This window comes from Oleispirillum naphthae (assembly GCA_027864655.1).
Taxonomy (GTDB): Bacteria; Pseudomonadota; Alphaproteobacteria; order Rhodospirillales; family Rhodospirillaceae; genus Oleispirillum; species Oleispirillum naphthae.
Window position 1 is genome coordinate 1 of the sequence record JAQAZG010000003.1, and the last position, 55,867, is coordinate 55,867.

Annotated in this window: 48 protein-coding genes, 1 tRNA gene and 1 pseudogene; 18 read left to right on the forward strand and 32 right to left on the reverse strand. The window is 66.6% G+C overall.

The annotated features are described in order from the left end of the window. The first annotated feature begins 261 nt into the window (after positions 1 to 261). A complete protein-coding gene (locus O7R11_RS04425; RefSeq protein ID WP_337996282.1) occupies positions 262 to 1,446 on the forward strand; it encodes an MFS transporter in 1,185 nt (394 codons plus the stop codon). Positions 1,447 to 1,552: 106 nt separating this feature from the next. Here the strand turns inward: O7R11_RS04425 and O7R11_RS04430 are convergent, their stop codons facing one another. After that, positions 1,553 to 2,887 (reverse strand): sodium:solute symporter family protein, encoded by a 1,335-nt coding sequence (locus O7R11_RS04430; RefSeq protein ID WP_337996283.1) that lies wholly within the window; start codon positions 2,885 to 2,887, stop codon positions 1,553 to 1,555. Between the two features lie 253 nt (positions 2,888 to 3,140). Between O7R11_RS04430 and O7R11_RS04435 the strand changes: the two genes are divergently transcribed. Continuing rightward, positions 3,141 to 4,079, forward strand: coding sequence for a LysR family transcriptional regulator (locus O7R11_RS04435; RefSeq protein WP_337996284.1), 939 nt, complete (start codon positions 3,141 to 3,143; stop codon positions 4,077 to 4,079). 111 nt (positions 4,080 to 4,190) lie between these two features. Here O7R11_RS04435 and buk read toward each other — a convergent pair whose 3' ends face one another. The 14 genes and pseudogenes from buk to O7R11_RS04505 all read right to left on the reverse strand — a co-directional run bounded on the left by buk (position 4,191) and on the right by O7R11_RS04505 (position 20,540). After that, positions 4,191 to 5,270, reverse strand: coding sequence for a butyrate kinase (gene buk / locus O7R11_RS04440; RefSeq protein WP_337996285.1), 1,080 nt, complete (start codon positions 5,268 to 5,270; stop codon positions 4,191 to 4,193). A 44-nt stretch (positions 5,271 to 5,314) separates the two neighbouring features. Continuing rightward, on the reverse strand, positions 5,315 to 6,232 hold the full coding sequence (locus O7R11_RS04445; protein WP_337996286.1) for a phosphate acyltransferase: 918 nt from the start codon (positions 6,230 to 6,232) through the stop codon (positions 5,315 to 5,317). A 63-nt stretch (positions 6,233 to 6,295) separates the two neighbouring features. Beyond that, positions 6,296 to 7,501 (reverse strand): 3-oxoadipyl-CoA thiolase, encoded by a 1,206-nt coding sequence (gene pcaF / locus O7R11_RS04450; RefSeq protein ID WP_337996287.1) that lies wholly within the window; start codon positions 7,499 to 7,501, stop codon positions 6,296 to 6,298. Positions 7,502 to 7,567: 66 nt separating this feature from the next. Then, on the reverse strand, positions 7,568 to 8,527 hold the full coding sequence (locus O7R11_RS04455; protein WP_337996288.1) for a 3-hydroxyacyl-CoA dehydrogenase family protein: 960 nt from the start codon (positions 8,525 to 8,527) through the stop codon (positions 7,568 to 7,570). Positions 8,528 to 8,653: 126 nt separating this feature from the next. After that, positions 8,654 to 9,496 carry a beta-keto acid cleavage family enzyme gene (locus O7R11_RS04460; protein WP_337996289.1) on the reverse strand — a complete coding sequence of 281 codons (843 nt, stop codon included), beginning with the start codon at positions 9,494 to 9,496 and terminating at the stop codon, positions 8,654 to 8,656. A 130-nt stretch (positions 9,497 to 9,626) separates the two neighbouring features. Beyond that, on the reverse strand, positions 9,627 to 11,162 hold the full coding sequence (locus O7R11_RS04465; protein WP_337996290.1) for a tripartite tricarboxylate transporter permease: 1,536 nt from the start codon (positions 11,160 to 11,162) through the stop codon (positions 9,627 to 9,629). 61 nt (positions 11,163 to 11,223) lie between these two features. Beyond that, positions 11,224 to 11,658, reverse strand: a complete 435-nt coding sequence (locus O7R11_RS04470; protein WP_337996291.1) for a tripartite tricarboxylate transporter TctB family protein — start codon at positions 11,656 to 11,658, stop codon at positions 11,224 to 11,226. Positions 11,659 to 11,958: 300 nt separating this feature from the next. After that, positions 11,959 to 12,924 carry a Bug family tripartite tricarboxylate transporter substrate binding protein gene (locus O7R11_RS04475; RefSeq protein WP_337996292.1) on the reverse strand — a complete coding sequence of 322 codons (966 nt, stop codon included), beginning with the start codon at positions 12,922 to 12,924 and terminating at the stop codon, positions 11,959 to 11,961. Positions 12,925 to 13,041: 117 nt separating this feature from the next. After that, positions 13,042 to 13,143, reverse strand: a pseudogene (locus tag O7R11_RS04480) (3-keto-5-aminohexanoate cleavage protein); the annotation flags it as partial. A 132-nt stretch (positions 13,144 to 13,275) separates the two neighbouring features. Then, positions 13,276 to 14,283, reverse strand: coding sequence for a LacI family DNA-binding transcriptional regulator (locus O7R11_RS04485; protein ID WP_337996293.1), 1,008 nt, complete (start codon positions 14,281 to 14,283; stop codon positions 13,276 to 13,278). A gap of 201 nt (positions 14,284 to 14,484) precedes the next feature. After that, positions 14,485 to 17,112 (reverse strand): TRAP transporter permease, encoded by a 2,628-nt coding sequence (locus tag O7R11_RS04490; protein ID WP_337996294.1) that lies wholly within the window; start codon positions 17,110 to 17,112, stop codon positions 14,485 to 14,487. A gap of 101 nt (positions 17,113 to 17,213) precedes the next feature. After that, positions 17,214 to 18,191: a TAXI family TRAP transporter solute-binding subunit gene (locus O7R11_RS04495; RefSeq protein ID WP_337996295.1), complete on the reverse strand. Its 978-nt coding sequence runs from the start codon at positions 18,189 to 18,191 to the stop codon at positions 17,214 to 17,216. Between the two features lie 112 nt (positions 18,192 to 18,303). Beyond that, on the reverse strand, positions 18,304 to 19,650 hold the full coding sequence (locus tag O7R11_RS04500) for an aspartate aminotransferase family protein (protein WP_337996296.1): 1,347 nt from the start codon (positions 19,648 to 19,650) through the stop codon (positions 18,304 to 18,306). Beyond that, entirely contained in the window at positions 19,647 to 20,540 is an 894-nt protein-coding gene (locus tag O7R11_RS04505; RefSeq protein ID WP_337996297.1) for a MurR/RpiR family transcriptional regulator, read from the reverse strand. The genes O7R11_RS04500 and O7R11_RS04505 overlap by 4 nt, the downstream gene beginning before the upstream one ends. A 118-nt stretch (positions 20,541 to 20,658) precedes the next feature. On the opposite strand from O7R11_RS04505, the gene O7R11_RS04510 reads away from it, so the two are divergent. Next, positions 20,659 to 21,513, forward strand: coding sequence for a beta-keto acid cleavage family enzyme (locus O7R11_RS04510; RefSeq protein WP_337996298.1), 855 nt, complete (start codon positions 20,659 to 20,661; stop codon positions 21,511 to 21,513). A 212-nt stretch (positions 21,514 to 21,725) separates the two neighbouring features. Here the strand turns inward: O7R11_RS04510 and O7R11_RS04515 are convergent, their stop codons facing one another. Next, positions 21,726 to 22,970, reverse strand: coding sequence for an O-antigen ligase family protein (locus O7R11_RS04515; protein WP_337996299.1), 1,245 nt, complete (start codon positions 22,968 to 22,970; stop codon positions 21,726 to 21,728). A 673-nt stretch (positions 22,971 to 23,643) separates the two neighbouring features. Next, positions 23,644 to 24,576 (reverse strand): LysR family transcriptional regulator, encoded by a 933-nt coding sequence (locus tag O7R11_RS04520; RefSeq protein ID WP_337996300.1) that lies wholly within the window; start codon positions 24,574 to 24,576, stop codon positions 23,644 to 23,646. A 659-nt stretch (positions 24,577 to 25,235) separates the two neighbouring features. Between O7R11_RS04520 and O7R11_RS04525 the strand changes: the two genes are divergently transcribed. Next, positions 25,236 to 25,451 carry a hypothetical protein gene (locus O7R11_RS04525; protein WP_337996301.1) on the forward strand — a complete coding sequence of 72 codons (216 nt, stop codon included), beginning with the start codon at positions 25,236 to 25,238 and terminating at the stop codon, positions 25,449 to 25,451. A 99-nt stretch (positions 25,452 to 25,550) separates the two neighbouring features. Here O7R11_RS04525 and O7R11_RS04530 read toward each other — a convergent pair whose 3' ends face one another. Both O7R11_RS04530 and O7R11_RS04535 read right to left on the reverse strand, forming a co-directional pair. Further along, positions 25,551 to 26,471: a LysR family transcriptional regulator gene (locus O7R11_RS04530; RefSeq protein WP_337996302.1), complete on the reverse strand. Its 921-nt coding sequence runs from the start codon at positions 26,469 to 26,471 to the stop codon at positions 25,551 to 25,553. 484 nt (positions 26,472 to 26,955) lie between these two features. Further along, positions 26,956 to 28,416, reverse strand: a complete 1,461-nt coding sequence (locus O7R11_RS04535; RefSeq protein ID WP_337996303.1) for a protein adenylyltransferase SelO family protein — start codon at positions 28,414 to 28,416, stop codon at positions 26,956 to 26,958. A gap of 144 nt (positions 28,417 to 28,560) precedes the next feature. Here O7R11_RS04535 and O7R11_RS04540 point away from each other — a divergent pair, with 144 nt between their 5' ends. Continuing rightward, on the forward strand, positions 28,561 to 29,835 hold the full coding sequence (locus O7R11_RS04540; protein WP_337996304.1) for an MFS transporter: 1,275 nt from the start codon (positions 28,561 to 28,563) through the stop codon (positions 29,833 to 29,835). A gap of 219 nt (positions 29,836 to 30,054) precedes the next feature. On the opposite strand, the gene O7R11_RS04545 is transcribed toward O7R11_RS04540, so the two are convergent. Genes O7R11_RS04545 through O7R11_RS04555 form a run of 3 tightly spaced genes read right to left on the reverse strand, consistent with a single transcriptional unit; the run spans position 30,055 to position 31,873 of the window. Continuing rightward, entirely contained in the window at positions 30,055 to 31,035 is a 981-nt protein-coding gene (locus O7R11_RS04545) for an aldo/keto reductase (RefSeq protein ID WP_337996305.1), read from the reverse strand. A 17-nt stretch (positions 31,036 to 31,052) separates the two neighbouring features. Beyond that, complete coding sequence (locus O7R11_RS04550) at positions 31,053 to 31,388, reverse strand: DHCW motif cupin fold protein (protein WP_420792971.1); 336 nt, start codon at positions 31,386 to 31,388, stop codon at positions 31,053 to 31,055. 8 nt (positions 31,389 to 31,396) lie between these two features. Further along, on the reverse strand, positions 31,397 to 31,873 hold the full coding sequence (locus O7R11_RS04555; protein WP_337996306.1) for an Lrp/AsnC ligand binding domain-containing protein: 477 nt from the start codon (positions 31,871 to 31,873) through the stop codon (positions 31,397 to 31,399). Positions 31,874 to 32,003: 130 nt separating this feature from the next. On the opposite strand from O7R11_RS04555, the gene putA reads away from it, so the two are divergent. Next, on the forward strand, positions 32,004 to 35,144 hold the full coding sequence (gene putA, locus O7R11_RS04560) for a bifunctional proline dehydrogenase/L-glutamate gamma-semialdehyde dehydrogenase PutA (RefSeq protein WP_337996307.1): 3,141 nt from the start codon (positions 32,004 to 32,006) through the stop codon (positions 35,142 to 35,144). A 266-nt stretch (positions 35,145 to 35,410) separates the two neighbouring features. Here the strand turns inward: putA and efeO (O7R11_RS04565) are convergent, their stop codons facing one another. The 5 genes from efeO (O7R11_RS04565) to O7R11_RS04585 form a co-directional block, all read right to left on the reverse strand. After that, complete coding sequence (efeO, locus tag O7R11_RS04565; RefSeq protein ID WP_337996308.1) at positions 35,411 to 36,235, reverse strand: iron uptake system protein EfeO; 825 nt, start codon at positions 36,233 to 36,235, stop codon at positions 35,411 to 35,413. A 28-nt stretch (positions 36,236 to 36,263) separates the two neighbouring features. Then, positions 36,264 to 37,550 (reverse strand): iron uptake transporter deferrochelatase/peroxidase subunit, encoded by a 1,287-nt coding sequence (gene efeB, locus O7R11_RS04570; protein ID WP_337996309.1) that lies wholly within the window; start codon positions 37,548 to 37,550, stop codon positions 36,264 to 36,266. After that, the gene (efeO, locus tag O7R11_RS04575; RefSeq protein WP_337996310.1) at positions 37,547 to 38,665 is read right to left on the reverse strand and encodes an iron uptake system protein EfeO; all 1,119 of its coding nucleotides are present in this window, start codon (positions 38,663 to 38,665) and stop codon (positions 37,547 to 37,549) included. The genes efeB and efeO (O7R11_RS04575) overlap by 4 nt, the downstream gene beginning before the upstream one ends. Beyond that, positions 38,662 to 39,483, reverse strand: a complete 822-nt coding sequence (gene efeU / locus O7R11_RS04580; RefSeq protein WP_337996311.1) for an iron uptake transporter permease EfeU — start codon at positions 39,481 to 39,483, stop codon at positions 38,662 to 38,664. The genes efeO (O7R11_RS04575) and efeU overlap by 4 nt, the downstream gene beginning before the upstream one ends. Positions 39,484 to 39,765: 282 nt before the next feature. Further along, positions 39,766 to 40,194 carry an organic hydroperoxide resistance protein gene (locus O7R11_RS04585; protein ID WP_337996312.1) on the reverse strand — a complete coding sequence of 143 codons (429 nt, stop codon included), beginning with the start codon at positions 40,192 to 40,194 and terminating at the stop codon, positions 39,766 to 39,768. 137 nt (positions 40,195 to 40,331) lie between these two features. Between O7R11_RS04585 and O7R11_RS04590 the strand changes: the two genes are divergently transcribed. From O7R11_RS04590 to O7R11_RS04600, 3 genes are read left to right on the forward strand one after another with little or no spacing between them, the layout of a single operon-like run. Then, positions 40,332 to 40,709, forward strand: coding sequence for a COG4315 family predicted lipoprotein (locus O7R11_RS04590; protein ID WP_337996313.1), 378 nt, complete (start codon positions 40,332 to 40,334; stop codon positions 40,707 to 40,709). Between the two features lie 53 nt (positions 40,710 to 40,762). After that, entirely contained in the window at positions 40,763 to 41,275 is a 513-nt protein-coding gene (locus O7R11_RS04595; RefSeq protein WP_337996314.1) for an RNA polymerase sigma factor, read from the forward strand. Next, positions 41,272 to 42,060 (forward strand): anti-sigma factor family protein, encoded by a 789-nt coding sequence (locus O7R11_RS04600; RefSeq protein ID WP_337996315.1) that lies wholly within the window; start codon positions 41,272 to 41,274, stop codon positions 42,058 to 42,060. The genes O7R11_RS04595 and O7R11_RS04600 overlap by 4 nt, the downstream gene beginning before the upstream one ends. 54 nt (positions 42,061 to 42,114) lie before the next feature. Here O7R11_RS04600 and O7R11_RS04605 read toward each other — a convergent pair. Beyond that, a tRNA-Gly gene (locus tag O7R11_RS04605) sits at positions 42,115 to 42,189 on the reverse strand. Between the two features lie 203 nt (positions 42,190 to 42,392). Between O7R11_RS04605 and trxA the strand changes: the two genes are divergently transcribed. The 3 genes from trxA to O7R11_RS04620 are packed head-to-tail and all read left to right on the forward strand — an operon-like array spanning position 42,393 to position 44,210. After that, positions 42,393 to 43,310 (forward strand): thioredoxin, encoded by a 918-nt coding sequence (trxA, locus tag O7R11_RS04610; protein ID WP_337996316.1) that lies wholly within the window; start codon positions 42,393 to 42,395, stop codon positions 43,308 to 43,310. Positions 43,311 to 43,334: 24 nt separating this feature from the next. Then, positions 43,335 to 44,009: an LON peptidase substrate-binding domain-containing protein gene (locus tag O7R11_RS04615; RefSeq protein WP_337996317.1), complete on the forward strand. Its 675-nt coding sequence runs from the start codon at positions 43,335 to 43,337 to the stop codon at positions 44,007 to 44,009. Positions 44,010 to 44,018: 9 nt separating this feature from the next. Continuing rightward, positions 44,019 to 44,210, forward strand: a complete 192-nt coding sequence (locus tag O7R11_RS04620) for a Trm112 family protein (protein ID WP_337996318.1) — start codon at positions 44,019 to 44,021, stop codon at positions 44,208 to 44,210. Positions 44,211 to 44,396: 186 nt separating this feature from the next. Here O7R11_RS04620 and O7R11_RS04625 read toward each other — a convergent pair whose 3' ends face one another. Next, positions 44,397 to 44,966 carry a GNAT family N-acetyltransferase gene (locus O7R11_RS04625; protein WP_337996319.1) on the reverse strand — a complete coding sequence of 190 codons (570 nt, stop codon included), beginning with the start codon at positions 44,964 to 44,966 and terminating at the stop codon, positions 44,397 to 44,399. 440 nt (positions 44,967 to 45,406) lie between these two features. Here O7R11_RS04625 and O7R11_RS04630 point away from each other — a divergent pair, with 440 nt between their 5' ends. The 5 genes from O7R11_RS04630 to O7R11_RS04650 all read left to right on the forward strand — a co-directional run bounded on the left by O7R11_RS04630 (position 45,407) and on the right by O7R11_RS04650 (position 51,303). Beyond that, positions 45,407 to 45,874 (forward strand): hypothetical protein, encoded by a 468-nt coding sequence (locus tag O7R11_RS04630; protein WP_337996320.1) that lies wholly within the window; start codon positions 45,407 to 45,409, stop codon positions 45,872 to 45,874. Between the two features lie 285 nt (positions 45,875 to 46,159). Further along, on the forward strand, positions 46,160 to 47,386 hold the full coding sequence (locus O7R11_RS04635) for an aminotransferase class I/II-fold pyridoxal phosphate-dependent enzyme (RefSeq protein ID WP_337996321.1): 1,227 nt from the start codon (positions 46,160 to 46,162) through the stop codon (positions 47,384 to 47,386). Positions 47,387 to 47,400: 14 nt separating this feature from the next. Further along, a complete protein-coding gene (locus O7R11_RS04640; protein ID WP_337996322.1) occupies positions 47,401 to 49,752 on the forward strand; it encodes an FtsK/SpoIIIE family DNA translocase in 2,352 nt (783 codons plus the stop codon). After that, entirely contained in the window at positions 49,749 to 50,384 is a 636-nt protein-coding gene (locus O7R11_RS04645; RefSeq protein WP_337996323.1) for a LolA family protein, read from the forward strand. Before O7R11_RS04640 ends, O7R11_RS04645 begins: the two co-directional genes overlap by 4 nt. Positions 50,385 to 50,622: 238 nt before the next feature. After that, entirely contained in the window at positions 50,623 to 51,303 is a 681-nt protein-coding gene (locus O7R11_RS04650) for a fumarylacetoacetate hydrolase family protein (RefSeq protein WP_337996324.1), read from the forward strand. A gap of 353 nt (positions 51,304 to 51,656) precedes the next feature. Here the strand turns inward: O7R11_RS04650 and O7R11_RS04655 are convergent, their stop codons facing one another. The 3 genes from O7R11_RS04655 to O7R11_RS04665 are packed head-to-tail and all read right to left on the reverse strand — an operon-like array spanning position 51,657 to position 55,118. Then, a complete protein-coding gene (locus tag O7R11_RS04655) occupies positions 51,657 to 52,760 on the reverse strand; it encodes a mandelate racemase/muconate lactonizing enzyme family protein (protein ID WP_337996325.1) in 1,104 nt (367 codons plus the stop codon). After that, positions 52,757 to 53,674 carry a LysR family transcriptional regulator gene (locus O7R11_RS04660; RefSeq protein ID WP_337996326.1) on the reverse strand — a complete coding sequence of 306 codons (918 nt, stop codon included), beginning with the start codon at positions 53,672 to 53,674 and terminating at the stop codon, positions 52,757 to 52,759. The genes O7R11_RS04655 and O7R11_RS04660 overlap by 4 nt, the downstream gene beginning before the upstream one ends. Positions 53,675 to 53,693: 19 nt before the next feature. Next, complete coding sequence (locus tag O7R11_RS04665) at positions 53,694 to 55,118, reverse strand: DASS family sodium-coupled anion symporter (protein WP_337996327.1); 1,425 nt, start codon at positions 55,116 to 55,118, stop codon at positions 53,694 to 53,696. A 448-nt stretch (positions 55,119 to 55,566) separates the two neighbouring features. On the opposite strand from O7R11_RS04665, the gene catC reads away from it, so the two are divergent. Next, positions 55,567 to 55,851 (forward strand): muconolactone Delta-isomerase, encoded by a 285-nt coding sequence (catC, locus tag O7R11_RS04670; RefSeq protein ID WP_337996328.1) that lies wholly within the window; start codon positions 55,567 to 55,569, stop codon positions 55,849 to 55,851. Positions 55,852 to 55,867: the final 16 nt, after the last annotated feature.

Sequence of the window (55,867 nt, forward strand, 5' to 3'; positions counted from 1 at the left end):
CTCGTCTCTGGTCCATCATCGACACATGCTTCCAGGGCATCACAACGCTCCCGCATCGTTTGCCCAAATGTGTCAGACATGTCCCCGAACAGGTGTCAGATATCTACCCGGTCTATACAGGGACTGAGTCCCCTTGCGGGTCCGGGCAGAGCCCGGTCTAGTTTTTGTATAGACAACGCCTTCCGCATTGTCCGTATTGTGTTTTCCCTCTGCGCCGGGGATGCTGGCGGCGTATGTGACAATTTGGAATCAGGTCAGATCATGCCCCCAGGGTTCCGGCGGAGTTTCGGCGTTTTCTGCATCGGCGTGACGCAGCTCGTGCACTGGGGCGTTTCGTATTACCTGATCGGCGCGTTCGGCGGGCGGATCGCGGCGGAGATGGGGTGGAGCTCCGCGCGGGTGCATTCCGGCTATTCCCTGGCGTTGCTGGTGATGGGGGTTCTGTCCGCGCCGGTGGGGCGTTGGATCGACCGCCGCGGCGGGCGGCTGCCGATGAGCCTGGGCGCGGCGCTCACTGCGGCGGCGTGTTGCGGCCTGATGCTGTGCCGGGATTTCGCGACGTATCTGGCGGTATGGGCGGTGCTCGGCGCGGCGATGCGCCTGACCCTGTACGACGCCGCCTTCGCCGCGCTGGCCAAGGCGTTCGGCAGCGGCGCGAAGCGGCCGATCGCGCAGATCACCCTGCTCGGCGGGTTGGCTTCCACGGTGTTCTGGCCGTTCGGCAACTGGCTGGCGGAGCTGTGGGGGTGGCGGGTTGCGGTGGGGGTATACGGCGGCATCGCGCTCGCCTCCATCCCGCTGTTCTGGGTCCTGCCCGCAGCCCTGCCGCCGCAGCCGGCGGCGGCGGCGGAGGCCGCCCCCGAAGTGCCGCCCCCGCCGCCGCCCTCGCGGCTGGCCGCGGTGCTGTTCGCCTTCACCGTGGGGGGGCTCAACTTCCTCAATTCCGCGATGTCGGCGCACATGATCGGGCTGCTCGCGGGGCTGGGGATGGCGTTGCCGGTGGCGGTGTGGGTGGCCTCGTTCCGCGGCATCGGGCAGTCGGCGGCGCGGCTGATGGAGATTCTCTTCGGCGGCAGGCTGCACCCCCTCGACCTGCACCTCGCCGCGGCGATCGCCCTGCCGCTGAGCTTCGCCATGGGCGGCGCGAGCGGGCTCTTTCTCTCCGCGGCGATGGTCTATTCCGGGCTTTACGGCATTTCCAACGGTCTGATGACGATCACCCGCGGCACCCTGCCTCTGGTGCTGTTCGACCCGGCGCGTTATGGCGCCACGGTGGGGCGGCTGCTCACCCCCGGCTTCCTCGTCGCCGCGGCGGCCCCGGCGCTGTTCGCCGCGGTGATCGATGCCGCCGGGCCGGGCGCGGCGATGGCGCTGGCCGCCGGGCTGGCGGTGTCCATCGCCGCCGCCGCGGTGGCGTTGCGGCGGCGTTTCTACCGCCCCCTGTAGCCTCCGGTTTCCTCGGCGTCCTCCAAGGCCCGTTGGGCCGTTCCGCCGTTCGAGGGGAGAACGACCCACTGTGCAAGGAGATATGGAAGCACCAAAGGCGCGGATGTCAGGGCGCGTTGGCGCGCGCGCCCTCCTTCCCTGCCCCGCGGGCAGTCGCTGCCGGGTTCTTCTCCGCACGGCCAGAGACGACCCGGGTAAGCAGCGCCAACGCAATGATGCCGAGGCTGACGGACAATCCGGCGAAGAGCGGGTTCAGCGGGAAGGCGAGCAGATGGCAGGCCACAGCGGCCAGCGTACTCAAGGCCATCGATACGAGCGCCCAGGCGGGGCGAAGCGCACCCGGCCGGAAAATCGCGAACGTCAGCGGGACGAAGACGCCCGCGCCGCGCAAGGCCATGGACATGTAGTTCCAATCGAGCACGTAAGAATCGAGGTTGGCGAGTGCTATCGCCAGCGCCAGACAGGTCACGGCGGCAATACTCGCGCGATTGGTCATGAGGATGCGGGCGTCCGACGCAACCCGCAACACGCCCCGCGCGATGTCGTTCGCGATCATGGTGCCGATGCCGAGCGTGAGCCCGGCGATCGAACCGACCACCGACAGCAGGATGCCGGCAAGGCCGATCCCACCAAGCCAGCCCGGCAGATACCATGCAAGGTACATCGGCAGTGCCATCACGGGCGCCAAGTCCGGATGCTGCGCGTGCATGAACATGCCGATGGCCACCGACGGCAGGCCCACAGGAAGGGTAATGGCCGCCGCGGTCAACGTGCCAATCGTCGCGACGCGGGCGTCCGACGCGGAATAGATCGCCTGCACGTAGGTCTGGGTACAGACGATACCGACGATGAGCGAAAGCGCGTTGCCAACCGTGTCCCCGCCACGCGCCAGCAGACTCAACCACGGAAAAGCGGGAAAGACGCTTGCGAAGTCGGGCATGCGCGCCAGCGCCACGACCGCGCCAATCCCACCCACGCACAGCGCAGTCCCGAGAACGGCCATCTTGAGCAGGCCCGACACGCCGGCCCCTCTCATGCCCCCGAACACCACGTAGGCGATCACCAAAATCAGAATAATCCCCGCCGCCTGCCAGTGCGCCACGGCGAACATCGCGGCAATCAGGTGAATGCCCGACAAAGAGCTCGCCACGGCGCTAAACAGAATGCCGAGCGAGGAAATGACGCTCATCATCGGACCGGCGCCGCGGCCGAAGGACAGGGAGAGGAATTGTGGAATGGTTTCAAGCCGGCTGCGACGCAGCGGGCGGGCGTAAAAAACCGCGAGGATGGCAAGGCCGATCCCCGATCCAAGAGTGAACCACCATGCGGAAAGACCGAACACGGCCGCCATCTGTGCGGTGCCGACCGTCGCCGAGCCGCCCACGATCGCTCCGGTTATGCCCCCGGCGATCAGGCCGGCGCCGGCGGAGCGCCCGCTCAAGCTGTATCCCTCGGCCGAGGAGACGGATCGCGCTGAGAAAACACCGGCCATAAGGACGATGACGACCGTCGTGATTAGGCTGATAGACTGCATTATAGTAAGGGATATCGACATGGACCGGCTCATGTGTGGCTATGCCCCATCAAGGGGAATAGATAAGACTCTGCCAATAAGCGCCGAAAAACGCCAATAGAGGATTGGCATTTTTTGATCTATAATCGTGATCAAAGTATGATAGATCGAGGAGCGCGCCATGATGGATATGCGTCAGATCCGCTGCTTCATTGAAGTCGCGGACTGCCTGCATTTCGGCCGGGCGGCGGAGCAGTTGGGGATCGCCCAGTCGGCGCTCAGCCGACACATCCAGATGCTCGAATCCGCGCTTGGCGTCCGGCTGCTCGCGCGCAACAAGCGTTCGCCGATCCACCTCACCGAAGCGGGCGCGTCGTTTCTCGCCGAGGCACGCACGGCCATCGCCCAGATGGAGAAGGCCGAAATGACCGCACGCCAGGCCGCCCGCGGCGAGTGCGGGCGGATCGAGATCGGCTATGTCGCCTCGGCCACCTATTCGGGCCTGCTGCCGTTGGTCGTCTCCGACTACCATCGCGACCATCCTGAAGTGTCGATCTCGCTGACCGAGATGGAGACGTCGCGCCAACTTGAGGCCTTGACGGAGAATCGGATCGATGTGGGGTTTCTGCGGCCCCGTCCGGAGTATCCGGCGGGGATCGTGGTGCGGCCGCTCTTGCGCGAGCCGGTCCTTATCGCCTTGCGCGCCGATCATCCGCTGGCGCGGGGCGGCCGGAAGATTCAGCCCGTCCGGCTGGCCGACGAGGCCTTCATCGTGCCGCAGTCGGACGATCGGGTAGGATTCAGCGAGCACACGATCGACGTCGGACGTCGCGGCGGATTCGTTCCCCATTTCGCCTACCACGTCCGCGATTTCATCACGGTTCTCAATCTGGTCGCGATCGGTCTCGGCGTTTCGGTCGTGCCGGCTTCGTTGCAATCCGTCCGATTGCCCGGCGTCGTGTATCGACCGCTAGCCGCCGTGTCCCTGTTTACAGAGATCGTCGCGGCCACCCGGCGCGGCGGCAATGGCCCTGTCGCGCGACTCTTCATCGATCATCTGCGCCGATACGGGCAACTTGACTGGCCCACCGCGGCTCCTCTGTCGCGTACTGACGACTGAGAGCCGCTCATCACCACGGTCCAACTTGCCGCCTTAGACCAATCACAGGGACACGATCAAAAATTCGCCCGGGCCAAGACGGCATTTCCGATACCCGGCACGGGCGGGCGGTCAGGGAGCGACGAAGGTGTTCGGCATTTCTTCGCCGCGCAGCACGCGTAGCGTTCCGGCGGCAAGCGCCTCAAGTTCGTTCTCGCCCGGTACGATCTTGACCGGAGCGATGAACCGGACACGCTCCGAAACCCATTCCGTCATCCGCTTCGACCAGGCAATTGCTCCGGTCAAGATGATCTGATCGACCTCGCCCTTCACCACCGTCGCAAGCTCGCCTATTCCCTTGGCCGTCTGATAGGCCATGGCTCTGTAGATGAATTCGGCGGCAGCATCGCCCTGGTCGATCCGTTTCTCGACGTCAACAGCGCTATTGGTGCCGAGATAGGCGACGAGCCCGCCCACGCCACGCATGAGTTTTGTCGCACTGCCCCTGTCCCATGAGCCGGAAAAGCAGAGATCGACCAGTTGCCGACACGGCACCCGGCCCGCCCGCTCCGGTGAGAAGGCTCCTTCCTCGTCGGTCAATACGTCGATCATCCGCCCCTTCGAAATCACCGTCGCGGTGATCCCTCCTCCCATATGGCAGACGATGACATTGGCTTCGTCGAGCTGACGCCCTTCTCCCTTCATCACTTTCATCGCCATGGCTCGCATGTTGAGGACATGGCAGGAGGCACGACGCGTCAACTGCGGCACACCCGACAGTCGGGCGATGTCATCCATTTCGTCAACCACCACCGCATCGTAGATGAAAGAGGGAATACCGAGCGACTCGGCGAGATCCCAGGCGATCAGCGCCCCAAGGTTCGAAGCATGCTGGTCAATCGGCCGGTAACGCAAAAACTCGACCATCTCGGCATTAATGAGATAAGCGCCCTTCCTCAGAGGCGGCAGTTTTCCTCCGCGGCCCGCCACCGCCGAAAGCGAGGAGAGCACGAAGTTCTTCGTCGCCAGTGCCGCGACAATGGCCGTTTTGCGCATGTGGAACTGGTCGCCGATCGTGTCAAACGGTGCGAGGTCGGCGGCGGAGTGGTCGATCTTGCACTCGAACAACTGGGTCTCGTCCTCGAAGACGGCTATTTTCGTTGACGTCGAACCGGGATTGATCGCCAGGATCTTCTTGCCCTTTTCCGTCATATCGATTGATCTCCTCATGGCTGGTTCGCGACCAAGCCCGTGCTTCACGATGATTCGGCGCTCATGGACGCGGCCAGTACGAGTGGCAGGAACTTGTCTCGAGTCTCGACGGCGCGGGAGGTGAGGACGATCGGCACCCGTCCACCGACAACGATGCCCGCGCTCAGCGCGCCGGCGGAGTAACGCAACGCCTTCAAGAGCACATTGCCGACGGTAATGTGGGGAACGACGAGAAGATCGGCGTCGCCGCAGACCCGGCTCGCGATCCCCTTGATCTCAGCGGCCTCTCGGCTCATCGCCAGATCGTAGGAGAGCGGCCCCTCGACGATACACTCGGAAAGCCAGCCCTCGCGGTTCGATTTCGCGAGTTCGGCGGCCTCAACGGTCTCAATCATTTTCGGATTTATCGTCTCGCTGGCGGAAAGGAGAGCCACCTTCGGCGGGTCAAATCCCATGCCGGCCAACGCCGCCGCCGCATTCTCGATGATCTCTCGCTTCTGATCGAGGTTAGGCGCGATAGTGATGGCGACGTCCGTGATGCCGATCAACTTGTGGTGGTTCGGGATTTCGGCGATCGCGAGATGCGAGAGCATCCGGCCGGTTCGCACGCCGCTTTCGGGCGCAAGCATGGCGCGCAAGAGATCGGCCGTCTGAATCTTGCCTTTCATGACGAAATCGACCTCGCGGTCACGCACTAAGCCGGCGGCGACGTGGGCCGCGCCGACCGGGTCTTCCGCCGCGATGATCTCATAGGAGGCCGGATCCTCGTCGAGCGCGGAGAGCAACTCGCGTATCTTCTTTTTTGGCCCGATTAGGCGCGTCGTGAGAATGCCGTCTCTCGATGCCCTAGTCGCCGCCTCGAGCGTATGCGAGTCATCCGCGGCGACCACCGCCACAACCTTTCGGCGCCCCGCGTCGTCGCGGACCTTCGTCACCAGTTGATTGAAACTTGAATATATCATGGAAGATTTTCCCGCTTTCCACGGCACATAGAGGCCGCCAGAGGCGGCCCCTGCGGCCGGACGTCATGCTCTTTCAAGGATCATGGCGACGCCCTGCCCGACACCGACGCACATCGTGCACATCGCATATCGTCCACCCGATCGCCGCAGCTGATAACTCGCCGTCGCCGCCAGCCGCACTCCGGACGCTCCCAGGGGATGCCCCAAGGCAATGGCGCCGCCATTGGGATTGACGAAGTCGGCGTCGTCTGGGAGGCCCAGCAGACGCAGGACGGCAAGCGATTGGGCGGCAAAAGCCTCGTTGAGTTCGATCAACTCGATCTCGCTAAGGGCGATACCGGTGATCCCGAGGACTTTTCGCACGGCTGGAACCGGACCAAGGCCCATGACGCGCGGCGCGACGCCGGCGTGGGCCGTGCCGACAATCCGGGCGAGCGGACGCAGCCCCCAGCGCTTGACCGCGGACTCCGAGGCAAGGAGCACGGCCCCGGCGCCGTCGTTCACCCCGGACGAATTGCCCGCGGTGACCGTGCCCTCGGGACTGACCGCCGGGGACAACTTGGCGAGTTTGTCCATGGTCGTTTCCGGGCGCGGGTGCTCGTCGGCGGAGACCGTCAGCGGCCCCGTCTTTTTCTGGAAAATCTCCACCGGCAGGATCTCGTCGTCGAAGAGGTGGGCCTGCTGGGCAGCATGGGCGCGCTGTTGGCTTCGCAACGCGAAGGCGTCCTGGTCTTGACGCGAGATGCCGTGGTCCGACGCCACGTTCTCCGCCGTCATGATCATGGAATCGATGCCGTAGAGTTCGACCATCCTTGGATTGACGAGCCGCCAGCCAATCGTCGTGTCCTCGATGCGCATTGAACGCGAGAACGCGCCCGCCGCCTTCGCCATCACGTAGGGAGCACGCGACATGCTTTCGACGCCACCGGCGATCATCAGGTTCGCCTCGCCGCATCGGATGGCACGAGCTGCGCCGGCGATTGCGTCAAGCCCTGAACCACAGAGGCGATTGACGGTGGCCCCCGGAACCTCCTGCGGCAGCCCGGCCAGCAGCAGCGCCATGCGGGCCACATTGCGGTTATCCTCGCCGGCTTGGTTGGCGCAGCCATAGATGACGTCGTCCAGAACCTGCCAATCCACTTCGGGATGGCGTTCCACCAGGGCCTTGATCGGTAACGCGGCGAGATCGTCGGTTCGCACTCCGGAAAGACTGCCGCCGTATCGGCCGAATGGGGTCCGAAGGGCATCGCAAATAAATACTTCGTTCATAACTTGAATCCGGTCATGATTGTTCTCTGATTCGAGCGAAATTGACGTCAAAAAACGCCGTCAATTTCATATTTTTTCCCTCATAATGTCTTTTGCCACGGAAAATACTTTGAACAGCATTTTGTCACGCTTTTTGGCGATTTCGGCGGGGGTGCGTCCGCTGTAATCGAAGAACCCCTTGCCGGTCTTGACGCCCAGTTCACCCTTGTCGACGTGGTCGAAAAGGGCCTTGGGGCGCTTGCCGATCTCCGGAATCTTGTAGCTGGCGTTGATGATGTTGTTGGCGCTGATGTCGAGGCCGGTGAAGTCGAATCGTTGCACCAGGCCGAGGACCAATCCTCGCGGCATCAGGCTCGCCTTGACGGCGAGGTCAAGTTGCTCCGGCGTGCAGATGCCGTTGTCCAGGAGATAGAACACCTCGGTGTTCAGCAGGATCTGGATGCGGTTGACGATATAGCCGGGAACGAATTTCTCCAGCCGCACGGCAATCTTGCCGCACTTGTCGAGAAGATTGATGGTCGTCTCCATCGTCTCCTCGCTGGTCTTCTCGCCCTTCGCGACTTCCACCAGCGGAATGATCTGGGGTGGCGCGTACCAATGCGCGGTGGCGAAATTGGGCAACCGGTTTTCCGGCACCAGAATGAACGGGTTGAGCGACGACGCATTGGAGACGATGATCACATCTTCGGGCACGCTGCGATCGATCTCGGAGAAGAGCTCGGTCTTGATGTCCGGCTTCTCCGCCACCGTCTCCTGCAAGAACTGAGCGCCCTTGATGGCCTCCGACAGTACGTTCGTGAAGGAGATACGCTCCTGGGCGTCCTTGGCCTCGGCCACCGACATCAACCCTTCCTCGACGAACGTATCGAGGTTGCTGCGCAGCATGATCTTCGCCTTGTCCAGGGTACCGGTGCTCCTGGTGTAGAGGCTCACCTCGAAGCCGCCCATCGCGTAGTTTTGCGCGATGCCGGGCCCCATCGTGCCGGCCCCGAGAACGGCGATCTTTTTTATGTCTGCAAGTTTCATCGTGTGCTCCGTTTAAACATCCTTGTCCGTCACCACCTCCACCACGGTGGCAGATGACGGCGGCCGCTCGGACGGCCCTATGGTCGGGCCGTCCACTGACGCGGGCCGGGGGTCAAAACCACCTGATCAGACGTGCTTCACCAAGCCGAGAATCCGGCGGGCTTCCTCTGCCGTCGCGATCTCCCGGCCCGCCATCTTGCTCAGCGCGACGGCCCGCTCGACCAACTGGACGTTGGTCGCCAATACGCCCTTCTCCAGGAAGATGTTGTCTTCCAGGCCGACGCGAAGTCCGTCGGCCCCGGCCGCAAGACCTGCGAGCATCATGGACAGATGCGCCTTGCCGATGCCGGTGATCGACCACGTGCAGCCTGGCTGGAATTTGCTCGTCAGGTAGGCCAGGCTCTCAAGCGTACCGGGCATGCCGCCCGGAACGTCGAGCACCAACTGGTAGTGCAGGGGCAACTGGAGGAACCCCTTTTTTAGGTAGAACTCCACATTACCGATCATTCCGGCATCGAAAATCTCGATTTCCGGCTTTATCTGGAGTTCCTGGGTCAGCGTGCCGAGACGCTCCAGAAACTTCGGTGTATTGAGGAAAACATAGCTGTTCGCCCAGTTCATCGTGCCAGGGTCGTAAGAGCACATCTCCGGCTTCAAGAGAGGTAAATGACCGCAGCGCAGATCTTCGGAGAAGGCACTCCCCGAGGTTGTCAGATTGAGCACAATATCCACACCCGCGGCCGAGGCCGCGCTGCGGACCTTGCTCACCACCTCGATCCAGGTCTCGGTGTCCATCGTGTTCTTGCCCTGGAGGTCGCGCGCGTGAATGTGGATCACCGACGCTCCAGCCTTCCCGCAGGCGACGGCATCGGCCGCGATCTCGTCGGGCGTGATCGGAACGTGCGGGGTCTGCTCTCGCGTCGTACCCGCCCCGCACAGGGCGCATGAGATAACGATTTTCTTGTTCATGACTGACCTTTGTTTCTGATTGACCTAACTGATTCTTGTTCTTCACATCAATCGCGGGCCCAGCATGCGAAGCTCACGGCCCGCATCTTGGTGAGGCGCTGCGGCGGCGTTTCCACCGCCCCCCGCAGCCTCACCCGGCGGCGGCGTTTTCCTCCGCTTCCTCCAACGCCCGAAGCGCCGCCAGGCGGCGGAAACGGGCCCGCAGGATGGTGAACAGCGAGTACGCCGTGATCGCCCAGAAGAAGATGCAGATGTAGGAGCTGAAGAAGACCGTGTAGCTGTTCTTGGAGATGATCAGCGACTGGCGGAAGTTCTCCTCGAACAGCGGCGACAGAATGAAGCCGATCATCATCGTTGACGGCGAGTAGCCGAACTTCACCATCACGTAGCCGATAGCGGCGAAGAACAGCATGATCCACAGGTCCGTGCTGTTCTGCCCCATGCCGTAGACGCCGATGAAGCAGAAGGCGATGACCGCGGGGAAGATGACCGTGGTCGGCAGCTGCCCGAGCTTGGTGAAGCCGCGGATGAAGACGAAGGTCACGATGACCAGCAGGAAGTTGGAAAGAATGAGACCGGCATACAGTCCCGCCACCACGTCGGGCGCTTCGCGGAAGATCAGCGGCCCGGGGGTGAGGCCCTGGATCATGAATGCGCCGATCATGATCGCCGCCACCGCATCGCCGGGAACGCCGAGCGCCAGCAGGGGGATCAGGTTGGCGCCGCACACCGCGTTGTTGGCCGTTTCGGCGGCGGCGACGCCCTCCAGGCAGCCGGTGCCGAACTTCTCAGGGGTTTTGGAGTTCCGCTTCGCCATGTCGTAGCCGACATAGGCCGCCAGCGTCGGCCCCAGGCCGGGCAACGCGCCGATGCCGCAGCCGAGGAAGGCCGAGCGCACGATGGTGCGGAAGCTCTCCTTGTATTCCTTGAACAGCAGGATGCTGTCGTTCTTTTCCGCCGGCGGCGGCAGGTGCCCGGAGGTCTTGCCCCGCGCCACGGATTCCAGCTGCACCAGAATTTCGGAAAAGGCCAGGGCGCCGATCAGCATCACGATGAGGTTGATACCGCTGCTGAGGTAATTGACGCCGAAGGTGAAGCGCGGCACGGAGAGGAACAGGTCCAGCCCGACGACGCCGAACAGCAGGCCGAAAATGCCGCCGATCATGCCCTTGAGAATGGAATCGCCGGATGCCGAGCCGATGATCGTCAGCGAGAAGACCATCAGCACCGTGTATTCCGGCGGGCCGAACTTCAGCGCGTAGCGGGCGATCGGCTCCGCCACCAGGATCAGCACGACGCAGCTGAACAGGCAGCCGGAGACCGAGGCGGCGAGGGCCATCTTCACTGCCTTTCCGGCCTTGCCCTGAAGCGCCAGCTTGAAGCCGTCGGAAACCGTGGCCGCCGCCGCGGGGGTGCCGGGGGTGCCGATGAGGATGGCGGAGATGCTGCCGCCGAAGGTGCCGCCGTTGAACGCCCCCATGATCATGGTGAACGCCTGCACCGGCGTCATGTAGTAGGTCAATGGAATGATCAGGGCGATCGCCATGGTCGCGGTCAGGCCGGGAATGGCTCCCAGGATGAGGCCCGCGCTGACGCCGAGCACGAGGAAGAGAAAGTTGTTCGGGTCGAGAATCGTGGCGAAGCCAGCAAATAAGAGTTCGATCATATCGTTTCCTCACACCTTGAGGGCCAGTGAAGCTTCCGTCGGCAAAGTGCCTGCGGCTTGATCAAGGCAAAGCCACCTGCAACATCTGCTCGAAGAAGTACTTGATGCCCAGCGGAAGCAGCACCGAGACGAGGACGATCAGCAGGTAATTGCGCTGGCCGTACATATACATGCACACGGCAATCGCCAGCATGGCCGGGACGAGATAGCCGATGTAGTCGAAGCCGACGATCTGCAAGGCGATGACGCCGAGGGTGAACAAGACGATGCGCAGATCCTTTGCCGTGACGCTGTAGCTCTTCATCTTCTTGTGGTCGCGCATGCGGTAGCCGTCCACGGCGAGGGACACCGCGAAGACGAACAGAAGCCCGGCAAGCAGGTTGGGAAAGTACCTTGGGGAAACCCCCATGCGGACCTGCGCAAAGATGATCTCTGCCGGAATGATGATAAAATAAAGAGCCACCGCAAACAGCGCGAGAATCGTCCCGCCGACCATTTGGGCCTTTGATTCGGATATTTGCATCTCACACCTCACGGTCATTTTATTTTTTGAGCGTCCAGTTTATGTCATTTCGTCTTACTGGGTCTTTCGCGTTCCGGGAGCAGCACCTAGACGTGCTCGGTGATGAAACTCTTCATCCGGTCGAGCATGGAGAAAGGCGCCATGCCGCGCTTGGACAGCACGTCCTCCATGGAGCGGTCGGAGTAGTCGTAGAAGCCACAGCCCTACGCCGCCTCTCGTGACAGCGCCTTGTCGGCGCCGTCACGCGTTTGGGACGATGAAACCGTGGGCGTCTTACTTTTTGGTGGAGATGCCCATCGCCTCGAGGTCGCGCTTGGCATCCGCATAGCCGGCCTCGACGCGCTTGCGAAATTCCTCGCCATCCAAGTACACGGCGGGAATGTTGAGCTTTTTCATGACGTCGCGGAATTCGGAGTCCTTGTGGGCCTCGGCATAGGCCTTGCGGAGCACCTCCAGGCGATCCTTCGGCACGCCCTTGGGCGCCGCGATTGCCATGTAGGAATAGAGCGTCAGGTCATAGCCCTGTTCCTTGGCCGTCGGCACGTCCGGCATGAACGGCACGCGCTCGTCGGTCAACACCGCGATGAGTCGCACTTCGCCGGTCTTGTAGAGCGGAATGAGGTCGCCGAGGATGGCGCACGTCGCATCCACATGGCCGCCCAGCAACTGCACGTTCACCTCGCTGCCGCCCTTGACCGGCACGTGGGCGAACTTCACCTTCTTCATCTCGGCGATGCGCTGCATGGCGAAGGGCTGGGGATAGCCCGAGGCCGCATAGGTCAGGCCGCCCTCTTTCCTGGCTGCGGCCACCAAATCCTCGATGGTCTTGATCTCGGACTTGCTGTTGACGGCGATGCCGTACTGATACTGGGCATACGAAAGGATATAGTCGAAATCGGCGGGGGTGTAGGGCACGCTCATCTGGTGCGGGACGATCGCGAGGGGAGCGTAGGTCGCCACGCCGATGTTGTAGCCGTCGGGACGTTTGCCCTTGAGATCGATGACGCCTGTGGTGCCGAGTCCGCCGGGCCGGTTACTGACCGAGATCGGCACCTTCAGATATTTTTCCGCGGCCTTGGACAAGATACGGGCGCTGACGTCCGTACCGCCGCCGCCGCCATAATTGACGGTCAGGCTGATGGCGTGCGTCGGAAAGGATTCCGCCGCCATGCTGACGGAAGGAAGGCAAAGCATGGCGCCGACACCCAACACACTAAAAAGCATAGTTTTACGATACATTGTTTCCTCCTTTTTTGTTCGGCTCCCAATGCGAAGCCTCTTTGGTAATTCAGTCGGTTATCATCCCTGTTCAGGTTTTGGAGCCACGGGCTCCCGAGGTGCGGCCGCAGGCGTCGCCTACGGCTTCTTCAGGCCCAGGTATTCCCGGGCTTCGTCCGGGGTCGCCGGCTCCTTGCCGAACTCCCGCGCGATGCGAATGATCTTTTCCACCAATTGCGCGTTGCTCCGGGCGCGTTAGCCCTTGGCGTAGTAGACGTTGTCCTCTCCTGCCTGCGACGGCCCCCCGGTACTGCGCAAACGTTTGCTCTTTGCGTGAAAATTTTTCAATTTACAACGTTTCCCGTCTGAAATTTACGCTGGAACGCCCGTCGATTCGCGGATCACCAGTTCCGAATCGACGGCAACGTGTCTTTGCTCGCAGACGCCGTCCTCGATCTGCTGGATCAGCATCCGCGAGGCGATCTTGCCGACCTCGGTGACCCGCGTCCGGATCGCCGTGATCGGCGGGTGATAGAGCTCGAAGTTTTCCGAACACCCGATGGCGAGCACCGAGATGTCGCCGGGCACGGTAAGGCCGCGCTGATAGATCTGATGCAGCGCGCCGGGGGTGATCAGGTCGTTCATGCAGACCACGGCGGTCGGCGGCTCGGGCAGGTCGAGAAGGTGCCCCATGAAGGTGAAGCCGTCGGTCTTCGAGAAGTCGCTCTCCCGCAGGTATTCCGGACGCACGGCGATGCCGTGCTCGCTCAGCACCTCGCGATAGGCGATGACGCGGTCGATGGTGAAGAGCGAGTTCATCTTGCCGCTGATGAAGGCGATGCGGTGGTGTCCGAGATCGATCAGATATTTCATCGCACGGCGGAAGATATCGTAGTTTTCCGCCGTCACGCTGGGGATATCGAGGGCGGAGTCCTTGGGCAGGCCCGGCACCACCACCGCCGGGATGCGGTTCTTCACCAGATCCGGCAGATTGGGATCGTCGGTGCGGTTGCCCACGATGATCAGCCCGTCGACGAGGCGCCGCTGGAACAGCGCGGCATAGCTGCCCTGGCCGTTCAGGGTGAGCAGCAGACGGTAGTCGGAGCTGTTGATGGTGGCGCTGAGGCCCATCAGCATGTGGGTGTAGAACGGGTTCTGGAAGGCGAATTCGCCGGTCCGCGTGATCACCACGCCGAGCACGCCGACTCGGTTGCGCACCAGCGCCCTGGCCGAAGAGTGGGGGAAGTAGTTCATCTCTTCGGCCAGGTCGAGGATCTGCCGGCGAAATTCCGCGCTGACGCCTTTCTTGTCGTTGAGGGCGCGGCTCACCGTCGAATACGATGTTCCGGCCCTTTCAGCGATTTCCTTGATCGTCGTCACGACACGGCTTCTCCCGGTTTATCATGAAGCAGAGTAACGCAAACGTTTGCTCGAATCAAGCCTCATTCCGACGCAGGCGTGAAAACGCCACACCGCTGCAGGCGCGGCGGCGCATCGTTCGGGGGGGGCATATCGACAAATGCGCAACCGGCGCCGCAGGGTTGGCGGCGCCGGGGTGGCAGGGCATGCGGAAGAACCGGCTCAGCCTTCCGCGGGCAGCGCTTCCTGCGTTGCGGCGTCGAGGCGGCGCTTGCGCCGCAGCTGCAGCATGAACACCCCGCCGAGCACCAGAAGCGCCGGCAGCATGAACCACTGCGGCGAGGGGCGGTCGGTCGGCCGCGCCAGCGCGATCACCCGGTCGCCCGGCTGGATGCCGAACTTCGCGGCCTGGCTGCGCAGACGCACCGAGGTGACCATCACCTCGTCGCCGAGGCGGTTGAGGTTGAGACCCTCGGCACGCATCCGTGCGGTGCCGTTGGCGCCTTCGCCGAGGCGCAGGCGCACGGTCTTTTCGACGATGTCGCCGATCGAGGTCTGGGTTTCGAAACGGATGAACACCGGGTCGCCCGGCTCGTTGGCGTCCGCCTCGGCAAAGACCTCGGTGGGCGGCGCGAAGCTGAACGGCGCTTCCACCATGTCGAGCCAGAACCCGGGCCGGAACAGGGTGAAGCAGACGAGCAGCAGCAGCGCCGTCTCATACAGCTTGTTGCGGATGATCATCCAGTGCTGTGTCGCCGCGACGAAGCAGAACATCGCCGCCGCCGAGCCGATGACCATGACGACGAATTCCAGCGGCCCGTCGATGTCGATCATCAGCAGGCGGTGGTTGAAGATGAAGATGAAGGGCAGCAGCGCGGTACGGATTTCATAGCGGAATCCCTGCACGCCGGTCTTCACCGGATCGGCGCCCGAGATCGCCGAGGCCGCATAGGCGGCCAGACCCACAGGTGGCGTCACGTCCGCCATCAGGCCGAAATAGAAGACGAACAGATGCACCGCGACCAGAGGCACCGCAAGATCGTTCTTCGCGGCGAGATCGACGATCACCGGGGCCATCAGGGTGGCCACCACCACGTAGCTCGCGGTGGTCGGCATGCCCATGCCGAGAATGATGCAGATGATCGCGGTGAGGAACAGCATGATCAGAAGGCTGCCGCCGGAGACCAGTTCCACCACCTCGGTCATCACCAGGCCGATGCCGGTCAACAGCACGGTGCCGACGACGATGCCGGCGGTGGAGGTGGCGATGCCCACGGTGGTCATGTTGCGCGCCGCGGCGATCAGCCCGTCCACCATGTCCTTCAGCCCGCCGATGAACTCCGAGCGGAGAATCTCCTTCTGGCCGCGGAAGTGGGCGGTGAGCGGGCGCTGGGTGATGGTGAGCAGAATCAGCACCATGGCTCCCCAGAAGGCGGAGAGGCCGGGGGAGAGTTCCTCCACCATCAGGCACCAGATCAGCACCACCACCGGCAGGATGTAATGCAGGCCGGTGCGCACCGTGACGCGGAAATCGGGCACCTCGACGAAGGCGTGCGCCGGATCGTCGTGCGGGCTATCCGGAAACTTGGCGCGATAGGCGATCAGCCAGACGTAGAGCGCCAGCACCGCCACGGCGATCATCGCCGTGGCGTAGATGCCGAACAGAGTCTTGGTCCAGCCGATGCCGTAGTAGACCAGGCCGGCGAGGATGATCGCGCCGCAAACGTTCATCAGCCCGCGGAGCAAGCTGTTCCCCAGCGTGCCGTGCCGGGTCACCGGCAGGCCCTTGAGGCCCATCTTCATCGCCTCGATATCGACGATGTAGAACAGCGACCCATAGGTGAGCAGCGCCGGGAAGAAGGCATGCTTGACCACGTCGGCATAACTGATGCCGACGTATTCGGCGATCAGGAAGGCGGCGGCGCCCATCACCGGCGGCATGATCTGGCCGTTGACCGAGGCGGCGCACTCCACCGCGCCCGCCTTCACCGCCGGATAGCCGACGCGCTTCATCAGCGGGATGGTGAAGGTGCCGGTGGTCACCACATTGGCGATGGAAGAGCCGGAGATCACGCCGGTCATGCCGGAGGCCGCCACCGCCGCCTTGGCGGGGCCGCCGCGGAAGCCGCCGAGCAGCGAGAACGCGAGGCGGATGAAATAGCCGCCCGCGCCCGCCTTTTCCAGCATCGAGCCGAACAGGACGAACATGAACACGACGTTGGTGGACACCCCCAGCGCGACGCCGAAGATGCCCTCGGAAGTCAGCCACATCTGCGAGGAGGCGCGCGACAGCGAGGCCCCCTTGTGGGCGATCATGCCGGGCAGGTGCGGCCCGGCGAAGATATAGCCGAGCATGATGATGGCGATCACCATGATCGCCGGGCCGACGGCGCGGCGCGCCATCTCGATCAGCACCAGCACGCCGACGACGCTGACCGCGATGTCGAGGGTGGTGGGCAGGCCGGGGCGCAGCGCCAGGTCCTGGTAGAACACCACCAGGTACATCGAGCTGGCGGCGCCCGCGATGCCGAGAATCCAATCGATCAGCGGCACGCGGTCGCGCGGCGAACGCACGAAGGCGGGATAACTGGTGGCGGCGAGGAAGAGGGAAAAGGCGAGGTGGATGGAGCGCGCGATGCCGTCGGTGATCACCCCGACGTTGAAGATGAACGGCAGCGGCGAGGCATACCACAACTGGAACAACGACCAGGACAGGGCCACCAGCATCATCAGGCGTGCGGTCGGTCCCGTCGGTTTGCGCCCGCCCATATCGACGGAGGCGACGAGTTCCTGCAAGGCGTCGGCGTCGATCGGCGGGTCGATCGGCTTGGCGGCATCGGTCGTGGTCATAACGCTCTTTCCCCGTAGTGATCTTGTGCCCGGTTGTCCCCCCCGAGGCCCGGATGCTTATAGCAAAGGGGAGCGCCGGGGCGCTCCCCTCTTTTTCGGGCTTATTTCAGCCAGCCCTTTTCCTTGTAGTACTTCACCGCGCCGGGATGCAGCGGCGCGGACAGGCCAGCCCCGACCATTTCCTTCGGGTCGAGGTGGGCGAACGCCGGGTGCAGCTTCTTGAAGTCGTCGAAGTTGTCGAACACCGCCTTGACCAGGTTGTAGACGACCGCGTCCGGCACCTTGGCGGAGGTCACCACGGTGGCGCGCACGCCATAGGTCTTCACCGGATCGGGATTGCCCGCATAGAGGCCGCCCGGGATGGTGGCGTAGGAGTAGTACGGATGTTCCTTCACCAGCTTATCGACCGCCGCTCCGGTGAGCGGAACCAGCTTGGCGTTGCAGGTGGTGGTCGGGTCCTGGATGGTGGCGGAGGGGTGGCCGACGGCGAAGACGAAGCCGTCGATCTTGTTGTCGCACAGCGCCGGGCCCATCTCGTCGGGCTTCAGCTGGGCGGCGAGGGCGAATTTCGCGTTGGTCCAGCCCATGGCGCCGAGCAGCTCTTCCATCGAGGCGAGGGTGCCGGAGCCGGGGTTGCCGATGTTGAAGCGCTTGCCGGCGAAGTCGGCGAAGGCGTTCACCTTGGCGTCGCGGCGCGCCAGAACCGTCAGCGGCTCCGGATGCACGGCGAAGACGGCGCGCAGGTCGGAGACCTTGTTGTCGCCTTCGAACGGCTTCACGCCCTTGATCGCCTTGTATTGCACGTCGGACTGGGAAAGACCGAAGTCCAACTCGCCGGCCTTGATCGCGTTGACGTTGAACACCGAGCCGCCGGTGGACTCGGTCGAGCAGCGCACGCCGGTTTCCTTGTAGCTCTTGTTCATCAGGCGGCAGACCGCGCCGCCCACGGCATAGTACACGCCGGTGACGCCGCCGGTGCCGATGGTAATGAACTTCTGGGCGGCTTCGGCGGCAGGGGTGCCCACCAAAGAGGCAGTCAGCACGGCAGCGGAAAGGATCGACTTCATTGGCAAACGCATGACGATAATCCCCGTGTTGGCGCGTCCGCCTTGGCGTGGCGGATCGCTGGATGGGCCCGGGCCCCGCGCCCCAGGCTTTTCAGGCAAACGGCCTCGCGGGAAGCCTTTCCGTTCAAGCGCTTGCCCGGACCTCCGCCTCCGAGGCGGCGGCATCCAGGGCCTCGCCCAAACGCGCGACGATCGCCTCGATCGTCGCAAGATCGGAAATGAACGGCGGAGCGATAAGCACGTGATCGCCCTTCACTCCGTCAACAGTACCGCCCGATGGGTATACCATCAAACCGCGTGCCATTGCCGCCCGTTTTACACGTGCATGCATTTTTAGGGCCGGATCGAAGGTTTCCTTGGTTCCGCGATCGCGGACCAATTCCAACCCCATGAACAGGCCCCGGCCGCGGATGTCCCCGACGAACGGGTGGTTGCCGAATCGGGAGGCCAACCGCTCCTTCAAGGCCGCGCCCATCGCCCGCACGTTGGCGAGCAGATCGTCGCGGCGGATCACCTGCTGCACCGCGAGCGCCGCGGCGCAGGCTATAGGATGTCCCATATAGGTATGGCCGTGCTGAAAAGAACCGCTGCCCTCGGCGAAGGCGCGATAAATCCGCTCCTGCAGCATCACCGCGCCGATCGGCTGGTAGCCGCCGCCCAGGCCCTTGGCGATGGTCACCAGGTCGGGCGCCACGCCGTCCTGCTCGCAGGCGAAGAGGGTGCCGGTGCGGCCCATGCCGCACATCACCTCGTCGAGGATCATCAGCACGCCGTAGGTGTCGCAGATCGCGCGGATGCGCTTGAAGTAGTCGGCGACCGGCGGCAACACCCCGGCGGTGGCGCCGACCACGGTCTCGGCGACGAAGGCCATCACCGTGTCCGGCCCGACCTCGAGGATTTTCTTTTCCAGTTCGCCCGCGGCGCGCGCCGCATAGTCGGCGTCGCTCTCCCCCGGCTTCTGGTGGCGGTAGGCATAGCACGGCGGAATGTGATGGGTCTCCAGCAGGATCGGCTGGTAGAGCGCGCGGCGCATCACGTTGCCGCCGGTCGAAAGCGCGCCCACGGTGTTGCCGTGATAGCTCTGCTCGCGGGCGATGATCTTGCAGCGCTGCGGCTGGCCGATCTCGACGAAATACTGCCGCGCCATCTTCAGCGCGGTTTCCACCGCCTCGGAACCGCCGCTGAGGAAATAGGCGTAGTCGAGGTCGCCGGGGGCGGATTCGGCCAGCATATCCGCCAGCTTCTCCGCCGGTTCGGAGGTGAAGAAACCGGTATGGGCGAAGGCGAGCGCATCGGCCTGCGCCTTGATCGCGGCGATCACGTCGGGGTGGCCGTGCCCGAGGCAGGACACCGCGGCGCCGCCGGAGGCGTCGATATAGGCCTTGCCGGAGGCGTCGAACAGCTCGACGCCCTTGCCGCCGACCGCCATCGGCAGGCTGCCGTGAATCTGGCGGTGCAGAATGTGAGTCATGATGATCTCCTCGACTCGGGATCCACCCAGTGGACGTTGCAGGCCGAAAGGTGCGCCTCGGTGCGCGCCAGCGCGGCGAGAGCCGCCTCCCCGCCCCTGCCCGCGACCAGGGCGGCGAGAATTTCCGCGGCCGCGAAGGCCGGAGTCATCGCGCGGAAGAACGACGGCGCGGCGTCGGGGCCGAGCAGCACGGCGCACTGCGCCGCCCGCGCCAGCGGCGACACCGCGCTGTCGGTCACCGCGACCACCGGCACGCCGCGCGCGGCGAGGCGCTGCGCGGTCTCCACGGTGTCGCGGCTGTAGGGATCGAAGCCGAAAACCAGGAGCGCGTCGGCGCCGCCGAGGTCGCGCGCGCGGTCGGCCATCACCCCCGCGCCGCCGTCGAGCAGCACCGCCCGATCGTCGAACAGGCCGAGCAGATAGCGCACCGTCCACGCGGGCGGAAAGCTCGCGCGCAGCCCCAGGCAGGCGATGCGCCGCGACGCGGACAGCATTTCCGCCCCTTCCACCAGCGCCGCCAGCGCGGCGGGGGCGCGCAGCCGCGCCAGCCCTTCCGACAGTGCGGCGGCGAATTCCGCGGCGAGCGCCGCCTCGCCCTTTTCCCGCTGCGCCGCCACCTGGCGTCCGGCGCGGCCGGAAAAGCCGAGGTCTCCGGCGCGGATCGCCGCGGCGTAGAGATCGCGCACCGCGTCATAGCCGGAAAAGCCGAGGCGCTGCGCCAGGCGCGTCATCGTCGCGGGCAGGACCCCGGCCTTGCGCGCCTGCTCCCGCATCGACAAGAGCGCCACATCGTCCGGGCAATCGACGAGAAAGCGCGCCGCCGCCTTGAGCTGCGGCGGCAGGGAATCGAAATCATCCAGGATGCGGCGGGTGAGCGGGCCGGTGTCCATGGCGCGGGTTCCTCGTGCACGGGCGATCCGACAGAGATAGACTCAAAGACGATGGACATGCAATACTTGTTTCATCGGTTAACACAATGATTCAAATGTTCATTTTTGAGGCAATCCGATGAAAAACCGTGCACCCGCCGACTCCGGCCGCCCGACCGTCGCCATCGGCGTCGCCCCCAACGGCGGGCGCAAGGTGAAAACCGACCACCCGAAGGTGCCCCTCACCCCGCGCGAACTGGCGGAAACCGCGGCCGCCTGCCGCGACGCCGGGGCGGCGATGATCCACCTGCATGTGCGCACCGCGGAAGGCGGCCACCTGCTGGACGCCGCGGCCTTCTCCGCAGCGATCGGCGCGGTGACCGCGGCGGTGGGCGACTCCCTGGTGATCCAGATGACCACCGAATCCCTCGGCCTCTATGCGCCGGCGGAACAGATGGCGGTGGTCAAGGCGGTGCGGCCGGAGGCGATCTCGCTGTCCCTGCGCGAGTTCGTGCCCACCCCGGCGGACGAAGCGCCGTTCGCCGCGTTCCTCGCCTGGCTGAAGCGGGAATCGGTGATGCCGCAGATCATCCTCTACTCGCCGGAGGAACACACCCGCCTCGACGAGATGCGCCGCCACGGCCTGATCCCGTGGGAGGACCCGCCGGTGCTGTTCGTCCTCGGGCGCTACACCGTGGGCCAGACCTCCACCCCCGCCGACCTGCTGCCCTTCCTCGCCGCGGAGATGCCGCGCCCGGCGCACTGGATGACCTGCGCCTTCGGCCGCTTCGAAGCGGCGTGCGCCACCGCCGCGGCGCTGCTCGGCGGGCACGCGCGCATCGGCTTCGAGAACAACCTCGCGCTCCCCGACGGCACCACCGCGCCGGACAACGCCGCCCTGGTTTCCGCCGCCGCCACGGCGTTTTCCGCCTGCGGCCTCGGCCTCGCCGACGCGGCCGCCCTGCGCGCCGACTGGCATCGCCTGCTCGGATAAAAGCCAAAACTTCGCGGGGGGCCTTAGCCCCCCGCACCCCTCATCAGCTTTCCGCAGCGCAGCGCCTATCAACCTTTGCCGCAGAGGGCAAGGGCTTATGGCGTCTGAAAGATGTGGGATCAAGGGGCCTTCCGGCCCCTTGCGGGTCCAGGGCGGAGCCCTGGCTCGGTTTTATCGCGCGGCGCGCAAAATCAGGCTATCGGAGGGAGTGCCTAGGCCGCCGCGCGGTGTTCCACCAGCGCGAAAAAGCCGACGCAAAGCCCCAGCAGGGCGAGCCACCACATCTGCCACATGCCGAAGCTGACCACGGCGACCACCATCGCCGCGGCAAGCCACCCCGCCTTCGCGCCGGCGAGGACCGTATCCCCGATCGGCGACAGCCAGCGCCGCGACAGCGAGAACAGCGTGACCGCCAGGGCGAGCGCGCCGACGCCGCCCACCTCCAGCCAGGTCTGCAACGGCATGTTGTGCGGGTGGAGCGGCAGCTTCTGCGCCACCACGCCATAGAGGCGATCCATCCAGGGCACCGGGAACCAGACGGTGAACATCCCGCTGCCGCCCGGCATCTCGCGGGCGGTATCCACTCCCCAGCCGAGGAACGGATGCTCGGCGATGCGGTCGCGGACGAAATCCCAAACCAGCAGGCGGTGGAAGAACGGCAGCGGAAAGTCGGGCACCGCCCGCGCCACCGCCTGCGGCTCCACCGTGGCCAGAAGCACCGGCATCAGCAGCACCGCCGCCGGAATCCCGATGCACAGAAGCACCCGGGCGGCGCGTGGCAGCACTGCCGCCAGCGCCCAGATCAGCAGGCCGCAGACGAACCCGGTCAGGGCGCTGGCGGCGCCGATCTGCCTGCAATTCCAGATCAACACCGCCGCCGCCGCGGGCACCAGCCAGCGGCCGGAGGGCTTGCGCAGCAGGACGGCGAAAACCGGAAACGCGGTCAGGACCAGAATCACCGCTCCGTTCTTATAGATGTACCACATCCGCGACAGGACTTCCGGCGCCTCTCCGGGGCGGCCGAAAAGCGACAGAAGGACGCGCTGGATCTGGTCGTGGAAGGTCGCGTCCACGCCCGCCAGCAGCAGGGCGGCGCCCCAGGCGCACGCGCCGATGCGGACGAACCGCGCCGCCTCCTCGCCGGAAAACGCGGCGGCCCCGGCCAAGAAAACCGTCAGGGCCGCGCACACCGCCAGCATCCGCGCCACGACCAGGAAGCTGTAGAGCGGCGTCAGCGACCAGATGGCGGACAGCGCGCACCAGGCGACGAAGCCGAGGGCGAGCGGCGGCAGCCACGGCCACCGCCAGGACCGTGCGGAGCGGCAGGCCAGCGCCGCACAGGCCAGGGTGGAGATCCCCAGCATCAGCACCGTGGCCTTGTTCATGAAAATCACCGGCGGCAGCCACCACGGGGCCGCCAGAAACACCAGCGCCGCACGCCCCCGGGAGCCGGTCATGCGCGCGCCCCCCGGCGCGGGCCGGCTTCGCTTCGTTCGCCCCGTAACCGCATCGGTTTCCCCATTCGGACGCGGCCCGCGGCCGCACTGCTCCCTCGTCGCCGGGCCAACCCGTCAACCCCGGACCGGCCCACAGATCGAATAGCGCCCGAGCCCGAGGGAATCAATCTTCAAATCGCCGCGCCGGTTTCGGGGAACGGTTCCACGCGCCGCGGCCCGCCGCTCCGCTCGATACTCAAAACATATCAAGAAAGCCGTTTCAATATATTGGACTAATGATGCGTTGCGACCGATATTCAAATGCAGGTCGAGGCCAGAGGCTCCCCCCAGCCCTTTCCCCCCCATCCCTCGACCTCCGCCCGCCCGGCGCCATCGGCCGGGCGGGCGGGCCCCGAACGAAGGAGACGACGATGAGCAAGCAGACCGGCAAGACCTCCGGGTACCTCTCGGAATCCGCCGCGCGCCGCGCCAAGACCCAGTTCGACTGACCCCTAGGAGGCGAGACGATGTATCACGACCCGATGTATCATTCCCCCAATGCCGGGCGCGCCGCGGCGCTGAAGCCGAAGGGCCGCAGGCTGTTCGCCGGAGCGCGCCGCCGCGCCGCCTGAACCGGGCGACGCTCCGGCCCCTGAAAAAGCCGCCGCACGGCGGCTTTTTTCGTGCGCGGCCCCTACCGGCCGCCCGCCTTCTGGCGTTCTCCCGCCTGCACCGCCAGCGCCATGAAGTTGCGCGGCGGCACCGCGCGCTCGCCGCGCCGCACCGCGCAGGCCAGCCGCGCCACCGGCGCGGCGCCCGCCAGCGGCACGAAGGCGACGCCCGCCACCCCCATCTGCGTCATCGAGCGCGGCACGATGGAAATCCCCACCTCGGCGGAAACCAGGTTGATCACCGAGGCCATCTGCGGCGCTTCGCGGGCGAGTTCCGGTTCGCAGTCGATGGCGACCCGCGGCTCGAACCCGACGGCGCGGCAATGCGTCATCACCTCCTCGTAGAGGCCGAGGCCGACGGTGCGCGGATAGAGCACGAAGGACTCCTCGGCCAGCGCCGAGAGCGTCGTCGCCCCGGCGCGCGCCAGGGGGTGCGCCGCGGGCACCGCCACCAGCATCGGTTCCTCGGCGAAACGGCAGAGGGAGAGTCCGGGCGGGTCCTCTTTCGCCGGGCGGATGAAGGCGGCGTCGATCTCCTCCTCGTGCAGCATCTCGATGAGTTGCAGGGTGTTCACCTCCATCAGCGACAGGTCGATCTCCGGATAGGTGCGGCGGAAGGTGCGGATCGTCGCGGGCACCACCGGGTTGAACGCCGCCGAGCCGGAAAATCCGAGGCGCAGCCGCCCGATCTCGCCGCGGGCGGCGCGCTGCGCGGCGCGCTTCGCCTCCTCCGCTTGCAGCACCAGGGTGCTCGCCTTGTCGAGAAAGGCCTTGCCCGCCTCGGTGAGTTCCGCGCCCTGCGGCACGCGGCGGAAGAGAGGCGCGCCGATCTCGGTTTCGAGCGCGCGGATCTGCTGGCTCAAGGGCGGCTGGGCGATACCCAGCTTCTCCGCCGCGCGGGTGAAGTTCAGTTCCTCGGCGACCGCGAGGAAATAGCGGATGTGGCGCAGTTCCATGGTCCAAACCCCGGTTTCCGCGGCGAGTCTACACCGGATCGCCCGCCGCCGCGATCCTCCTCCGGGAGTGCGGCGCGGCGGAAAGCCTCTACCTTAACGGGTGGTTCCGCCGCCGCCCCGGCGCGGCAAAGCGGAGCCATATCCATTTCCTCTTGAGAACACCTGTTTTTCATATTGGATTTTCCGGCGGTTTCAGCCCATCACTGCTTCCGGCGCCGGGATGTCTACAACCCCCAGAACGTTCCGGACTCCGAGGCCGAGGTCGTGGCAGCCCCTGCCCATTCTCCCAAGCCTTAGCCATTGTCCGGTCGGCACTCGCCGACCGGACTTCCCTTGTTTCCTTATGCTTTGAAATGCCATGAGGATTTTTCTGCCCCCGAACGGGCGGCGGTTGCGGAGCCGCGCGGGAAGCCGGCAACGCGAGGCGCAGAACCAACCCTTAAGGGTTGGTTCCCCCGGTTTCCGGACAAGGCGCAACGGGCAAGTGGAAAAACGTATCGAGATACGCACTTCCGTATATTGGACCGGGCCCGTTGCAGAACCCATACTTAAAACTAGGAAGCATGCGGCGCATTTCCCCTTAGCCTACGAAGGCCGCGTCACGACCTGCCGTCTGATGCAAATCGGACGGCCCTTTTCCCCCAAAGAAGGAACATATCATGAACGTCGCAACCACGATTTCCCAGCACGGCGCCGGCACCCACTCCCCGCCCGCCACCAGGACGCCCCGGCGGAGCCAGACCGCCGCCCAGAAGTCCGGGAGCCCCATGGCGACTTGGGACCCCGCCGCGGTCGATTATGAAGCGTTGTTCGACTCCCCCGGCGGCTTTCTCGCCAGCGCGACCCGGCACCGGGCGGAATCCCGCCTCGACTGACCGGGATGCGTTCGGCGTCGCCCCAGGGGAAGGGACCGCCGGCTGACTCGCATGGTTCCGCTCGCGGCTTCGGCGCCGCAAGAGGGGGAGGAGCGGAACCTAATCTTCCTCCAGGTTGGAATCGATCCGGAACGACCGGATATACTCCCGCACCAGGATGATGAAGTTCTGCGCGGTGTCGGACCGCTCGTTGCGCCGCACCGCCAGCGCCATACGCGCCACCGGATAGGTCCCGGCGAGGGGCACGTAGACCACGCCCTTCACCTGCAACTGGGTGAGCGAACGCGGCACGATGGAAACCCCCATCTCCGCCGCCACCAGGTTGATCACCGAGGCCATCTGCGGGCCTTCCTGCACCAGGCGCGGCTTGAAGCCGCTTTCGCGGCAGCGCTTCACCACCTCTTCGGAAAGGCAGAACTCGGCGCCCAGCGGCAGCAGGACGAACGGCTCGCCCTGCATCTCCGAAAGCTCGATGCTCTCCCGCTCCGCCAGGGGGTGCACCGAGGGCAGCGCGATCACCATCGGCTCGTCGCGGAAGCGCAGCAGCCGCAGCCCTTCCAGTTCGTGCAGTCCCGGCCGGATGAAGGCGGCGTCGAGGTCATCGCTGCCCAGCATGGTGACCAGCTGCACCGTGTTCTCCTCCACCAGCGACACCTCGACATCGGGGAAGTGACGGCGGAAATCGCGGATCAGCTTCGGCACCCGGGGGTGGAAGGCGGCGGAGCCGGTGAAGCCGATGCGCAACAGGCCCAGCTCGCCGCGCGCCGCGCGCTGCGCCGCGCACTTGGCCTCGTGCACCTCGCGCGGCACCCCGTACACCTTGTCGAGAAACACCCTGCCCGCCTCGGTGAGCTCCACCCCCTGCGGAATGCGGTGGAACAGCGTGGCGCCGATCTCCTTTTCCAGCGAGCGGATCTGCTGGCTCAAGGGCGGCTGCCCGATGCCGAGCTTTTCCGCGGCGCGGGTGAAGTTCAGCTCCTCGGCGACGGCGAGAAAATAGCGGATATGATGCAGTTCCATGGTCCGACACCTGCGCCTTTCGACAAATGATGCCGGTCTTCCGGCCGCGCCGCCGCTCCCCCACCGCAGAACGAAAGGCCAAAAGCCGGGTACGCGCCGCCACGAGGAGCCGTTCGCCCCCTGAAGGTGCGGGCGGCGTCGAAATGCCACCTTTAGGGGTGGTATTCTCCTCTGCCGACGGCAGGACTACATCATATCCAAATCCTCTGGAAAACGACAGTCCCGTATCTTGGATTTGTCGGCGATTTTGCGGATATTATCGAAGCAAGGCCGGAACGCAGCCTCCCCCAACGCGTCCCGCGCCTCGTCTCCCCAAAGACCCTTCGCCGGGGTCCGGCCGGTGCCAGCCAACCGGACCCCGGCTTTAGGGAGTGGTTACTTATGCCTTGAAATAATGTGGAAGTTGCACTCATCGCGGCCGCCGCGGCAACGGCGGCCGCACTTTCCAGGCCGCGGCGACGGCGGCGTCCGCGAAAAACAACCCTTATGGGTGGTTTTTCCGTTCGCCGTGCGACGATTCCGGCGCGCCGTTGCCGTAGGCCGCCGCCATCTCGGCGACCGCCGCAAGCTTCGCATGAAACGGCGCCCAGTCGTCCGCGGCGTCGATCGCCTCCCAGATCGCCTCCACCTCGTCGATCAGCATGGTGCACGGCGCGGCGCGGCGGAAATAGGGGTGCTCCAGGTCCGCCCCCGGCGCGGCGGGCAGGCCCGCCAACGCGGCGCGCACCGGCGCGAAGCCCTCCGCCGCGTAAAGTTCGGCCAGCGGCGAGGCGGCGGCGCGCGCCTTGCCCGCCTCGCCGCCGTACCAGTCGAAGAACACCTGCTCGAAGGGCGCGCGGCTGTCGAAGAGGAAGCGCCACAGCGACTCCGCCGCCGCCCCCGCCGCCGCCGCGCCCGCGGGCGCAAGGCCGAGACGGCGCAGCAGTTCCGCCTGGAAGGCGGCGCGGAAGGCATCGGGAAAGGTTTCCAGCACCGCCACCAGGCGGTCTTTCGGCGCCAGCGGCAGCAGGCACTCGGCCAGCCGCGTGAGGTTCCAGGCGAGCGAATCCGCCTGCGCGCCGAAGGCGTAGAGCCCGCCCCGGTCGAAATAGGCGGCGACGAAGGCCGGGTCCATCACCGGCACGAAGCGCCATGGCCCGTAGTCGAAGCTCTCGCCGGTGACGTTGATGTTGTCGGAATTGAGCACCCCATGGGCGAAGCCCGCCACCATCCACTGCGCGCCGGTGCGCGCGACGCGGCGGATCACCTCGGCCAGAAAGGCCTGCGCCCGCGCCGCGCCGGTCTCCGGCGACAGCTCCGGCATGTAGGTTTCCACCACGTAGTCGAGCAGCCGCGCGATGTTGGCCTCGTCGCCGAAATGGCGCAGCCGCTGGAAGGTGCCGATGCGGATGTGCGAATGGCTGAGACGCACCAGCACCGAGGACCGCGTCGGCGAGGGCTCGTCGTTGCGCTCCAGTGCCTCGCCGGTCTCGATCAGGCTGAACGACTTCGAGGTGTCCACCCCCAGCGCCTCCAGCATCGCGGTGGCCAGCACCTCGCGCACCCCGCCCTTCAAGGTCAGCCGCCCGTCGCCGAAGCGGGAGTACGGCGTGCGCCCGCTGCCCTTGGTGCCGAGGTCCAAGAGCCGCCCTCCCGCCGCCTCTTCAACCTGCGCGAAGAGGAATCCCCGGCCGTCGCCGATCTCCGGGTTGTAGGAGCGGAACTGGTGGCCGTGATAGCGCAGCGCCAGCGCCTCTTCCAAATTCCCCGGCAGCGGTTCGAAGCGCCCCATGTGGGCGATCCACTCCGCGTCCGTCAGGCCGGAAAGCCCCACCTGCGCCGCCCAGCCGCGGTTGCGGTAGCGCAGCACGTGCGCGGGAAACGCCGCGGGCGTCACCGCGTCGTAGAAATCCTCCCCAAGGTCGAGGATGCGGCAGGAGGGGCGGTAAGACGGATCGGGAGACATGCGAATTTTCCGGGTTCACGCGGATTCGGGATTTGGTTTACAGTGCGTTCCTTCATATATCGGCTATATGCGACCGATAATAAGTCTCACATAGTGCATTTGATGCAGCCGCGCGCCCGCCGCGCGGCAGAGTGGATTTTTGCCATGGTTTACGTGCCGCCCTCGGACCAGGAAACCGCCGTCACCGCGGAGCCCGCCAGTTTCGCCCCCCGCCACGGCGACGAACCGCCGCGTTTCACGCCGCGCGGCTCGCCCGCCTATTGGCGCATCACCATCGGCCTCTTCCTCACCGGCTATGCCACCTTCTCCCTGGTCTACTGCGTGCAGCCGCTCTTGCCGGTGTTCGCCGCGGAGTTCGGCGTCGGCGCGGCGGCAAGCTCGCTCGCCCTCTCGCTGACCACCGGCACCCTCGCCGTCTCCATCCTCTGCGCCGGGGCGCTTTCGGAAAACCTCGGGCGCAAGTGGCTGATGTTCGCCTCGATGTGCACCGCCGCGGTGCTCAACATCGCCGCCGCCGCCGCGCCGTCCTGGCACCTCATGCTCGTCGCCCGCGCCCTCGAAGGTTTCGCCCTCGGCGGCGTTCCCGCCGTCGCCATGGCCTACCTGGCGGAGGAAATCGACCCCCGCGGCCTCGGCCTCTCCATGGGGCTCTACGTCGGCGGCACCGCTTTCGGCGGCATGACCGGCCGGGTGCTCACCGGCTACGTCGCCGACGCCTTCTCCTGGCCCGCCGCCATCGGCCTGATCGGCGTCACCGGCCTCGTCTCCGCCCTGTGCTTCGCCGCGCTGCTGCCGGAATCGAAAAACTTCGCCCGCAAGCGCGGCTTCAGCCTCAACGATCACCTCGCCACCTGGGGCCGCCATCTGCGCAATCCCGGCCTGCGGCGGCTCTTCCTCATCGCCTTCGTCAGCATGGGGGCGTTCGTCACCGTCTACAACTACGCGAGCTTCCGCCTGCTCGCGCCGCCGTTCTCCCTCTCCCACTCCCAGATCGGCCTGATCTTCACCGCCTACCTCTTCGGCATCGCCTCGTCCTCGCTCGCCGGCGGCCTCTCCGACCGCGTCGGCCGCGCCCCGGTGCTCACCGGCGGCGCGCTGGTCGCGCTCGCCGGGCTGGCGCTTACCCTCTCCTCCTCGCTGGCCGCCGCGATCGCGGGCATCGCCCTCGTCACCATCGGCTTCTTCGCCGCCCACTCCATCGCCAGCGGCTGGGTCGGGCGCACCGCCGACGGCGCCAAGGGACACGCCGCCTCGCTCTACCTGCTCGCCTACTACCTGGGCTCCAGCCTGCTCGGCTCCTCCGGCGGCTGGTTCTGGACCCATATGGGCTGGCCCGCCGTCGCCGCCTTCTGCGCCACGCTGTTCGCCATAACCCTCGCCATCGCGCTCCTGATGCCGCGCAAGAACCGCGGGGTTTAACCCCAAAACTTTGCGAGGGGTCTTGGACCCCTCGCGCACCCCATAACTGGTTTTTCGCCGCGTAGCGGCAGGCAACCGTCACGCCGCGTGACGGTTCTATCGCGCTGCGCGCAAAACCCAAAAGTTATGGGGGGTGTGGGGGGATTGGAGCCGACTGCCGAAGGTAGTGGGAACGCCCAGTGGGCGTTCCCAAGGCGGAAATGTCCCCCCATGACGTTTTTACTTAAACCCCGCCACCGCGTGCGGCACGTAGGGGGCTTGCAGCGCCGCGATTTCCTCGGCTGCGAGATGCAGCTCCAGCGCCGCCGCGGCGTCGGTGAGGTGGTGGGGCTTGGAGGCGCCGATGATCGGGCAGGTGATGCCGGGTTTCTGCAACAGCCAGGCGAGCGCCACCTGGGCGCGCGGCACGCCGCGGGCGGCGGCGATTTTGCCGACTGCGTCGATCACCTGGCGGTCGGCCTCCTGGGTGCGGTCGTAGAGGTTGTGGCCGACCGTATCGGTTTCGACACGATGCGTGGTTTCGTTCCAGTCGCGGGTGAGGCGGCCGCGCGCCAGCGGGCTCCAGGTCATCACCGCGATGCCCTGGTCGGCGCACAGCGGCAGCATTTCGCGTTCCTCCTCGCGGTAGAGGAGGTTGACGTGGTTCTGCATGCTGACGAAGCGGGTTCCGCCGTTGATCCGCGCGGTGTAGAGCGCCTTGGAAAACTGCCAGGCGTGCATCGAGGATGCGCCGATATAGCGCGCCTTGCCCGCTTTCACGATGTCGTGCAGGGCTTCCAGGGTTTCCTCGATCGGGGCGCCGTAGTCCCAGCGGTGGATCTGGTAGAGGTCCACGTAGTCGGTGCCGAGGCGCTTCAGCGAGGCGTCGATCTCCCGCATCAGCGCCTTGCGGGAGAGGCCCGCGCCGTTGGGGCCCTCGTGCATGCGGTTGTAGACCTTGGTGGCGATCACCAGGTCCTCGCGGCGGGAGAAGTCCTTGACCGCACGGCCGACGATCTCTTCCGAGGTGCCGTCGGAATAGGTGTTGGCGGTGTCGAGGAAGGTGATTCCCATCTCCAGCGCCTGCTTGATCAGGGGGCGGCTTTCCGCCTCCGGCAGGGTCCAGATATGGTTGCCGCGGTCCGGGATGCCGTAGGTCATGCAGCCGAGGCAGAGGCGCGAGACCTCGAGCCCGGTGCCGCCGAATTTCACATAGTCCATGGGGGTTTTCCTTTCGGTCAATCGACGATGAAGAGCTTCACTCCGGTGCGGGTGGAGGAACGGTGCGCCGCATCGCCGAAGTCGGAGACTTCGTAGCTCATCCCGGCTTTGAGGGTGAAGCGGCGGCCGTCCTTGAGCTCGGTTTCCAGCTCTCCTTCCAGAACATAGAGAATGTGGCCGCGATCGCACCAGTGGTCGGCCAGATATCCCGGCGCATAATCGACGCGGCGGATGCGCACGTCGCCGACGTTGAGGGTGCGCCAGAGCGCATGCCCGGTTTCGCCCGGGTGTTCGGTGGCGGGCATCGCGTCCCATTCGGTCACGGTGAACGGCAGGTCCGGCAATTTCATCATCAGTCCTTTCAGATCGGCAGGGTATCCACCGCCTTGATTTCCTCCATCACCGCGTAGGTGCGGGTTTCCCGCACCCCCGGCAGCGGCAGGATGACATCGCCCAGGAAGGCGCGGTAGGAGCCCATGTCCTTCACCCGCGCCTTGATCAGGTAATCGAAGCCGCCGGTCACCATATGACATTCCAGGACCTCTCCGGAACGCCGAACCTGCGCGGCGAAGGACTCGAAGACGTCCGGGCTGGTGCGGTCGAGCAGGACCTCGACGAAGACGAGGAGACCGCGCCCCACCTTCACCGGGTCGAGCTTGGCGCGATAGCCGAGGATGAAGCCCTCGCGGGTGAGCCGACGGATGCGGTCGGCGGTGGCGGTGGGCGACAGTCCGATGCGGTCCGCCAGTTCGGAGGTGGTGATGCGGCCGTCCGCCTGGAGTTCCCGCAGCAGCTTGCGGTCGAGACGGTCCAAGCCTTCGATATCGCTGTCGGACATGTATTAAACCTTTTAATTCACGGTTGACGGCCATGATATACCCGGGAAGCCCGGCGAAAAAGCCGATATCATGAGAATTCGACGGGCAGCCATGAGCCGCCCGGAGTCGCCCCCGCATCGGATGATTGAGATGACCGCTTCCCTCGCCCTGGTTTCCGGCGTGCCCGGCTTCGCGCCGTTCCGCGCCGACTACGCCCCCGACGACACCGAGCTGGTGCGCGCGCTGTTGCCGCGCGCCGCCTTCCCGCCGGAGGCCGACGCCCGCATCGACGCCGACGCCGCCCGCCTGATCGGCGCGATCCGCGCCGAGACCGGCAGCCTGGGGGTGGAGGAATTCCTGCGCGAGTTCGCGCTCTCCACCCGCGAGGGCCTGGCGCTGATGGTGCTGGCCGAGGCGCTGTTGCGGGTGCCGGACGCCGCCACCGCCGACAAGCTGATCGAGGACAAGCTCACCGAGGCGCAGTTCGACAGCCACGAACGCGTCTCCGACGCCTGGCTGGTTTCCGCCTCGGCCTGGGCGATGGGCGTCACCGCCCGCGTCCTCCGGCCCGACGACACGCCGCTCGGCGTGCTCGGCGGCGCGATCAAGCGCCTCGGCCGCCCCACGGTGCGCACCGCCGCGGGCCAGGCGATGAAGGTGATGGGCCACCAGTTCGTCCTCGGCCAGACCATCGACGCCGCGATCTCCCGCGCCGCGGCGAAGCAGGCCAAGGGCTACCGCCACTCCTACGACATGCTGGGCGAAGGCGCGCGGACGAAGGACGGCGCGGAAAAGCACTTCCAGTCCTACGTCACCGCGCTGACCCGCATCGGCAAGGCGGCGGGGAACGCGGGCGCGCTGCCGGCGCGGCCCGGCATGTCGGTGAAGCTGTCGGCGATCCACGCCAAGTACGAGGCGACCAACCAGGAGGCGGTGATGGCCGACCTGGTGCCGAAGATGCTGGAACTCTGCCGCATCGCCAAGGACTACGACCTCAACCTCACCATCGACGCGGAAGAGGCGGATCGCCTGGAGCTGTCGCTCGACATCTTCGCGGAAAGCCTGGCCGACCCGTCGCTCGCCGGGTGGATGGGCTACGGCATCGCCATCCAGGCGTACCAGAAGCGCGCGCTCCAGGTGGTGGACTGGGTGGGCGGGCTTGCCGAGTCGCTCGACCGCCGCCTGATGGTGCGCCTGGTCAAGGGCGCCTACTGGGATACCGAGGTGAAGCGCGCCCAGGAGCGCGGGCTTGCCGACTATCCGCTGTTCTCCCGCAAGTCGGCGACCGATCTCTCCTATCTCGCCTGCGCGCGGCGGCTGATGTCGTTACGGCCCCGTATCTATCCGCAATTCGCCAGCCACAATGCGCTCTCCGTGGCCTTCGTGCGTGAGCTTTCGCACGAGAACTGGTCGGATTCCGACCATGGCTTCGAATTCCAGAAGCTGCACGGCATGGGCGATGCGCTCTATCGCCCGGTGGTGGAGGAAGACGGCTATCCCTGCCGCATCTATGCACCCGCGGGCGACCACCGCGACCTTCTCGCCTATCTGGTGCGCCGCCTTTTGGAAAACGGCGCCAACTCCTCCTTCGTCGCCAACGTCGGCAACCTCGACATCCCGGTGGAAAGCCTGCTCACCCGCCCGGCGGAAATCCTGAGCGGCGGCGCGCGGGCGCGCAACGCCCACATCCCGCTGCCCGCCGACCTCTACGGCGGCGTGCGCAAGAACTCCCGCGGCATCGAACTCGGCTGTGCGGCGGAGCGCAAGGCCCTGGAGGCCGCGCTCGCGGACTATGCGGGCGAGCGTTATGCCGCCGCACCGCTGATCGACGGAAAGCCGCAGCCGGGGCCGGAACGCCCGGTGCTCGCCCCCTTCGACCGCCGCACCGCCGCCGGTTCGGTGGTGGAAGCGACGGCGGAAACCGCGGCCCGCGCCATCGAACGCGCCCGCGCCGCCTTCCCCGCCTGGGAGCGCACCCCGGCGGGCGAGCGCGCCGCGGCGCTGCAACGCCTCGGCGACGCCATCGAGGCGAACCGCGAACGCTTCATGGCGCTCCTCGCCGCCGAGGCGGGCAAGACCCAGGGCGATGCGCTCGCCGAAGTGCGCGAGGCGGTGGATTTCTGCCGCTATTACGCCACCGAGGCGCGCCGCCTGTTTTCCGAGGCGCGGCGCATGCCCGGCCCGACCGGCGAGGACAACCGCTTCCGCCTGCGCGGCCGCGGCGTGTTCGTCTGCATCTCGCCGTGGAACTTCCCGCTCGCCATCTTCATCGGCCAGGTCGCCGCGGCGCTCGCCGCGGGCAACGCCGTGGTCGCCAAGCCCGCGGGCTCGGTGCCGCTGGTCGCCGCCCTGGCGGTGAAACTGGCGCACCAGGCGGGCATTCCCGCGGGGGCGCTGCAGTTCACCCCCGGACCGGTCGGCTCCGCCCTGGTGGCGCACCCCGCGGTCGCGGGCGTGGCGTTCACCGGCTCCACCGAAACCGCGCACGGCATCAACCGCGCGCTCGCCGCGAAGACCGGCCCGATCGTGCCGCTGATCGCCGAAACCGGCGGCATCAACGCGATGATCGTGGACGCCACCGCCCTGCCGGAGCAGGTCTCCGACGACGTGGTGACCTCCGCCTTCCGCTCCGCCGGGCAGCGCTGCTCGGCGCTGCGCCTCCTCTTCCTCCAGGAGGACGTCGCCGACCACATGCTCAAGATGATCGTCGGCGCGGCGCAGCAGTTGGTGCTCGGCGATCCTCGGCGGTTGCTCACCGACATGGGCCCGGTGATCGACGCCGAGGCGAAGACGCGGCTGGACGCCTATGTCGCGGAGGCCCGGGCCTCCGGCCGCGTCGTTTTCGAGGGCGCGCCCCCCGGCGGCGACTTGGCGGGCGGCACCTGGGTCGCGCCGGTGGTGATCGACCTCGGCCACGACCCCGCGCTCCTCACCGAGGAGGTGTTCGGCCCGGTGCTCCACGTGGTGCGCTGGAAGGCGAAGGAACTGGATGCGGTGATCGACGCCATCGCCGCCACCGGCTACGGCCTCACGCTCGGCATCCACTCCCGCATCGAGGCCACGGTGCGCCGCGTCTGCGACCGCCTGGCGGTGGGCAACGTCTACGTCAACCGCAACATCATCGGCGCGGTGGTCGGCGTGCAGCCGTTCGGCGGCTCCGGCCTCTCCGGCACCGGGCCGAAGGCGGGCGGGCCGGACTACCTGCTGCGCTTCGCCCAGGAACAGACGATCTCCACCAACACCGCCGCCGCGGGCGGCAACGCCACCCTCATCGCCATGGGCGAAGACTGACGCAAAAAGCCGCCGCGGGCTGCTGCTCCCGCGGCGGCAAAAGACCCGAAACGAGGGGAATCGGGCCGGAAAACCGGAAAAACCAGGCCAGGGGCGCTGCCCCTGGACTCCGCTGGGGCCTTGGGCCCCAGACCCCATAACTTCTTGTTTTTCCGCGAAGCGGGATAGGCCTGTGCCTGCCGCACGCTAGGTCTTACGGCGCTTCGCGCAAAAACTAAGGGGAGGCGCGGAGGGACCGAGTCCCTCCGCAAAGTTTTTGTTTTCCCTCAATCCACCCCCAGCTTGCCGCGCAGGGTGGAGAGGTCCTCGGCCAGGGTATTGACCGCGGCGGCGAGCACGGTGCGGTCGGAGTCGGTGAGCTTGTCGTAGGGTTCGTAGCCCTTGGCGGTCTTGTACTTGTCGAGCGTGGCATCGACCCTGGCGAAGTTGTCCGCGACCTTTTTCACGAAGGCCGGGTCCTGCTTCGAGACCAGGGGCTCGACGAGGTCGAAGATCTTCTTCGAGCCGTCGAAGTTGCCGCGGAAGTCCCAGAGGTCGGTATGGCTGTAGCGGTCTTCCTCGCCGGAGATCTTGGTGGCCGCCACTTCCTCCATCAGCACCGCGGCGCCGCCGATCACCACCTTGGGCGGGAAGACCAGGCCGTCGATGCGCTTGTGCAGGTCTTTCACGTCGGCGAGCAGCTTGTCGGCATAGGGTTCCATGCCCTTGGTGGAATTGGCGTCCCACAGGGCGTGTTCGATGCGGTGGAAGCCGCTGAACGCCGGGTCCTTTTCCGCCTTTTCGAAGTCGTCGGCGCGGGCGTCGATGGAGACGTCGAGGTCGCTGAACAGCTCGGCGATGGGTTCGATGCGTTCATAGCTGATGCGCGTCGGCGCAAACAGCGCGCGCGCCTTCTCGACGTTTCCGGTCTTCACCGCGGCGACGAAGGCCTCGGTATCGGCGACGAGTTTCTCGGTGTTCTCGGCGACGTAGAGCTTGTAGTCGGCGATCGGCGCGACGAGGTGGAGCATTTCCTCCTTCGCCGCCGCGAGTCCCGGCAGGGCGATCGCCAGGGCGGCGGCCCCGGAGATCAACAGGCGTCTCAACTTCATGGCGCAACTCCTTGTTTCAATGCATGGGTCATGAAAGCGCGGACCCGCGAGAGGCCTCCACGAGGGTCCGCCCGAGGTAGTCCCCGGCGCCGCGCACGCCGGGCAGAACGAAGAAATAGCCGCCGCCCACGGGCTGGATGTATTCCTCCAGCGGTTCGCCGTTGAGCAGGCTCTGCACCGCGATGAATCCGGCGGCGAGGTCGGCCTGATAGGCGATGAAGAGCAGCCCCTGGTCGAGCTGGCCGGACTTCGTTACGCCATTGGAATAATTAAACGGGCGGCGCAGGATAAGGTGCTCGGCAAATTCCCTGGTGCGCGGGTTGGCCAGCCGGATATGGGCGTCGAGCGGCGTGACCTTGCCCTCCGGGTCCCTGGCGTAGTCCGGCACGTCGCTTTCCTTGCGGCCGTCCATCGGCGCGCCCGAGGCCTTCTTGCGGCCGAAGATCTGCTCCTGCTCGCGCAGCGGGGTGCGGTCCCAACGTTCGACGAAATTGCGGATGATGCGCACCGCCTGATAGCTGCCGCCCACCGCCCAGGCCGGTTCCCCGGCGTCGCCGGTGACCCAGACGAGGCGCTCCATCAGCGCCGCGTCGTTGGAGTCCGGGTTGGCGGAGCCGTCGCGGAAGCCGAGGAAGTTGCGCGCGCTTTCGGTCTCGCCATCGGGCCTGGCGGGGACCACCGGCACCGTGCCTTCCTGCTTCCAGCGCAGCACCAGGAACTCCGGCAGGGTCTTGACGATGTCGCGCAGGGCGTGGATCGCGGTGTCCGGGGTGTTGGCGCAGATCTGCAAGGCGAGGTCGCCGTGGCAGGCTTCGCGGCGCAGCGCATCGTTGGGGAAGGCGGTCATGCGTTGCAGATGCTTCGGCCTCAGGCCCGCGAGCCAGGGCCGCGCGGCGAAGAAGGAGTCGCCCAGCGACACGGTGACGGTAAGGTTGTCCGGCGGCACCACCGGGCCGAGAATGCCGGAATCGAGCGGCGGCAGGCCGGGGTCCAGTTCCGGCACCGGGCCGCCCGCCATGAGAAAGGCGATGCGCTCGGTAAGGGTGCGGAACATCCGCTCCAGGTCGTCCGGGGTTTCGGCGATGACGCCGAAGGCGGCGACCATCCCCGCCGCCGGGCGCGGCGTCGTCACCCCCGCCTGGTGCTCCCCGAGGAAGGGCTGCCGCTCCCGGGTTTCGCCGTGGCCGCGCGGCGCATCCGCCGCCTTTTGCGCCGCGCGCGCGGCGGGGACTCCCCCGGCCAGCCCCGCGGCCCCCGCCGCGCCGAGGCCGAGCAACACCTGCCGCCGCCCCGGCCCGTTCCGTCCGTCGCTCATTTCTCTCCCCCATTCATCGCCGTATCCACCTTGGAAAAGGCATCCCCCAGGGCGGCGAAGGCGGGTTCCGCCGCGCCGCCATCCACCGCCGCAAAGGCGGCGACCAGTTTATCCTCCAGCTCCGCCGCCGCCTTGGGCGCGGGCCGCGCCGCCACCGGCAGCAGAAGCTCCGCCGCCTTGGCGAGGCCGGAAAGCGCGGCAACGCGGTCGGCGCGGTCCGCCGCGGCGAGGCCCGGCGCGCGTTCCGCCCGCCCCTGGGCAAGCCGCGCCGCCAGCTTCGCCGGGCTTTCGGTGAGCAGCGCGGGTTCCACCGCGACGCTGCGCAACCGCTCCTTCAGCCGCGCGAGGTCGGCGGCAAGGCGTTCCGCCACCGGCGCGAGACCGCTGAGAGTCTCCTCGACGAACAGCCCGCGGGCGAGGCGCGGATAGCCGGTGAAGGCCGGGTCCTTTTCGCGCAGCGCCAAATATTCCGCTCGCGGATCGATCGCCGCCTCGAGGTCGGAAAAACGCGCCGCCACCGGGGCCGCCCGCAGATAGGCATCCCGCGCGGTACGGTAGGCGGCGCGCGCCGCGGCGAGGTCACCACCCGCCACGGCAAGGGAAAGATCGCCCGAGGCGCGCACCATCGCCGCGCCTTGGCGCAACAGGTACACCCGGTATTCGGAGAGCGCGCCGACAAGCCCCTGCACGTCGAGGCGCGAAGCGGCGGCGCGGGATTCTTCCGAGGGCGTCACGGTCAGCGTGCCGCGCGGGTTGGAGAGCAGGCCGCAGGTGATGGCATAAGTGCCGGGGGCCAGCCGCGCGGTCAACGTTTGGCGGAAGCCGGGGGCGATGTTCTCGCGCTCCTCCACCACCATCACCCCGTCGAGGATCTCCCACTCCACCGGCCGGTCGGACTTGTTGACGATTTCGAAGGTGCGTTTCCCTGCCGCAACGGTCAACGCGTTGGGTTCGCACGCCTTGGCGGTGACCGCCACGGTCACCGCATCCGCCGCCACCGGCGCGCCGCGCTGCTGCGACGCCCAATAGAACGCCGCGCCCCCGGCGACGGCGAGCGCAGCGCCGCCCAGGGCGGCCGTGCGCAACAGGCGGGTGGAAGGCGGGGACGCGCTCATCGGGAAACCTCCGTACGGGCGGGGGGACGCAGGAAAAGCGAAAGACTGACGGCAAGGAAGGCGGCATAGGCGATCAGTTCGCCGGTGCGCGGCGCTTCCTGATAGCCGAACAGGCCGGAAAGCACGGTCCCCAGCACGCTGGAAACCGGCAGCACGCCGCCCAGGTCGAACACCGGGGCTTGCAGAGCGTTCCACACCCCGGCCTCGTGCAGGTTGCGGATCGCCCCGGCGAGAACCCCGGCGGCGACGATGAGCACGAATCCGCCGGTGAAGCGGAAGAACCGCCCGAGGTCGAGCCGCACCCCCCCGGCATAGAAGCCGTAGCCGAGCACGGCGGAGACCAGCAGCCCGGCGAGCGCGCCCACAGGGGCCTGCGGCCCCGGACTCTGCTGGAAGATCGCAAGCAGGAAGAACACCGATTCGAGGCCCTCGCGCGCCACCGCGAAGAACACCATGCCGATCAGCGCCCAGCCGTTGCCCGCGCCCGCGGAAAGCGCGGCATCGACCGACCGCCGCAACTCGCCCGCAATCGCCCGCGCGGCGCGGCGCATCCAGAACACCATGGAAACGAGGATGCCCACGGCGGCGAAGCCCACCACCGCCTCGAACATCTCCTGCGCCTTCTGCGGAAATTCCGCATGCACCGCCTGCAACGCCGCGCCGGCGAACAGCGAGGCGGCCACCGCGAACAACACCCCGGCCCACACCGCGGGCAACCACGCGGCGCGCCCGGTGCGGCGCAGATAGGTGGCGATGATGCCGACGATCAGCGCGGCTTCCATACCTTCCCGCAGCATGATCAGAAACGGCGCGAGCATTGAGCGTCCCCCAAGATGAGAATCATTCGCATCCGTGTCTACGGGGGAGAACGACGGGTGTCAAGCTGCAAATGATTATCGTTCGCAGCTAATATAGGGAGGGGTAAGAAAGTCAGAACATGCTGAAAAACAAAGCCGGGGCGCTGCCCCAGACCCCATAAGTTTTTCGCCGCGCAACGGCCATCGACCGTCACGCCGCGTGATGGTCTTATCGCGCTACGCGCAAAACCCAAGTTGTGGGGGGTGCGGGGGGCCCAAGGTCCCCCGCGACGTTTTGGTTTTTCACACCGCCGTGGCGATGACGTCGAGGCTGTTGCGGGTGGCGTTGGAATACGGGCAGATCTGGTGCGCCGCATCGACCAGGGCCTGGGCGGCGGTCTTATCGACGCCGGGCATGGCGACCTCGATCTTGACTTCGAGGCCGAATCCGCCCGCATCGCGCGGCCCGATGCCGACATGCGCGGTGACGCCGGTATCGGCGGGAACCTTGGGGAAGCCGCCCTGGGAAGAGGCGAATTTCATCGCGCCGAGGAAGCAGGCGGCATAGCCCGCGGCGAACAGCTGCTCCGGGTTGGCCCCGGGGCCGCCGGGGCCGCCCATTTCCTTGGGCACCGCGAGCTTGACCTGGAAGCTGCCGTCGAGGGTGGCGGAACTGCCGTCGCGGCCTCCGGTGGCGCGCGCCGCGGTGCGGTAGATGACGTTGACGGACATGGGGTCTCCTTTCCCGTTGGGAATGCTTCGACTCTCCTATCTGGGTATCGCGGCGAAAAAAAGAACGGCACGCGGGAATAGAACGGGGGGTTGCGGTGTCTCCCTGTCACGACCCCCATCCGACAAAGGAGACGCCGATGCTGAAACCCCTCGCCTGCGCCGCCGTTCTGGCGGTTTTCATCACCGGAACCGCCCATGCCGCGGACCCGGCGATGACCGGAACCACTGCAAAGGGCCCCGCCCTGGTCGATTCCAAGGGCATGACTCTCTATGTGTTCGATAAGGACCCGGCGGGCGGTTCCGCCTGCAACGACGCCTGCGCGCAGAACTGGCCGCCCTTGATCGCCCCAGGCGATGCGAAGGCGGGCGGCGGCTTCTCGGTGATCACCCGCACCGGCGGCGCCAAGCAGTGGGCGTACAAGGGCAAGGCCCTCTACCTCTGGGTCAAGGACGTCAAGCCGGGGGATGCCACCGGCGACGGCTTCCGCGGCGTGTGGCACATCGCCAAGCCGTAGGCGCGCTTAAGCGGCGGCGGCGCGGGCCGCCGCCGCAAAACCGGGGAAACGCGATGGCGCAGGACGGCTTCGAGACGCATCTGGAACGGCAGATCCCGGCGCTGCGCCGCTATGCCTATGCGCTGACGCGGCATGCCGAGGACGCCGACGACCTGGTGCAGGACTGCCTGGAGCGGGCGCTCTCGCGGCGCTACCTGAAGCGCCCGGACGGCGACTTCAAGACCTGGCTGTTCGCCATTCTGCGCAACCTCTACATCAACGCCTATCACGCGCGCCGCCGCCGCGGCGTGCATGTCGGCCTCGACGATGCGCCGCCGCAGTCCGCCCCGGCGGACCAGGAATCCGGTCTTCTCGCGCGCGATGCGCTGGCGGCGCTGGACCTTTTGCCGGAAGAGCAGAAGTCCCTGCTGCTGCTGGTGGGAGTCGAGGATTTTTCCTATGAGCAGGCCGCGCGCCTCCTGGACATCCCGGTGGGCACGGTGATGTCGCGGCTGTCGCGGGCAAGAGGGCGTCTGCGCGCGATCCTGAATGAGGAACGCGGCGCGACGCTGCGGAGGGTGAAATGAGCGAGACCCGAGTGCCGATCGGCGAGGACGATCTGCAAGCCTTCATCGACGGATGCCTGGACGGCCCGCGCCGCGCCGAGGTGGAGGCCTACCTCGCGGCGCAGCCGGAGGTGGCCGCCCGCGTGGCGGAAGACCGCCGCCTGCGCGCGGCGCTGCGCGCGCAGCTGCAACCCCTGTTCGACGAGCCGGTCCCGGCGCGGCTGCGGATTTCCGGGCTGCGGGCGGCGCGGCGCAGCCGCGGCCTGGCGCGGTTGCGCGCCGCCGCCGCCGCGCTGGCGATCTTCTGCGCGGGCGCGGGCGGCGGCTGGCTCGCCCACGGCCCCGCCGCGCCGCAAACCGCCGCGCCGCGCCCGATGGCGATCGCCCACGAGGCCACCATGGCCTACCGCACCTTCGTGGTCGAGGTGGCGCACCCGGTGGAGGTGCGTGCCGCGCAGCAGGACCACCTGATGCGCTGGCTCTCGAAGCGCCTCGGCCGCCGCCTCGCCGCGCCGGATCTCTCCCCCCAGGGCTACCGCCTGATGGGCGGGCGGCTGCTGCCCGCGGGCGATGTGGCGGCGGCACAGTTGATGTACGACGACGCGGCGGGCAACCGCCTGACCCTCTACGTGCAGGCGGCGCACGGCACGGAAACCGCCTTCCGCTTCGCGCAGATGGGCGAGGACGCGACCTTCGCCTGGATCGACAAGGGATTCGGCTTCGCGGTCACCGCGCGTGCGCCGCGCGACGCCCTGCTGCCGGTGGCGGAAGCGGTCTACCGCCAGTTCGAGGCCGCGGGGACATAACGAAAAAGCCGCCTTGCGGCGGCTTTCATATCGTCCGTTCCCGTGGAGGGAAACTGGAGCGGGCGAAGGGATTCGAACCCTCGACCCCAACCTTGGCAAGGTTGTGCTCTACCCCTGAGCTACGCCCGCATCCGTATGGCCTCCGCCGCATTCGGCAGCGCCAAGGCCCGCGACTATATCGGGGATGCCGCGGAATGCAACAAAAAAAATGTACCCCCGGCACAGCTGCGAAATCCGCCCTTAAGACTTGCCTGGCCTGCCGGAAAGCCTCATTTTGAGGGACGGAAAAACACCCCCGGGCAGCGCACGAAAACCATCAGCAGGCACGCGTCATGGATTTGATCTTCGGCGAAAACGCCGCCGCCGGCGGCCCCGCCGCGCAGGACCTCGTCAAGGAGTCCGACACCCAGACCTTCATGCAGGACGTCATCGACGTGTCGATGAACGTGCCGGTGATCGTCGATTTCTGGGCGCCGTGGTGCGGCCCGTGCAAGCAGCTTATGCCGCTGCTGGAACGCCTGGTGCGCGCGGCGCAGGGGCGTGTCCGCCTGGTCAAGATCAACGTCGATGAAAACCCGCAGTTGGCGCAGCAGATGCAGGTGCGCTCCGTGCCCACGGTGTTCGCGATCAAGGAAGGCCGCCCGGTGGACATGCTGGTCGGCGCGCAGACCGAGCGCGAGGTCAAGGCCTTCATCGACCGCATCGGCGGCGGCGCGCAGATCGACGCGCAGATCGACGCGATGCTGGAAACCGCGCGCGAAACCCTCGCCGCGGGCCGGCTGCCGCAGGCGATCGCGATGTACCAGCAGATTCTCCAGGCCGCGCCGGGCCACCCCGGAGCGGTCGCCGGGTTCCTCCGCTGCAACCTCGCCGCCGGGCGCGTCGAAAAGGCGAAAAGCCTGCTCGAACAGATTCCGCCGGACCTCAAGAAACACCCGGAAATCGCCGCAGTGATCGCCACCATCGACCTCGCCGCCGAAGGCGCGGGAACCGATGTGGCCGCGCTGCAGGCCCGCCTCGCCGCGGATGCGAACGACCATCAGGCGCGGTTCGACCTCGCCATGGCCGCCTATGCGGCGGGCGACGCGGAAACCGCGATCCGCGAACTCCTGGAGATCGTGCGCCGCGACCGCGCCTGGGACGAAGACGGCGCGCGCAAGCGCCTGTTGAAGATTCTCGAAGCCCTCGGCCCCGCCGACCCGGCGGCGAAATCCGGACGGCGGCAATTGCAGATGCTGTTGATGGTCTAACCACCGCCCACCCCGGGAGGACGCATGTCGATCGATCCGTTCATCACCCGTTTCGAGAACCTGCCCGAAATTCTTCCGGTGTTCCCGCTGTCGCAGGTCATTCTGCTGCCCGGCGGCAAGCTGCCGCTCAACGTGTTCGAACCGCGCTACCTCGCGCTGGCCTGCGATTCCCTGGCGCAAGGGCGTCTGTTCGGCCTCATCCAGCCCTCCGGCAGCGGCGAAACCGTGGGCGAGGCCCCGCCGCCGCTCTACACCGTGGGCAGCATCGGGCGCATCATCCACTTCGCGGAAACCGACACCCGGCAGTTCTTCATCGTGGTGATGGGGCTGTGCCGCTTCCAGGTGAAGGGCGAGGCCGAAGGCAAGGACGGATACCGCCGCCTGTCCGTCGATTACGCCCCCTTCCGCGAAGACCTCACCACCCCCGGCGGCGGCACCGTCAGCGCCCCGCGCGAACGCATCACCCACGCGCTGCAGCGCTTCGTCGAGGCGCATGCGCTGGATATCGACCTGCGCGCGCTCGATGCGCTGTCCACCCCCTCCCTGGTCGCCACCCTGTCCATGGCCCTGCCCTTCGAAACGCCGGAAAAACAGGCCCTGCTCGAAGCCCCGACCCTGGAACACCGCTTCAACGCCCTCTGCGCCCTGATGGAAATGGGCGCGGTCGGCGGCCCCTTCTCCGGCGACGCGACGCAATAGGACTCCGCCATGACCGAGGTCGATCCCGCCCTGCTCTCCCTGCTCGTCTGCCCGATGTCGAAGCTGCCGCTGCGCTATGACCGCGACGCGCAGGAACTGGTCAACGACGCGCTGGGCATCGCCTACCCGATCCGCGACGGCGTGCCGATCATGCTGGCGGAAGAAGCCCGCCGCTTCTCCCCCGAGGACCACGGGCGGTAAAACCAGGCCGGACCCTGCCCGGACCCGCAAGGGGCCGGGAGGCCCCTTGACCCCATAACTTGTTTTCGCCGCGCAGCGGCAGACAACATCCCCGTTGCCGATACGCGGGCTCATGGCGCTGCGCGCGAAAACCAAAAGTTATGGGAGGTCTGGAGGGTCCGCGGCCCTCCAGGACGTTTTGGTTTTTCACCGCCGCAGGGGGGAGGCGAAGACGTCCGGCGGCGGGGTTTGGGTGTTTTCCTCCGGCAGTCTGGGGAGCCGTTGCCAGCCGAGTTCCGCATAGAGGCCTTGGCGGTCGGTGGTGAACAGGTAGACCCGGGGGTATCCCAGCCAATCGGCGAGGCCGAGGGTGGCGCGCACCAGGGCGCGGCCGATGCCGCGGCCGCGCAGCGGCGGGTGGACATAAAGCGCGGAGAGCCAGGGGCAGAGGCCCGGACGGGTGTGCAGATCCTCGGCGCGCAGGCTGACGATGCCCGCGGGGTTGCCCTGCCAGTAGGCGGTCAGCGCGATCGGCAGGCGGTCGAGGTTCATCTGGCCGCGCAGGGTGGCGCGGCGGCTGTCCAGGCTTTCGCCGCGCGGCGCGCTCCACTGCGCGTGGAGCCAGCGGGCGAACAACTCGAAGTGGCGGGGGTCGTCGGCGAGGAAGCCGATGTCGGGCATGCCCGCGGCATCGGGGATTTCGGGGCGGGTTCCCGCCCAATGCACGGCGGGCCAGCGCAGCCAGCGCCGCACCGTCACCGGCAGGGAATCGGTCATCACGGGGCCTCCCGACGGACTTCGGGGGGATCATCGCACGCGCCCGGCGGGCGGGCAACGCGCGCGTTCAGCACAAAAAATAGTCAGAGGTGCTGACTCAAGAGCAGTTTTCCCGCGGTTTTCCCTGCCGGACGGCAGGGATTCTCCACGGAAGAATTCGCAATTTTTCAAGAATCGTTGTTTATCAATATGTAAGTGGCGTTTGGCACGATCGATGCATTCTTCAATGCCAGGTGCTGAGGCCACAGGCTTTCAGTGAGGCAACCCCATCCTACGGTCGCCGGGCGCAGAGCCCGACATGGATGGATGGCTTGGTTTCCTGAGTATCAGTGTTTGTTCCTCCCGAAACTCCGGCCCGGTGGCTTTCCACCGGGCCATTTTTCGTGGGTGACAGACGCGGCGGCGGCGGGTATATGGTCGCGAAGCGACGGAGGCAGGCGATGAACGACCCCAAGACCACGGAAACCAAATCCGAACCGGAAATCCCGTTCGAGGACGAAAAGGGCATGTTCGGCACTTCGCCGATCGCCAAGGAGCTGGACGACGAGGACGTCGAATACCTCACCAGCCGCACCGCGCCGCGCATCGTGCTCACCCGCTCGCGCGCCAAGATCGCGCTCTACATCAACCTCTTCCTCATCCTCTTCTTCCTTGTCCGCCTGGTCTATTTCCGCACCGCGCCGGTCACCGGCTTCGTCGTGCCGCCGGTGCTGGGCCTGGGGGAAACCGGCCTCGCCGCGGTCTGCGCCGGGCTCTCCATCCTCAACCTCTTCCTCGTCCGCCCGGAAGACAAAACCGTGGTGTGGATGGCGCGCATCCTCGGCACCGGCGTGCCGCTCGCCCTCGTCGCGGCGCTCTACCTGCTGCCGCCGGAGCGCATCCACCGCCTCGCGCACTTCCTGTTCTGAGCAAAACCAGGCCGGGGTCCTGCCCCGGACCCCGCAAAGGGTCGCGGACCCTTTGATCCCATAACCGGGTTTTCGCCGCGCAGCGGCAGGCAACGCGTTTGGTGCCATCGCACCGGCTTATGGCGCTACGCGCAAAACCAAAGTTATGGGGGGCGCGGAGGGACCGAGTCCCTCCGCAACGTTTTTGTTTTCTCCCTTGTTTTTGCCCGGCTCCGGTTTTTCGGCTATACCCTTTGGGAATGCTTGAATTTCCGAAGCGCCGCGCGCGCCCGGCAAGGTATGGTCATGACCCGTCCGCACAATCCCGCCCTCGATCGTCTTCCCGGCAGCGCCTTCGTGCGTCTGCGCGAGCTTCTCGACCCCATCGTGCCCGCGGTCCCGCGCACCTTGGCGATGTCCATCGGCGAGCCGCAGCTTTCGCCGCCGCCCTGGGTCGCCGAGGTGATCGCGGCCAACGCGCATTTGTGGAACCGTTATCCACCGAACGAGGGCACGCCGGAGCTGCGCGCCGCCTGCGCCGACTGGCTGGCGCGGCGATTCGGCCTTCCGCGGGAGGCGATCGACCCGGCGCGCAACGTGCTGTCCGCCACCGGCTCGCGCGAGGCGTTGTTCCTCTTCGCACTGGCGGCGGTGCCGCGGGAGAAGGCGGGCAAGCGGCCCGCGGTTCTGCTGCCCAATCCCTATTATCAGGTCTACCGCGCCGCCGCCGAGCTTTCCGGCGCCGAGCCGGTTCTGGTTCCGGCACGGCCGGAAACCGGGTATCTGCCCGATTATGCGGCACTGCCCGAGGAAATTCTGGAACGCGCCGCGCTTGCGGTGTTCTGCTCGCCGAGCAATCCGGAGGGTGCGGTGGCCGACCTGCCGCGCCTCACCGCGCTGGTGGAGCTGGCGCGGCGGCACGGTTTCGTGCTCGCCTGCGACGAATGCTATTCCGAGCTTTACTTCGGCGCGCCGCCGCCTTCGGGGCTGGCCGCCGCGCTCGCCGCCGCGCCGTCGGAGGGGGACCCCTTCGCCAACGTCGTGGTGTTCCACTCGCTGTCGAAGCGTTCCAGCGCGCCGGGGCTGCGCTCCGGCTTCGTCGCGGGCGACGCGGCGATGCTCAAGCTGTTCCTCAAGCTGCGCACCTATGCCTCGGTGCAGATGCCGCTGCCGATTCAGGCCGCCGCCGCCGCCCTGTGGGCCGACGACGCGCACGCCGCGGCCAACCGCGCGCACTATGCGCGCCTGGTCGCCGCCGCGGACCGCATCTTCGCCGGATATTCCGGCTATCTGCGGCCGCAGGGCGGGTTTTTCCTGTGGCTGAACGTCGGCGACGGCGAGGCGGCGACGGTGCGCTTCTGGCAAAAGGCGGGGATCCGCGTGGTGCCCGGGCGCTACCTCACCGCCGACGACCCCGCCTTCCCCCACGGCAACCCCGGCCATGCCTACGTGCGCATCGCGCTGGTGCACGACGAGGAAACCGTGACCACGGCGCTGGCGACCCTGCGCCACAGCCTCGACCACCCCGGATGAAGGCACGCTGACCGATGGCTCGCCGCACCCCCACATCGCGCCGCTTCCTCCCCGAATCCCTGTCGGGCTTCCTGCGCCGCAGCGGCGTCCGGCTTTTCGGCGCGGCGGTGATCGCCGCGGCGGCGGCCACGGCGGCGGCGCTCGCCACCCATGCGCCCGGCGATCCGTCGTGGAACACCGTCTCCAACGCGCCGGTGCGCAACCTGCTGGGCCGCCCCGGCGCGACGCTTTCCGACCTTCTGCTGCAGACCCTCGGCATCGCCGCGTGGGCGCCGGTGCTGGTCGCCGCCGCCTGGGGCGCGGGCTGGCTGATCCTGCGCCGCCCGCCGCGGGTGTGGCTGCGCCCGCTGGCGCTCGCCGCCGCGATGCCGCCGCTGGTCCTGGCGCTCACCTTTCTGCCGTGGGTGGAGCATGCGCCGGCAGCCGCGGGCTGGGGCGGCGCGGCGGGCGCGCTGCTGCGCCTGCACCTCGACCCGCTGCTGCGCCCGCCGCTGCCGCCGTGGGCCGCGCCGGTCGCCGGATGGGGGCTGGGCATTCCGCTGGCGCTGCTGCTGCTCGCCTATGCCTCGGCGATCGCGCCGCGCGTCTGGGTGGGAATCGGCGCCGCGGCGTGGTGGCTGCTCACCCGGCCGTTCGCCCGCCGCGCCGCGGCCCCCGCGCCGAAAAGCCGCCGCGATCCCACCGCCGCCATCGCGCCGCGGCCGCGCCGCGCCGCCGCGCGCGCCGAGCCGACCCTCGGCCCCGAACCCGCCGCGCCCTTCGCGGAGCCGGAGGAGGAACAGATCGTCGATCGCGCGGCGGAACCGCCCGCCAACCGCGAGGAGACCCAACGCGCCCGCCAGGGCCGCCTGGCGCTGTCGCGGCGCAAGAGCGGCGCCTTCGAGCTGCCGCCCCTCGACCTTCTCGCCGCGCCCCGGCTCGGCGCCGCGCCCAAGACCACCGACGAGGGCCTGACGCAGAACGCGCGGCTGCTCGAATCCGTGCTCGCCGAATTCGGCATCAACGGCGAGATCGTGAAGATCCGCCCCGGCCCGGTGGTCACCCTCTACGAACTCGAACCCGCGCCGGGCACCAAGACCTCGCGCGTCGTCGGCCTGGCGGACGACATCGCCCGCTCGATGAGCGCGGTCTCCGCCCGCATCGCGGTGATCCCCGGGCGCAACGTCATCGGCATCGAACTGCCGAACGCGCGGCGCGAAACCGTCTACCTGCGCGAACTCCTCACCTCCGACGCCTTCGTCAAGGCGCAGCAGACGCTGTGCCTGGCGCTCGGCAAGGACATCGGCGGCGGCGCGGAATACGTGGACCTCACCCGCATGCCGCACCTCCTGATCGCGGGCACCACCGGCTCCGGCAAGTCGGTGGCGATCAACACCATGGTGCTCTCCCTGCTCTACCGCCTGACGCCGGAGCAGTGCCGCCTGATCATGGTGGACCCGAAGATGCTGGAGCTTTCGGTCTACGACGGCATTCCCCACCTGCTCGCCCCGGTGGTCACCGACCCGGGCAAGGCGGTGGTGGCGCTGAAGTGGGCGGTGCGCGAGATGGAAGACCGCTACCGCGCGATGAGCCAGCTCGGCGTGCGCAACATCCAGGGCTACAACCAGAAGCTCGAACAAGCGCGGGAGAAGGGCGAAATCCTCACCCGCTCGGTGCAGACCGGCTTCGACCCCGAGACCGGCACCCCGGTCTACGAGGAACAGGCCCTCGACCTCAAGGCGTTGCCGCACATCGTGGTGGTGGTGGACGAGATGGCCGATCTGATGCTGGTGGCGGGCAAGGACGTGGAAGGCGCGATCCAGCGCCTGGCGCAGATGGCGCGCGCCGCGGGCATCCACCTGATCATGGCGACGCAGCGCCCCTCGGTGGACGTGATCACCGGCACCATCAAGGCCAACTTCCCCACCCGCATCAGCTTCCAGGTCACCTCGCGGATCGACAGCCGCACCATCCTCGGCGAACAGGGGGCGGAGCAGCTTCTCGGCCAGGGCGACATGCTCTACATGGCGGCGGGCGGGCGCATCACCCGCGTGCACGGGCCGTTCGTCTCCGACCAGGAGGTGGAGAACGTCGTCGCCTTCCTGCGCACCCAGGGCGAGCCGGACTACCACGACGCGGTGACCGAGGACCCCGACGCCGAATTCGACGAGAACGGCGACCTCGATCCGGAGACCTCGGACCCCCTCTACGATCAGGCGGTGGCCATCGTCTTGCGCGAACGCAAGGCGTCCACCAGTTTTATTCAACGGCAGCTGCAAATCGGCTATAACCGCGCGGCGCGCATCGTCGAGACGATGGAGCGCAACGGCCTGGTCAGCCCCGCCAACCATGTCGGCAAGCGGGAAATCTTCGGGGGTTCTGAATGATCGGATTCGAGCGCGCGCGGCATCTGCGGCGCGTTGCGGCGGCGGCCCTGGTGCTTTTCGCCTGTGCCGCGCCGGCCGAGGCGGCGCGCGACATCATGCTTTCCGACCGCCAGGCGGAACTGGTGCACAAGGCGGAGGACGCGCTCAACCGCATCCACACCCTGAAGGCGCGCTTCCTCCAGGCGGCCTCCACCGGCGAACTCGCCGAAGGCACGGTCTACCTCTCGCGGCCCGGCCGCCTGCGCGTCGAATACGATCCGCCGACGCCGATCCTCGTGGTCGCCAACGGCGCGTACTTCACCTTCGTCGATACCAAACTCAAACAACTGAGCTACCTCGGCCTCGACGCCACGCCCGCGGGTATCCTCCTGCGCAAGAACGTCGCCTTCTCCGGCGAGGACATCCGCATCCGCTCGGTGGACGAAGGCCCCGGCGTCGCCGAGATCACCCTGATTTCCAAGAAGGACCCCACGGCAGGCAGCCTCACCCTGGTGTTCTCGCTGCGCCCCTTCGCGCTGGCGCAGTGGCGCGTCACCGATGCGCAGGGCATCGCCACCACCGTCACCCTGCAGAACCCGGAAACCGGCATTTCGCTCGCCACCAGCCTCTTCGACACCCCGCAAGCCCCTTGACAAGCCATGCACATGCTGCATTGCTGATATGCTTCCCGCGCGGGTGGCTATTCCTCGGGCAAATTCCCACCTGTGGTTTATGAGTGGCACTGCAACGGTGTCCCTCGGAAGGTTAGCGGCCCCCCCAGCCGCCCCTTCGCTCCGATAGGAGACCCCGGCGCCCGGTTTCCCCCTAACCGGGCGCTTTTCTTTTGTATGCAAACCTCCCACATTCAAACTCTGTCTGTCGGAGGTATACATGCGCAGTCTTCACCCCACCTTCTCCACCCCCTTCGTCGCCGTCGATGGCGGCGGCGTCTTCCCCGTGCACCGCATCTATTGCGTCGGCCGCAACTATGCCGACCACGCCCTGGAAATGGGCGGCGACCCCAGCCGCGAAGCGCCGTTCTTCTTCTCCAAACCCGCCGATGCGGTGATCCAGGGCCACGCCGTGCCCTATCCGCCGAAAACCGCGGACCTGCACCACGAGGTCGAACTCGTCCTCGCCCTCGGCACGGGCGGAAGCGACCTCTCCCTCGAGGAAGCGGACGCCGCGATCTACGGCTATGCCGTCGGCGTGGACCTCACCCGCCGCGACCTCCAGGCCGAAGCCAAATCCAAGGGCCGCCCCTGGGACATGGCCAAGGGCTTCGATTGCTCCGGCCCGATCGGCCGCATCATCGTCCGCTCCGGCGACGGCCCGGCGCCGCATAGCCGCATCCGCCTCTCCATCGACGGAACGGAAAAACAATCCGGAACCCTCGCCCAGATGATCTGGTCGCCCGCGGAAATCGTCGCCAACCTCTCCTCCTACGTGGAGCTCAAACCCGGCGACCTGATCTTCTCCGGAACCCCCGCAGGCGTCGGCCCGCTCGCCAGGGGCCAGAAAGTCACCGCCGAAATCGACGGCCTGCCGCGACTGATATTTACTATTAAGTAACGCTGACAACTCCCTACAAAACCATGACTTCATGGGGGGACTCGGTCCCCCCACACCCCCCATAACCGGCTTTTCGCCGCGTAGCGGCAGGCAACCGTCACGCCGCGTGATAGCTTTATCGCGCTTCGCGCAAAAACAAAAGGTTATGGGGTCAAGGGGTCCGCGGCCCTTTGCGGGTCCAGGGCAGCGCCCCGGCCTGGTTTTCCTGCTTTCCCAACAAAAAGCCCCCTTTCGTTAAGAAAGGGGGTGAAGTTGGGATAAGGGAGAGTTCGAGTGGCCGGCTCGCATCGGTTCTCCGGGCGGGGGGACCCGGAAAGTGCCGCGGGCCTGGCCGGGGCCCGCGGGTCGAGGGATCACTTGTCCTTGCGGTAGCGGGCGAGCTTGTCCTCGTCGATGACCACGCCGGTGCCCGGCAGGTCGCGGATCTTGAGAATGCCGTCCTTGATCTTGAGCGGTTCGGCCAGCAGGTCGTCGCTCATGTCGAGGAAGTTGGAGAACTCGCCCGCCTTGTCCGAGGTGCCCTTGTAGGCGGCGCCGAAGACGAGGGAGCTGAGGGTGCCGACCTGGCCGTCGATCTGGTTGCCCATGTAGTTTTCGATGCCGAGGGACTCGCACTGGAAGTAGACGCGCTGCGAGAAGGTGTACCCGGTGCGCGCGGTCTTGATCGAGATCGCGGTGGTGGAGCCGTCGAGCAGTTCGCGCGTCACCTCCGCCGGACGGGACACCGATTCATCGGCATAGAAGGGGATTTTCATCTGCTTGACCAGCCAGCGGCGGCCCATCACGTCGTCGGCGGGGTTGAGCTCCTCCGCCATCAGCAGGTCGAGGTCGTCCATGTCGCGCAGCGCGCGGGCCGCCTCGGTGGCGGACCAGCCGCGGTTGCCGTCGATATAGAGATCGACGGTATCGCCGAAGTGCTTGCGCAGGGCGCGGCACACCGCCACGTCCAGCGAATACGGGCGGCGGCCCACCTTCACCTTGAAGGTGGAGATGCCGTAGGTTTCCTTGAAGCTCTGCGCCACCTCGACCATTTTCGCCGGATCGTCGAAGCCGACCATGTGGCTCACCCGCATGTGGTCGGTATAGCCGCCGAGCAGTTTGGTCACCGGCATTTTCAGCACCTTGCCGATGACGTCCCAGATGGCGATGTCCACCGCGCCCTTGGCGCAGGGGTTGCCGACGGTGCGGTTGAGCTTGGCGTGGATCTTCTCGCGGTCGAACACGTCGAGGCCGACGATCGCCGGGGCGAAGATCTTCTCCACCAGGGCTTTGATGCCGTCCTGGGTTTCGCCGTAGGTGTAGGGCCGGGGCGGGGCCTCGGCGGAGCCGATGACGCCGTCCTCGCCGTGCACCCGCACCAGGATGTGTTCCGCGGTATAGACCTCGCCGGAAGCGAACTTGAGCGGGTGGACGTAGGGGATCGAGAACGGAATGGCCTCGACTTTCGTGATCTTCATGGTTTCACCTCGGAATGTTTTTCGGGGCCGATGAACATGCCCGCGTCGTCAAGCACGCCGAGCACCCGCCGCAGCACAAGGGAATTGCTCGCCTGTCTCCAGGTCAGGGCGATATCCATGTTTTCGGTAAGGCTCAGGTCCACGTACTTGACCCCGGAAATGCGCAGGCTTTGCGCCGAGCGCGGCACCAGGGCGACGCCGAGGCCGGAGGCGACGAGACCGATCAGGGTGCCGGTGTCGCTCACCTCCAGCAGGCTGTGGGGGACGAAGCCGGCCCGTTCGCACTGGCGCAGAACGGCTTCGCGGACCACCGATCCGGACGCATGCGGATAGGTGATGAAGGCTTCTTCGCGCAGGTCCTCGACCTGCACTTCCGGCCTGTCGGCCAGGGGGTGGCCGGCGGCGAGCACGAGGACCAGGGGGTCGCTCGCCGCCACGCGGTAGGCGAGGCCGGGGATGCGGATCGGCAGGCGCAACAGGCCGATATCGATGCTGCGGTCGAGCAGCGCCTGCTCCTGCGCGGGGGTGAACATCCCCGCCTGAACCTTGAGTTTGATCCCCGGCATCGTGGTTTCGATGATCTGCGCGATGCGCGGCAGCAGCGTATAGCTCACCGATCCGATCACCCCGAGCCGCAAAACCCCCTCCTGCCCGGAGGCAAGGCGGCGGATGTGCTGCGCGACGCCGTCGATCTGCGCCAGCAGATCCCTGCCCTCGGCCACCAGTTCCTGGCCGATCTCGGTGACCGAGACGGTGCGGGTGGTGCGGGCGAGCAGTTCGGCGTTCAGGTCGTCTTCCAGCCTGCGGATGCGTTGCGACACCTGGGCGAGGGAAATCCCCAGCCGTTCGGCCGCACGCCCGAAGTGGCATTCTTCCGCGACGACGAGAAAGGTTCTCAGATCCGACAAGTCCATATCCGCCTCCTGTTGGCCCCTACCAGGCGCCCAGGATTTTCAGCCAGGCCGTGGCCACGCCGATCCAGATCGTCAGGTTGAAGAGACTCATCACGAAGTTCTTCTTCCACCACTCGACGGTCGGGAAATACCCCTGGGCGAACAGCAGGGTCGGTGCGGCCCCGCCGTAATGGGTGATCGTCGAGAAATAGCTCGACAGGAAGGCGAACACCATCACCGCCAGGGTCGGGGGCACGCCCACCGCCACCGCGGTGCCGACGAAGGCCACATACATCGCCGCGACGTGGGAGGTGAGCGAGGCGAAGAAGTAGTGGGCGTAGAAGTAGATCAACGCCAACAGCACGAAGGCGACGGGCCAGGAGAGGCCGCTCACCATGCCGGCGTTGAGCTTGCTGAACCACGGAATGAAGCCGAGCGTGTTGAGGAAACTCGCCATGGTCAGCAGGCAGGCGAACCACACCAGGGTGTCCCAGGCGGTGCGCTCGCCGGTGACGTCGGACCAGTCCAACGCGCCGGAGAACAGCAGCACCAGAAGGCCGACCACGGTGGCGGTGACGGAACTGACGTGGAAGAACACCGCGCCCACGGTCCACAGAACCAGAAGCAGCAGGATGACGAACACCACCAGCTTCTCGTGGGTGGAGAGCGGACCCATCGCCTTGAGGTGGGCGGTGGCGTTGGCCGCGGCTTCCGGCGTGTGCTTGACCTGCGGCGGGCTGACCGCATAGCAGAGCAGGGGGGTCAGCAACAGCGACAGAACCCCGGGCAGCAGGGCGTAGAGGAACCACGACCCCCAGGTGATGGTGACGCCGAACTGGGTGGCGAAGCCGACCATCAGCGGGTTGGCCGCCATCGCGGTGAGGAACATCGCGCTGGAGGCGGAGTTCATGTGCGCCTCGGTCAGCGTCAGATACTTGCCGATGCGGTCCGCCGAGGGCGAGTTGGGTTCGGAATCGTAGGTGGAGGCCACCGCGCGGAGAATCGGCAGCACGATCGCGCCGCCGCGCGCCATCGCCGAGGGCGTGGCCGGAGCGAGCACCAGATCGGTGAAGCCGAGGCCGTAGGCGACGCCGAGGGCGTGCTTGCCGAGCTTGGCGACGAAGAAATAGGCGATGCGCTGCCCCAGGCCGCTCTTGATGATGGCGCGGGAGATGAAGATCGCCATCAGGATCATCCACAGCACCGCGCTGCCGAAGCCGGACATGCCCTGCCCGGGGGTGAGGACCTTGGTGAAGATCGCCACGCCGATGCCCGCCAGCGCCATCACGCTCAAGGGGAACGGCTGGAGGATCAGGCCGATAATGGTGAGAACGAAAATAATGAAGAGATGCCACGCCGCCGGTTTCATGCCTTCCGGTGCGGGAACCGTCATCCACGCCACCAGACCCACCGCGAACAGCAGGGCGATGGTGAGCAGGGAACGGCGGGACGGTAGCTTCCACATCGCGCCGTTCGGCGCGGCAGTCGATTGGTTTGCCATTGTATTTGCCTCCCTCACGGCGTCGCCGTGCTGCCTTATGAAGCATTCTTACACATCAACGTATTTTTGGATGTATCATGTAACCCTGTAGAGGACAACATGAAAAAGATGGCTTTATTATTCAGAATACCCGTTTAATCAAGTGTTTGTTCTAAAAAATACAGAAAAATACCGGGTTGACGACAGCACATCATGGAGATTTTATATAGGTTAGTCGGACTGATAAGCTTTTTCGATTTTTTGATAAAAAAGAATAAATTTATAAACAATGCGTTTAATTGTATTCTTCGTTGAAGTTTGCTTTTTGGGTTGATATAGCTTGAATTCCGCCGCCCGGGCCGCAACGCCCCACTCCCGGCGGCTTTACCCACGAGTCGCCGGCCCCCGGCGGCGCCACTGCAAGGAGACGACGATGCTTTTTCTGGTGCGCATGGACGTTCACCCGCCGCTCGACATGCCGGCGGAAAAATTCGCGGAGATCAAGGCGACGGAAAAGGCCTATTCCCTGTCGCTGCAGCGCGACGGGCGCTGGGCCCACATCTGGCGGATCGTCGGCCAGTACAGCAACTATTCGATCTTCGACGTGTCCGGCAACGACGAACTGCACAAACTCCTGCAGGACCTGCCGCTCTATCCCTACAGCAGCTTCCAGGTGACGCCGCTCGCCACCCACCCCTCGGACATCGCCGTCCAGTAACCCCCACACGCAGCCG

What these genes read in the sequence shown, in the direction of transcription:
- O7R11_RS04625 (WP_337996319.1), bottom strand. Translation starts at nt 44,966, where the DNA reads ATGACCGATTCCCTGCCGGTGACGGTGCGGCGCTGGCTGCGCTGGCCC.
- O7R11_RS04490 (WP_337996294.1), bottom strand. Translation starts at nt 17,112, where the DNA reads ATGACCACGACCGATGCCGCCAAGCCGATCGACCCGCCGATCGACGCC.
- O7R11_RS04465 (WP_337996290.1), bottom strand. Translation starts at nt 11,162, where the DNA reads ATGATCGAACTCTTATTTGCTGGCTTCGCCACGATTCTCGACCCGAAC.
- efeU (WP_337996311.1), bottom strand. Translation starts at nt 39,483, where the DNA reads ATGCTCGCGCCGTTTCTGATCATGCTGCGGGAAGGTATGGAAGCCGCG.
- O7R11_RS04660 (WP_337996326.1), bottom strand. Translation starts at nt 53,674, where the DNA reads ATGGACTTGTCGGATCTGAGAACCTTTCTCGTCGTCGCGGAAGAATGC.
- O7R11_RS04585 (WP_337996312.1), bottom strand. Translation starts at nt 40,194, where the DNA reads ATGTCCGTCAACGTCATCTACCGCACCGCGGCGCGCGCCACCGGAGGC.
- catC (WP_337996328.1), top strand. Translation starts at nt 55,567, where the DNA reads ATGCTTTTTCTGGTGCGCATGGACGTTCACCCGCCGCTCGACATGCCG.
- efeO (WP_337996310.1), bottom strand. Translation starts at nt 38,665, where the DNA reads ATGAGCGCGTCCCCGCCTTCCACCCGCCTGTTGCGCACGGCCGCCCTG.
- efeO (WP_337996308.1), bottom strand. Translation starts at nt 36,235, where the DNA reads ATGAAGTTGAGACGCCTGTTGATCTCCGGGGCCGCCGCCCTGGCGATC.
- O7R11_RS04500 (WP_337996296.1), bottom strand. Translation starts at nt 19,650, where the DNA reads ATGACTCACATTCTGCACCGCCAGATTCACGGCAGCCTGCCGATGGCG.
- O7R11_RS04650 (WP_337996324.1), top strand. Translation starts at nt 50,623, where the DNA reads ATGCGCAGTCTTCACCCCACCTTCTCCACCCCCTTCGTCGCCGTCGAT.
- O7R11_RS04515 (WP_337996299.1), bottom strand. Translation starts at nt 22,970, where the DNA reads ATGACCGGCTCCCGGGGGCGTGCGGCGCTGGTGTTTCTGGCGGCCCCG.
- O7R11_RS04620 (WP_337996318.1), top strand. Translation starts at nt 44,019, where the DNA reads ATGACCGAGGTCGATCCCGCCCTGCTCTCCCTGCTCGTCTGCCCGATG.
- O7R11_RS04495 (WP_337996295.1), bottom strand. Translation starts at nt 18,191, where the DNA reads ATGCGTTTGCCAATGAAGTCGATCCTTTCCGCTGCCGTGCTGACTGCC.
- buk (WP_337996285.1), bottom strand. Translation starts at nt 5,270, where the DNA reads ATGACGGAAAAGGGCAAGAAGATCCTGGCGATCAATCCCGGTTCGACG.
- O7R11_RS04505 (WP_337996297.1), bottom strand. Translation starts at nt 20,540, where the DNA reads ATGGACACCGGCCCGCTCACCCGCCGCATCCTGGATGATTTCGATTCC.
- O7R11_RS04470 (WP_337996291.1), bottom strand. Translation starts at nt 11,658, where the DNA reads ATGGTCGGCGGGACGATTCTCGCGCTGTTTGCGGTGGCTCTTTATTTT.
- O7R11_RS04530 (WP_337996302.1), bottom strand. Translation starts at nt 26,471, where the DNA reads ATGGAACTGCATCATATCCGCTATTTTCTCGCCGTCGCCGAGGAGCTG.
- O7R11_RS04635 (WP_337996321.1), top strand. Translation starts at nt 46,160, where the DNA reads ATGACCCGTCCGCACAATCCCGCCCTCGATCGTCTTCCCGGCAGCGCC.
- O7R11_RS04455 (WP_337996288.1), bottom strand. Translation starts at nt 8,527, where the DNA reads ATGAAACTTGCAGACATAAAAAAGATCGCCGTTCTCGGGGCCGGCACG.
- O7R11_RS04540 (WP_337996304.1), top strand. Translation starts at nt 28,561, where the DNA reads ATGGTTTACGTGCCGCCCTCGGACCAGGAAACCGCCGTCACCGCGGAG.
- O7R11_RS04520 (WP_337996300.1), bottom strand. Translation starts at nt 24,576, where the DNA reads ATGGAACTGCGCCACATCCGCTATTTCCTCGCGGTCGCCGAGGAACTG.
- O7R11_RS04595 (WP_337996314.1), top strand. Translation starts at nt 40,763, where the DNA reads ATGGCGCAGGACGGCTTCGAGACGCATCTGGAACGGCAGATCCCGGCG.
- O7R11_RS04590 (WP_337996313.1), top strand. Translation starts at nt 40,332, where the DNA reads ATGCTGAAACCCCTCGCCTGCGCCGCCGTTCTGGCGGTTTTCATCACC.
- O7R11_RS04550 (WP_420792971.1), bottom strand. Translation starts at nt 31,388, where the DNA reads ATGATGAAATTGCCGGACCTGCCGTTCACCGTGACCGAATGGGACGCG.
- O7R11_RS04615 (WP_337996317.1), top strand. Translation starts at nt 43,335, where the DNA reads ATGTCGATCGATCCGTTCATCACCCGTTTCGAGAACCTGCCCGAAATT.
- O7R11_RS04555 (WP_337996306.1), bottom strand. Translation starts at nt 31,873, where the DNA reads ATGTCCGACAGCGATATCGAAGGCTTGGACCGTCTCGACCGCAAGCTG.
- O7R11_RS04600 (WP_337996315.1), top strand. Translation starts at nt 41,272, where the DNA reads ATGAGCGAGACCCGAGTGCCGATCGGCGAGGACGATCTGCAAGCCTTC.
- pcaF (WP_337996287.1), bottom strand. Translation starts at nt 7,501, where the DNA reads ATGAACGAAGTATTTATTTGCGATGCCCTTCGGACCCCATTCGGCCGA.
- O7R11_RS04425 (WP_337996282.1), top strand. Translation starts at nt 262, where the DNA reads ATGCCCCCAGGGTTCCGGCGGAGTTTCGGCGTTTTCTGCATCGGCGTG.
- O7R11_RS04535 (WP_337996303.1), bottom strand. Translation starts at nt 28,416, where the DNA reads ATGTCTCCCGATCCGTCTTACCGCCCCTCCTGCCGCATCCTCGACCTT.
- O7R11_RS04645 (WP_337996323.1), top strand. Translation starts at nt 49,749, where the DNA reads ATGATCGGATTCGAGCGCGCGCGGCATCTGCGGCGCGTTGCGGCGGCG.
- O7R11_RS04655 (WP_337996325.1), bottom strand. Translation starts at nt 52,760, where the DNA reads ATGAAGATCACGAAAGTCGAGGCCATTCCGTTCTCGATCCCCTACGTC.
- O7R11_RS04665 (WP_337996327.1), bottom strand. Translation starts at nt 55,118, where the DNA reads ATGTGGAAGCTACCGTCCCGCCGTTCCCTGCTCACCATCGCCCTGCTG.
- O7R11_RS04460 (WP_337996289.1), bottom strand. Translation starts at nt 9,496, where the DNA reads ATGAACAAGAAAATCGTTATCTCATGCGCCCTGTGCGGGGCGGGTACG.
- O7R11_RS04475 (WP_337996292.1), bottom strand. Translation starts at nt 12,924, where the DNA reads ATGTATCGTAAAACTATGCTTTTTAGTGTGTTGGGTGTCGGCGCCATG.
- O7R11_RS04640 (WP_337996322.1), top strand. Translation starts at nt 47,401, where the DNA reads ATGGCTCGCCGCACCCCCACATCGCGCCGCTTCCTCCCCGAATCCCTG.
- O7R11_RS04630 (WP_337996320.1), top strand. Translation starts at nt 45,407, where the DNA reads ATGAACGACCCCAAGACCACGGAAACCAAATCCGAACCGGAAATCCCG.
- O7R11_RS04510 (WP_337996298.1), top strand. Translation starts at nt 20,659, where the DNA reads ATGAAAAACCGTGCACCCGCCGACTCCGGCCGCCCGACCGTCGCCATC.
- trxA (WP_337996316.1), top strand. Translation starts at nt 42,393, where the DNA reads ATGGATTTGATCTTCGGCGAAAACGCCGCCGCCGGCGGCCCCGCCGCG.
- putA (WP_337996307.1), top strand. Translation starts at nt 32,004, where the DNA reads ATGACCGCTTCCCTCGCCCTGGTTTCCGGCGTGCCCGGCTTCGCGCCG.
- O7R11_RS04525 (WP_337996301.1), top strand. Translation starts at nt 25,236, where the DNA reads ATGAACGTCGCAACCACGATTTCCCAGCACGGCGCCGGCACCCACTCC.
- O7R11_RS04545 (WP_337996305.1), bottom strand. Translation starts at nt 31,035, where the DNA reads ATGGACTATGTGAAATTCGGCGGCACCGGGCTCGAGGTCTCGCGCCTC.
- efeB (WP_337996309.1), bottom strand. Translation starts at nt 37,550, where the DNA reads ATGAGCGACGGACGGAACGGGCCGGGGCGGCGGCAGGTGTTGCTCGGC.
- O7R11_RS04445 (WP_337996286.1), bottom strand. Translation starts at nt 6,232, where the DNA reads ATGATATATTCAAGTTTCAATCAACTGGTGACGAAGGTCCGCGACGAC.
- O7R11_RS04435 (WP_337996284.1), top strand. Translation starts at nt 3,141, where the DNA reads ATGATGGATATGCGTCAGATCCGCTGCTTCATTGAAGTCGCGGACTGC.